Annotated in this window: 51 protein-coding genes (2 of these 51 only partly in view); 35 read left to right on the top strand and 16 right to left on the bottom strand. The window is 67.0% G+C overall.

The annotated features are described in order from the left end of the window. On the top strand, positions 1-17 hold the 3' portion of the coding sequence (locus tag MRBLAR12_RS03935) for an SOS response-associated peptidase (protein ID WP_290369364.1). 730 nt of this gene lie to the left of the window's left edge; only the last 17 of its 747 coding nucleotides appear in the window; its start codon lies beyond the left edge, outside the window; it ends in the stop codon at positions 15-17. A gap of 30 nt (positions 18-47) precedes the next feature. Here the strand turns inward: MRBLAR12_RS03935 and MRBLAR12_RS03930 are convergent, their stop codons facing one another. Next, a complete protein-coding gene (locus MRBLAR12_RS03930; protein WP_229994056.1) occupies positions 48-470 on the bottom strand; it encodes a VOC family protein in 423 nt (140 codons plus the stop codon). A 14-nt stretch (positions 471-484) separates the two neighbouring features. Between MRBLAR12_RS03930 and MRBLAR12_RS03925 the strand changes: the two genes are divergently transcribed. Next, positions 485-811: a chorismate mutase gene (locus MRBLAR12_RS03925; RefSeq protein WP_229994057.1), complete on the top strand. Its 327-nt coding sequence runs from the start codon at positions 485-487 to the stop codon at positions 809-811. A gap of 21 nt (positions 812-832) precedes the next feature. On the opposite strand, the gene MRBLAR12_RS03920 is transcribed toward MRBLAR12_RS03925, so the two are convergent. Beyond that, positions 833-1,219 carry a hypothetical protein gene (locus tag MRBLAR12_RS03920; protein ID WP_229994058.1) on the bottom strand — a complete coding sequence of 129 codons (387 nt, stop codon included), beginning with the start codon at positions 1,217-1,219 and terminating at the stop codon, positions 833-835. Between the two features lie 202 nt (positions 1,220-1,421). Here MRBLAR12_RS03920 and MRBLAR12_RS03915 point away from each other — a divergent pair, with 202 nt between their 5' ends. The 6 genes from MRBLAR12_RS03915 (at position 1,422) to pdxS (ending at position 9,867) form a co-directional block, all read left to right on the top strand. Continuing rightward, positions 1,422-1,757, top strand: coding sequence for a DUF6504 family protein (locus tag MRBLAR12_RS03915; protein ID WP_229994059.1), 336 nt, complete (start codon positions 1,422-1,424; stop codon positions 1,755-1,757). Beyond that, complete coding sequence (locus MRBLAR12_RS03910) at positions 1,754-5,254, top strand: DNA polymerase III subunit alpha (protein ID WP_364743637.1); 3,501 nt, start codon at positions 1,754-1,756, stop codon at positions 5,252-5,254. Before MRBLAR12_RS03915 ends, MRBLAR12_RS03910 begins: the two co-directional genes overlap by 4 nt. Positions 5,255-5,434: 180 nt before the next feature. Further along, the gene (gene thrS, locus MRBLAR12_RS03905; RefSeq protein WP_229994061.1) at positions 5,435-7,444 is read left to right on the top strand and encodes a threonine--tRNA ligase; all 2,010 of its coding nucleotides are present in this window, start codon (positions 5,435-5,437) and stop codon (positions 7,442-7,444) included. A gap of 18 nt (positions 7,445-7,462) precedes the next feature. Then, on the top strand, positions 7,463-8,101 hold the full coding sequence (locus tag MRBLAR12_RS03900) for an HIT family protein (protein ID WP_229994062.1): 639 nt from the start codon (positions 7,463-7,465) through the stop codon (positions 8,099-8,101). Next, positions 8,094-8,732 (top strand): phosphatidylinositol phosphate synthase, encoded by a 639-nt coding sequence (pgsA, locus tag MRBLAR12_RS03895; RefSeq protein ID WP_229994063.1) that lies wholly within the window; start codon positions 8,094-8,096, stop codon positions 8,730-8,732. The genes MRBLAR12_RS03900 and pgsA overlap by 8 nt, the downstream gene beginning before the upstream one ends. A gap of 208 nt (positions 8,733-8,940) precedes the next feature. After that, entirely contained in the window at positions 8,941-9,867 is a 927-nt protein-coding gene (pdxS, locus tag MRBLAR12_RS03890) for a pyridoxal 5'-phosphate synthase lyase subunit PdxS (RefSeq protein WP_290369365.1), read from the top strand. Between the two features lie 268 nt (positions 9,868-10,135). On the opposite strand, the gene MRBLAR12_RS03885 is transcribed toward pdxS, so the two are convergent. After that, positions 10,136-12,148: a M3 family metallopeptidase gene (locus MRBLAR12_RS03885; protein ID WP_229994064.1), complete on the bottom strand. Its 2,013-nt coding sequence runs from the start codon at positions 12,146-12,148 to the stop codon at positions 10,136-10,138. A gap of 82 nt (positions 12,149-12,230) precedes the next feature. Between MRBLAR12_RS03885 and MRBLAR12_RS03880 the strand changes: the two genes are divergently transcribed. Genes MRBLAR12_RS03880 through MRBLAR12_RS03870 form a run of 3 tightly spaced genes read left to right on the top strand, consistent with a single transcriptional unit; the run spans position 12,231 to position 15,207 of the window. Further along, positions 12,231-13,508, top strand: coding sequence for a CapA family protein (locus MRBLAR12_RS03880; protein WP_364743631.1), 1,278 nt, complete (start codon positions 12,231-12,233; stop codon positions 13,506-13,508). An 11-nt stretch (positions 13,509-13,519) separates the two neighbouring features. Next, on the top strand, positions 13,520-14,371 hold the full coding sequence (locus MRBLAR12_RS03875) for an alpha/beta fold hydrolase (RefSeq protein ID WP_229995057.1): 852 nt from the start codon (positions 13,520-13,522) through the stop codon (positions 14,369-14,371). Next, complete coding sequence (locus MRBLAR12_RS03870) at positions 14,368-15,207, top strand: alpha/beta fold hydrolase (protein WP_364743628.1); 840 nt, start codon at positions 14,368-14,370, stop codon at positions 15,205-15,207. The genes MRBLAR12_RS03875 and MRBLAR12_RS03870 overlap by 4 nt, the downstream gene beginning before the upstream one ends. Here MRBLAR12_RS03870 and MRBLAR12_RS03865 read toward each other — a convergent pair. The 3 genes from MRBLAR12_RS03865 to MRBLAR12_RS03855 are packed head-to-tail and all read right to left on the bottom strand — an operon-like array spanning position 15,204 to position 17,775. Further along, positions 15,204-15,686: a GNAT family N-acetyltransferase gene (locus tag MRBLAR12_RS03865; protein WP_364743625.1), complete on the bottom strand. Its 483-nt coding sequence runs from the start codon at positions 15,684-15,686 to the stop codon at positions 15,204-15,206. The two genes, MRBLAR12_RS03870 and MRBLAR12_RS03865, sit on opposite strands and share 4 nt — an antisense overlap. A 5-nt stretch (positions 15,687-15,691) precedes the next feature. After that, positions 15,692-16,489: a type 1 glutamine amidotransferase gene (locus tag MRBLAR12_RS03860; RefSeq protein ID WP_290369388.1), complete on the bottom strand. Its 798-nt coding sequence runs from the start codon at positions 16,487-16,489 to the stop codon at positions 15,692-15,694. After that, entirely contained in the window at positions 16,486-17,775 is a 1,290-nt protein-coding gene (locus MRBLAR12_RS03855; RefSeq protein ID WP_229995060.1) for a Mur ligase family protein, read from the bottom strand. Before MRBLAR12_RS03855 ends, MRBLAR12_RS03860 begins: the two co-directional genes overlap by 4 nt. Positions 17,776-17,855: 80 nt before the next feature. On the opposite strand from MRBLAR12_RS03855, the gene pdxT reads away from it, so the two are divergent. The 9 genes from pdxT (at position 17,856) to MRBLAR12_RS03810 (ending at position 27,947) form a co-directional block, all read left to right on the top strand. Further along, positions 17,856-18,566 (top strand): pyridoxal 5'-phosphate synthase glutaminase subunit PdxT, encoded by a 711-nt coding sequence (gene pdxT / locus MRBLAR12_RS03850; protein WP_229995061.1) that lies wholly within the window; start codon positions 17,856-17,858, stop codon positions 18,564-18,566. A gap of 3 nt (positions 18,567-18,569) precedes the next feature. Next, positions 18,570-19,325 (top strand): YebC/PmpR family DNA-binding transcriptional regulator, encoded by a 756-nt coding sequence (locus tag MRBLAR12_RS03845; RefSeq protein WP_229995062.1) that lies wholly within the window; start codon positions 18,570-18,572, stop codon positions 19,323-19,325. 34 nt (positions 19,326-19,359) lie between these two features. Next, complete coding sequence (ruvC, locus tag MRBLAR12_RS03840; protein ID WP_090578046.1) at positions 19,360-19,938, top strand: crossover junction endodeoxyribonuclease RuvC; 579 nt, start codon at positions 19,360-19,362, stop codon at positions 19,936-19,938. 92 nt (positions 19,939-20,030) lie between these two features. Beyond that, a complete protein-coding gene (ruvA, locus tag MRBLAR12_RS03835; protein WP_229995064.1) occupies positions 20,031-20,675 on the top strand; it encodes a Holliday junction branch migration protein RuvA in 645 nt (214 codons plus the stop codon). Then, positions 20,668-21,816: a Holliday junction branch migration DNA helicase RuvB gene (gene ruvB, locus MRBLAR12_RS03830; protein ID WP_229995065.1), complete on the top strand. Its 1,149-nt coding sequence runs from the start codon at positions 20,668-20,670 to the stop codon at positions 21,814-21,816. Before ruvA ends, ruvB begins: the two co-directional genes overlap by 8 nt. A 261-nt stretch (positions 21,817-22,077) precedes the next feature. After that, positions 22,078-22,500, top strand: coding sequence for a preprotein translocase subunit YajC (gene yajC, locus MRBLAR12_RS03825; RefSeq protein ID WP_229995075.1), 423 nt, complete (start codon positions 22,078-22,080; stop codon positions 22,498-22,500). Between the two features lie 105 nt (positions 22,501-22,605). Further along, on the top strand, positions 22,606-24,381 hold the full coding sequence (gene secD / locus MRBLAR12_RS03820) for a protein translocase subunit SecD (protein WP_229995066.1): 1,776 nt from the start codon (positions 22,606-22,608) through the stop codon (positions 24,379-24,381). After that, on the top strand, positions 24,382-25,401 hold the full coding sequence (secF, locus tag MRBLAR12_RS03815) for a protein translocase subunit SecF (RefSeq protein ID WP_364743618.1): 1,020 nt from the start codon (positions 24,382-24,384) through the stop codon (positions 25,399-25,401). It abuts the gene before it with no gap. Positions 25,402-25,628: 227 nt separating this feature from the next. Further along, positions 25,629-27,947 (top strand): RelA/SpoT family protein, encoded by a 2,319-nt coding sequence (locus MRBLAR12_RS03810; RefSeq protein ID WP_414645451.1) that lies wholly within the window; start codon positions 25,629-25,631, stop codon positions 27,945-27,947. 61 nt (positions 27,948-28,008) lie between these two features. Here MRBLAR12_RS03810 and MRBLAR12_RS03805 read toward each other — a convergent pair whose 3' ends face one another. The 3 genes from MRBLAR12_RS03805 to MRBLAR12_RS03795 all read right to left on the bottom strand — a co-directional run bounded on the left by MRBLAR12_RS03805 (position 28,009) and on the right by MRBLAR12_RS03795 (position 31,347). Then, entirely contained in the window at positions 28,009-28,701 is a 693-nt protein-coding gene (locus MRBLAR12_RS03805; protein ID WP_364743615.1) for a type IV toxin-antitoxin system AbiEi family antitoxin, read from the bottom strand. A 101-nt stretch (positions 28,702-28,802) separates the two neighbouring features. Further along, positions 28,803-30,479 (bottom strand): DUF349 domain-containing protein, encoded by a 1,677-nt coding sequence (locus MRBLAR12_RS03800; RefSeq protein ID WP_364743613.1) that lies wholly within the window; start codon positions 30,477-30,479, stop codon positions 28,803-28,805. Between the two features lie 61 nt (positions 30,480-30,540). After that, a complete protein-coding gene (locus MRBLAR12_RS03795) occupies positions 30,541-31,347 on the bottom strand; it encodes a peptidylprolyl isomerase (RefSeq protein WP_364743611.1) in 807 nt (268 codons plus the stop codon). A 276-nt stretch (positions 31,348-31,623) separates the two neighbouring features. Here MRBLAR12_RS03795 and hisS point away from each other — a divergent pair, with 276 nt between their 5' ends. Beyond that, the gene (gene hisS, locus MRBLAR12_RS03790; RefSeq protein WP_229995070.1) at positions 31,624-32,964 is read left to right on the top strand and encodes a histidine--tRNA ligase; all 1,341 of its coding nucleotides are present in this window, start codon (positions 31,624-31,626) and stop codon (positions 32,962-32,964) included. Between the two features lie 40 nt (positions 32,965-33,004). Here hisS and MRBLAR12_RS03785 read toward each other — a convergent pair whose 3' ends face one another. After that, positions 33,005-34,354 (bottom strand): APC family permease, encoded by a 1,350-nt coding sequence (locus MRBLAR12_RS03785; protein ID WP_364743609.1) that lies wholly within the window; start codon positions 34,352-34,354, stop codon positions 33,005-33,007. Positions 34,355-34,481: 127 nt separating this feature from the next. Between MRBLAR12_RS03785 and aspS the strand changes: the two genes are divergently transcribed. Both aspS and MRBLAR12_RS03775 read left to right on the top strand, forming a co-directional pair. Further along, positions 34,482-36,269 (top strand): aspartate--tRNA ligase, encoded by a 1,788-nt coding sequence (gene aspS, locus MRBLAR12_RS03780; protein ID WP_229995072.1) that lies wholly within the window; start codon positions 34,482-34,484, stop codon positions 36,267-36,269. A gap of 101 nt (positions 36,270-36,370) precedes the next feature. Next, positions 36,371-37,252: a GNAT family N-acetyltransferase gene (locus MRBLAR12_RS03775; protein ID WP_364743606.1), complete on the top strand. Its 882-nt coding sequence runs from the start codon at positions 36,371-36,373 to the stop codon at positions 37,250-37,252. A 330-nt stretch (positions 37,253-37,582) separates the two neighbouring features. Here the strand turns inward: MRBLAR12_RS03775 and MRBLAR12_RS03770 are convergent, their stop codons facing one another. The 5 genes from MRBLAR12_RS03770 to MRBLAR12_RS03750 form a co-directional block, all read right to left on the bottom strand. Then, positions 37,583-38,995, bottom strand: a complete 1,413-nt coding sequence (locus tag MRBLAR12_RS03770) for an MFS transporter (RefSeq protein WP_364743603.1) — start codon at positions 38,993-38,995, stop codon at positions 37,583-37,585. A 10-nt stretch (positions 38,996-39,005) separates the two neighbouring features. Then, complete coding sequence (locus MRBLAR12_RS03765) at positions 39,006-39,335, bottom strand: Dabb family protein (protein ID WP_364743600.1); 330 nt, start codon at positions 39,333-39,335, stop codon at positions 39,006-39,008. A 1-nt stretch (position 39,336) separates the two neighbouring features. Further along, on the bottom strand, positions 39,337-41,019 hold the full coding sequence (locus MRBLAR12_RS03760) for an FAD-dependent oxidoreductase (protein ID WP_229996054.1): 1,683 nt from the start codon (positions 41,017-41,019) through the stop codon (positions 39,337-39,339). A gap of 95 nt (positions 41,020-41,114) precedes the next feature. After that, positions 41,115-41,876, bottom strand: a complete 762-nt coding sequence (locus tag MRBLAR12_RS03755; RefSeq protein ID WP_364743596.1) for an SDR family NAD(P)-dependent oxidoreductase — start codon at positions 41,874-41,876, stop codon at positions 41,115-41,117. 135 nt (positions 41,877-42,011) lie between these two features. Beyond that, positions 42,012-42,797, bottom strand: coding sequence for an IclR family transcriptional regulator (locus tag MRBLAR12_RS03750; RefSeq protein ID WP_229996056.1), 786 nt, complete (start codon positions 42,795-42,797; stop codon positions 42,012-42,014). Between the two features lie 132 nt (positions 42,798-42,929). Here MRBLAR12_RS03750 and MRBLAR12_RS03745 point away from each other — a divergent pair, with 132 nt between their 5' ends. From MRBLAR12_RS03745 to MRBLAR12_RS03725, 5 genes are all read left to right on the top strand, one after another. Then, entirely contained in the window at positions 42,930-44,651 is a 1,722-nt protein-coding gene (locus MRBLAR12_RS03745; RefSeq protein WP_364743593.1) for an FAD-dependent oxidoreductase, read from the top strand. Between the two features lie 21 nt (positions 44,652-44,672). Continuing rightward, positions 44,673-45,446: an IclR family transcriptional regulator gene (locus MRBLAR12_RS03740; protein WP_364743590.1), complete on the top strand. Its 774-nt coding sequence runs from the start codon at positions 44,673-44,675 to the stop codon at positions 45,444-45,446. A gap of 626 nt (positions 45,447-46,072) precedes the next feature. Beyond that, complete coding sequence (locus tag MRBLAR12_RS03735; protein ID WP_364743587.1) at positions 46,073-47,350, top strand: cytochrome P450; 1,278 nt, start codon at positions 46,073-46,075, stop codon at positions 47,348-47,350. Further along, positions 47,343-48,596, top strand: coding sequence for an NAD(P)/FAD-dependent oxidoreductase (locus MRBLAR12_RS03730; RefSeq protein ID WP_364743584.1), 1,254 nt, complete (start codon positions 47,343-47,345; stop codon positions 48,594-48,596). The genes MRBLAR12_RS03735 and MRBLAR12_RS03730 overlap by 8 nt, the downstream gene beginning before the upstream one ends. 16 nt (positions 48,597-48,612) lie before the next feature. After that, the gene (locus MRBLAR12_RS03725; RefSeq protein ID WP_364743581.1) at positions 48,613-48,936 is read left to right on the top strand and encodes a 2Fe-2S iron-sulfur cluster-binding protein; all 324 of its coding nucleotides are present in this window, start codon (positions 48,613-48,615) and stop codon (positions 48,934-48,936) included. A 78-nt stretch (positions 48,937-49,014) separates the two neighbouring features. On the opposite strand, the gene MRBLAR12_RS03720 is transcribed toward MRBLAR12_RS03725, so the two are convergent. Beyond that, positions 49,015-49,662: an acVLRF1 family peptidyl-tRNA hydrolase gene (locus MRBLAR12_RS03720; RefSeq protein ID WP_364743578.1), complete on the bottom strand. Its 648-nt coding sequence runs from the start codon at positions 49,660-49,662 to the stop codon at positions 49,015-49,017. A 65-nt stretch (positions 49,663-49,727) separates the two neighbouring features. Here MRBLAR12_RS03720 and MRBLAR12_RS03715 point away from each other — a divergent pair, with 65 nt between their 5' ends. The 7 genes from MRBLAR12_RS03715 to ruvX all read left to right on the top strand — a co-directional run. Then, positions 49,728-51,263, top strand: a complete 1,536-nt coding sequence (locus tag MRBLAR12_RS03715; RefSeq protein ID WP_229994583.1) for a replication-associated recombination protein A — start codon at positions 49,728-49,730, stop codon at positions 51,261-51,263. Between the two features lie 244 nt (positions 51,264-51,507). Continuing rightward, positions 51,508-51,906: a cupin gene (locus tag MRBLAR12_RS03710; RefSeq protein ID WP_229994582.1), complete on the top strand. Its 399-nt coding sequence runs from the start codon at positions 51,508-51,510 to the stop codon at positions 51,904-51,906. Positions 51,907-52,093: 187 nt separating this feature from the next. Then, positions 52,094-52,720, top strand: coding sequence for a 30S ribosomal protein S4 (gene rpsD, locus MRBLAR12_RS03705; protein ID WP_018773157.1), 627 nt, complete (start codon positions 52,094-52,096; stop codon positions 52,718-52,720). Positions 52,721-52,887: 167 nt separating this feature from the next. Beyond that, positions 52,888-53,262, top strand: a complete 375-nt coding sequence (locus tag MRBLAR12_RS03700) for a DUF948 domain-containing protein (protein ID WP_229994591.1) — start codon at positions 52,888-52,890, stop codon at positions 53,260-53,262. 19 nt (positions 53,263-53,281) lie between these two features. Next, complete coding sequence (locus MRBLAR12_RS03695) at positions 53,282-53,548, top strand: DUF6167 family protein (RefSeq protein ID WP_229994581.1); 267 nt, start codon at positions 53,282-53,284, stop codon at positions 53,546-53,548. Positions 53,549-53,715: 167 nt separating this feature from the next. Next, on the top strand, positions 53,716-56,394 hold the full coding sequence (gene alaS / locus MRBLAR12_RS03690; protein WP_364743572.1) for an alanine--tRNA ligase: 2,679 nt from the start codon (positions 53,716-53,718) through the stop codon (positions 56,392-56,394). Then, on the top strand, positions 56,375-56,534 hold the 5' portion of the coding sequence (gene ruvX, locus MRBLAR12_RS03685) for a Holliday junction resolvase RuvX (protein ID WP_414645457.1). 455 nt of this gene lie beyond the right edge of the window; 160 of the gene's 615 nt are visible here — the first part of the coding sequence; its start codon is at positions 56,375-56,377; its stop codon lies beyond the right edge, outside the window. The genes alaS and ruvX overlap by 20 nt, the downstream gene beginning before the upstream one ends.

The following is a 56,534-nucleotide window of genomic DNA, read 5'->3' as shown; positions in this document are numbered from 1 at the left end:
TGGGGGGCCTGTTCTAGCGGCGGCGCCCTCAGGTCCGGTACCAATAGTCAGAGCGTCACTGTGCCGCCGCCGTCGACCGCCCAGCCGGGGTTGAAGGCGATCTCCCAGCGGTAGCCGTCGGGATCGGCAAAGTAGCCGGTGTAGCCGCCCCAGGGCTGGGTCTTCGGTGCCGCGACGATGAGGGCTCCCGCGGACTCGGCTTCGGCCATCACCCAGTCGACTTCCGCCGTGCTGGCCAGGTTGTGGCTGAGGGTGATGCACGCAACGCCGGCAGGGGGATCCGTGGCCGCTTCGGACTGCATTTGGCCCGCGTCCCAGAGCGAGAGGATCAGTCCGTGGTTGACCTGGATGAAGAGCACCTCGCCGGGGACTTCCCGGTGGACCGGCCATCCCAGGCCATCGACGTAGAAGCGGCGTGAGGCGTCAACACTGCGGACACCCAGCGAAATTAAGTCGACTCGTGGCTGCATCTTTCGATACTGTCATGCACATGCCCACAAATCACGCAGACGACAAGACCGCCCAGGCCGACCGGGAACAGCTCGCCGCCGTGCGCGTGGCTGTTGACGAGGTGGACGAGCAGATCGTGTCCTTGATCGGGCGCCGCGAACGGCTGATCCGGATCGCCGGGACCCTCAAGGCGGACAGCGCGGAGGTCCGTGCGCCCGGGCGCGTGGAGCGGGTCATCGAACACGTCCGCGCCACGGCGGAACAGAAGGACATCGACGTCGAACTCGTCGAGAAGACCTACCGGGCGATGATCGACGCCTTCATCACCCTCGAGCTGGAAGTGTACAAGTCCACTTCATAGCAAGGGCTTGTTGGAACGTGCTTAGAGGGACTCTTCGACAGGCACGTTGGCCTGGTATTCCCGGCCGTCACAATCGCTGAAGGCGGTCATGAGGTGGCCCTTGGGCAGGCCCAGCACCGTCGCGATGGGGAAGTTTCCGGTGATGGTGTTCCCTGAGTGTTCCACGCCTGTGAGGTCGAAGTTCTCTTCCGTGCCGTCATGGTTGAAGAAGTAGAAGGAGACCGCCTCGCCGTTCATGAACTCAATTCCCAGTCTGCGTTGATGGGAATAGTCCGGCTCGGCCGCGAGCAGGCCCACCACGTAGGCGCCTTGCCCCGGGATATTTCCGTCGATATCGAAGGTCGCCACCAAGGTTGAATTCTTGGCGGCGACCTTTACGTGCTTCAGGAGTGCGATATGGGAGCTCATGGCTCAATCCTGCTACCTGTGCCATCGTCCGTCCACCCCCGATCTGGGTTTTGTCGCCTTTCCGACGTAGACTGAATTTATTCGAAGATATGTTCGAATAAATCAGAAACGCTAGAAGGCGGCATCTAGAAGACGGAATCTAGAAGACGGAATCTAAGCGGGGACTGGGCCGGCTCCAGCCCGGACTGGGTCGGGAGGCAACGTGGGCATGTTCAGCGAGTCCGTGGATGTTCTCTGCACGCCCTCGGGCCAGCCCCTGCGCCTCGACTGGGCCGGCCGGCGCTACACGGTCTGCGCGGAACCCGTCCGCTGGTATGAACGCCGCCAATGGTGGGCGGAGGAAAGCCGGGCGCCGCTCGGGAGCGGCCCGGGCCTGGTGGATCACGAGATCTGGCGGGTCCAGGTGCGTGCCGCCGGGGACCACGCCGCGGCCTCCACCCTCACCCTTGACCTGACCCGGCATATCAGCAGCGGCCGGTGGCGGCTCCTGAGGATCCACGACGCCCTGCAGCCCCTCCGGAAGCCCGAAACAGCATGAACTTCACCCATTTGCATGTCTCCACCGCCTTCAGCGCCCACTATGGCGTCTCCTGGCCGGATGAACTGGCCGGCGCGGCCGCAGCCGACGGCGCCACCGCGCTGGCCTGCACGGACCGCGACGGGCTGTACGGCACCATCAAGCACCTGAAGGCGTGCATGGCAGCCGGGCTCGATGCGATCATCGGGGTGGACCTTGCGGTCTTTGACGACGACGGTGACCTCCGCACCCTGGTCGGGGGACGCGTCGTTGTGCTGGCGCACGGCCACAACAACGGCGCCGGCTACCGGGCGTTGTGCCGGCTGATCTCCGACGCCCATGCCCGCACTACGGGGAAGGTGCAGGGAGCGGTGCCGGTGGCCGTCACACGGGCGGAACTGGCCTCCCGCACCCTGCACCCGGAAACCCTCCAGCCGGTCCTGACAGTGCTGATCGGCCCGGACTCCGACGTCGGCCGGGCGATGGGCGGCCGGCGTTACCTGCGGCCCCGCACCCTGTTCAAACGCTGGCTGGACGCCATGCCCCCAGGGACCCTGGCCGCCGAGGTTGTGTCCCAGCTCAGCCCGCCAGGGGAACCGCTGAGCACCGCCCATGCGGTGCGCATGCTCAAGCTCGCCGCAGAGCACGGGGTGCCGGCCGTGCTGAGCAACGCCGTGCGTTATGTGGCCGAGGACGGCGCGGCCACCGCCGATGTGCTGGACTCGGCCCGGACGCTTAAATCCCTCCCCGAGCTCTCCGCCGCCCCGCTGCTGCAGCCCAACGGGCAGGGCTGGCTCAAATCGGCGGCCCAGATGCTGCAGCTGGGCAAGGAGATCATCCACGCCGCCGGCTACGGCACGGCGGACCTCAAACGGCTCCTGGCCCAGACCGAGGCGCTCGCGGACCGCTGCCGCATGGATCCTGTGGCTGACATGGGCTGGAAACAGCCCGTGGTCCCGGAAGCATCCGTGATCGGGATCGACGGCGACGCGCTCGCCGAACTGACCCTGCGCTGCGAGGCCGGCATCGGCCGCCGCTTCCCTGGAATCTCCGGGCAGCGGGAACAGCAAATGCGGACCCGGCTGGGGCACGAGCTCCGGATCATCGACACGCTGGGCTTCGCCTCCTACTTCCTGACCGTCGCAGAGGTCTCCCGGATGATCCTTGCCCTGGGCGTGAGGGCGGCCGCGCGCGGTTCGGGCGCCTCCAGCCTGGTCAACTACCTGATCGACATCAGCCAGGTGAACCCACTCCAGCACGACCTCATCTTTGAGCGCTTCCTCTCCCGCGACCGTGCCACGCTGCCCGACATCGACATCGACGTCGAGAGCGCCGAAAGGCACAACGTCTACCGGAAGATCTTTGAGCGTTTCGGCGCCGAACGCGTCACGCTGATGAGCATGCAGAATGGCTACCGCGCTCGCGGTGCCGTGCGCGATGCCGGCCTGGCCCTGGGCATGGACGACGGCGAGGTCGGGGAAATCGCCAAGCAGCTGTGGCGGTTCTCGGCCCGGCACTTCCGCGAAGCCCTCGTGGAGAAACCCGAGCTGAAGGAATTCGCGGACCGGGTGGAGCAGCGCGGTTTCACCGAAAACCAGCAGCTGGACCTGCTGGTGGACCTCACGGAGCGGCTGGACCGGCTGCCACGCCACATCTCCATGCACCCGTGCGGCGTGATCCTCGGCGATGCCACCCTGCTGGACCGCACCCCCGTCCAGCCCAGCGGCCTGGGCCTGCCCATGAGCCAGTTCGACAAGCACGACATGGACCCCATGGGCATGCTCAAACTCGACGTCCTGGGTGTCCGGATGCAGAGCGCCATGGCCTTTGCGGTCCGGGAGGTGATCCGGCTGCACCCGACCAAGGCCGAGGTGGTGGCCGCCGGCTCGCATCCGGCCGGCCCGGACGGGACGGGCCCGGATTACATCGCCGAGGACGGGCGCATCGACCTCAACGCGGTCCCGCTCGATGACGAGCCAACCTTTGAACTGATCCGAAGCACCCACACCCTGGGCTGCTTCCAGATCGAATCCCCGGGCCAGCGCGAACTGATCGGGAAAATGGCTCCCCGGGATTTCAACGATCTCATCATTGACATCTCGCTGTTCCGCCCCGGCCCGATGAAATCTGACATGGTCCGGCCCTTCCTGGAGCACCGGCATGGATTCGCCCCCGAGGTCTATCCGCATCCCGACCTCAAACCGGTCCTCAAGGAGACCCACGGGGTCACGGTTTTCCACGAACAAATCCTCAAGACCTTCGACGTCATGACCGGGTGCGGGCTGGCGCGCGCCGACGAGTTCCGCCGGGCGCTGGGCAATGAGGTGCTGGAAGCCAGGGTGGAGGAGTTCTTCCGGAAGGAGGCGCGGACCCGGAACTACAGTCCCGAGGTGGTGGACAAGGTCTGGGGCACGCTGAAGGCCTTTGGCAGCTTCGGGTTCTGCAAGGCCCACGGAGCCGCCTTCGCCGTGCCCACCTACCAGTCGGCCTGGCTCAAGGCGCACCACCCGGAGGCCTTCCTTGCAGGGCTCTGGGAACACGACCCCGGCATGTACCCCAAACGCCTGCTCGTGGCCGAGGCCCGCCGGCTGGGGATCCCCATCCTTCCCCTCGACATCAACCGGAGCCAGGCAGAGTACCGGGTGGAGCGGGTGGAATCCGGGCCGGACCGGGGCAGGCTGGGCATCCGGCTGAGCCTGAACGGCATCTTCGGGCTCTCCGGCGCCGAGCTGAAACGGATAGTGGCCGGCCAGCCCTACGACTCGCTGGCGGACCTGCGCGCCCGGTCGCGGCTGAGCAGGCCCAGCATCCAGCGCCTGGCCCAGCTGGGCGCCTTCGATTCGCTGCACCGGGCGTCCGGGGGAGCCGCCAACCGGGCGGACCTGGTCCAGCACCTGCAGAAGCTCCAGGCCCGCCCCCTGCGGAAGGGCGTGGAGGTCATTGAGGGCCAGCTGGCGTTGCCGCTGGGGGACGTGGAACTGAGGAACCTGTTGGCTTTGCTGCCCGCGCCCAGCATGGTGGACAACGTCCGGGCGGAACTGGACCTGATGGCCGTGGACGTCAGCGAGCACCTCATGACCAGCCACCGCCCGCTGCTGGACCGGCTCGGCGTCATCACAGCGGACAAGCTGCTGGGACTGCGCAACGGCACTGATGTGCTGGTTGCCGGGGTCCGTGTGGCCACCCAGACCCCGCCCATGCGGGGCGGCCGGCGGGTGGTGTTCATCAGCATCGACGACGGCACGGGCTGCGTGGATTCGGTCTTCTTCCACGAAGCGCAGGAGCAGTCCGGATCCTTGCTGTTCGGCACCCGCCTGCTGCTGATCCGCGGCACCACCCGCCGGACCGGGCCGCGGGGGATCAGCATCAGCGCCAGCATGGCCTGGGACCTCAGCCGCCCGGAGTCCCTGCCGTTCCCGGAATCCGTTGCCGGCGCCACCGTCCAGCACGAGCCTTACCTGTCCGGCCCCCTGGACGGGATCGGCAGGAACCTCGCCATCACCGGGCTGGGCGGCTGACCGCCCGTCGGTGCGGCCACCGCGGGGCTGAGGCGCGGCTGCGGCTGGGCTGCGGCTGCTCTAGGTTTACTGCCCCGGCGCGTTGGTTGGCCTCTGGAGAAACCGATAGCATGGACGAGGCTGGCTGTGGTCCCCGTACGCCACAAGCTACGAAGCCTTAACTTTGAATAGGAGACACCCGTGTCAGATGCCCAGCAGATCACCCTTCTCGTCGACGGCGAAGAGACCAAGGTGACTACCGGGACCACCGGCGCGGAACTCTTCTTTGAGCGCCGCGACGTCGTTGTGGCCCGCGTTAACGGCGAGTTGAAGGACCTGGACCAGCCCCTTCCCGAGGACGCCGCCGTCGAGGCCGTCACCATTGATTCCCCGGACGGGCTCAACGTCCTGCGCCACTCCACCGCCCACGTCATGGCCCAGGCCGTGCAGCAGCTGCGCCCGGACGCGAAGCTCGGCATCGGCCCCTACATCACGGACGGCTTCTACTTCGACTTCGATGTCGCGGAACCGTTCACCCCGGAAGACCTCCGCCAGCTCGAAAAGATGATGCAGAAGATCATCAACCAGAACCAGAAGTTCGTGCGCCGCGTGGTGTCCGAGGACGAGGCCCGCGAGGCGATGAAGGACGAGCCCTACAAGCTCGAACTGCTGGGCAAGAAGAATGACGCCGCCGAGGCCGGCGAGGGCGTCAACGTGGAGGTCGGCGCCGGCGACATCACCATCTACGACAACGTGGACCGCAAGAGCGGGGACAGCATCTGGTGCGATCTGTGCCGCGGCCCGCACCTGCCGAACACCAAGCTGATCTCCAACGCCTTCGCCCTGACCCGGTCCTCGGCCGCCTACTGGCTGGGCGACCAGAACAACCAGCAGCTGCAGCGCATCTACGGCACCGCCTGGCCCACCAAGGACGCTCTCAAGGCCTACCAGGAGCGCATTGCCGAGGCCGAGCGCCGCGACCATCGCAAACTCGGCGCGGAGCTGGACCTGTTCTCCTTCCCGGACGAGCTCGGCTCAGGCCTGCCGGTCTTCCACCCCAAGGGCGGCATCATCCGTAAGGCCATGGAGGACTACTCCCGCCAGCGCCATGTGGATGCGGGCTACGATTTCGTCTACACCCCGCACATCACCAAGGGCCACCTCTACGAGGTCTCAGGCCACCTGGACTGGTACAAGGAGGGCATGTTCCCGGCGATGCACATCGACGCGGAGCTGAACGAGGACGGCACGGTGCGCAAACCCGGCCAGGACTACTACCTCAAGCCGATGAACTGCCCCATGCACAACCTGATCTTCCGGTCCCGCGGACGCTCCTACCGCGAACTTCCGCTGCGGCTCTTCGAGTTCGGCTCGGTCTACCGCTACGAGAAGTCCGGCGTGGTGCACGGCCTGACCCGGGTCCGGGGCATGACCCAGGACGACGCCCACATCTACTGCACCCGCGAGCAGATGAAGGACGAGCTGACCACCACGCTGAACTTCGTCCTCGGCCTGCTCAAGGACTACGGCCTGGACGACTTCTACCTTGAGCTCTCCACCAAGAACGAAGACAAGTTCGTGGGCGACGACGCCACATGGGAGGAAGCCACCCGCACCCTCGCCGAGGTGGCCGAAGCCTCCGGGCTTGAGCTCATCCCGGATCCGGGCGGAGCCGCGTTCTACGGCCCCAAGATTTCCGTCCAGACCAAGGACGCGCTCGGCCGCACCTGGCAGATGTCCACCATCCAGCTGGACTTCAACCTGCCTGAACGCTTCGAGCTCGAGTTCCAGGCCGCGGACGGCACCCGGCAGCGGCCCGTGATGATCCACCGCGCCTTGTTCGGCTCAGTGGAGCGCTTCATGGGCGTGCTGACCGAACACTACGCCGGTGCCTTCCCCGCCTGGCTGGCGCCCGTGCAGGTGGTGGGCATCCCGGTGGCGGAGGCTTTCAACGACTACATGTTCGACGTCGTGGACCAGCTCAAGGCGGCCGGCATCCGCGCCGAGGTGGACATCTCCTCGGACCGTTTCCCGAAGAAGATCCGCACCGCCAGCAAGGACAAGATCCCGTTCGTGCTGATCGCCGGCGGAGACGACGCCGACGCGGGAGCCGTGTCCTTCCGCTTCCGTGACGGCAGCCAGGACAACGGCGTGCCCGTGGCCGAGGCCGTCCAGCGGATCGTCGACGCTGTCCGAAACCGGACCAGCTAGGCAGACGGAAGGCAGCGCGTGCAGGAAACCACAGGGGCCGGGCCGGAGTATCCGGGCGACCACGCCGTGACGGACGACTTCGGCCTGGCCGGGGTCCCGGACGCTTTCCAGCGCCTGTGGACCCCGCACCGGATGGCGTACATCAAGGGCGGCCAGCAGCAGTTCAAGAACCCGGACGACTGTCCGTTCTGCGTCGCACCCGAGCGGGGCGACGAGGACTCCCTGATCGTGTACCGGGGAAGGACCAGCTATGTGGTGCTGAACCTCTTCCCGTACAACCCGGGCCACCTGCTGGTCTGCCCCTACCGGCACATCCCCGACTACACCGATCTCACGGCCGAGGAAACGGCGGAATTCGCCGAGCTGACCCAGACGGCCATGCGGGTGCTCCGCAAAGTCGCCAACCCCTCCGGTTTCAATCTCGGCATGAACCAGGGCGTCACCGGCGGGGCGGGCATCGCCGGCCACCTGCACCAGCACGTGGTGCCGCGCTGGGGCGGGGACGGAAATTTTTTCCCCATCATTGCCCAGACGAAGGCGATCACACAGACCCTCGGCGAGGTTCGCCAGCAGGTGGCCGACGCGTGGCCGCAGGAAATGCCAATTCAGCAGGAAATGCCAGCGCAGCAGGAAACAGCTGGGGAGAAGGATGCTTAACAGGCACGCCCGGGGTTTCTTCACCGCCCTGTTTTCCCCTGTCGCCCGCTGGCTGCTGCGGATCGGCGTGTCTCCGGACGCCGTGACGGTGGTCGGCACGCTCGGTGTGGTGATCGGCGCCCTCGTGTTCTACCCGCTCGGGCAGCTCTTGTGGGGGACCGTGTTCATCACGGCGTTCATCTTCTCCGACGTCATTGACGGCATCATGGCCCGGATGCAGCATCGCGGCGGCCGGTGGGGCAACTTCCTGGACTCCACCCTGGACCGCGTGGCCGACGGCGCCCTCTTCGCCGGCCTCGCCGTCTGGTTCTTCACCGGCGGTGCCAACCCGCCGATCGCCATTGCCGCCATCGTCTGCCTTGTGCTCGGCATGGTGGTCTCTTACGCGCGGGCCAAGGCGGAAGCCCTGGGCTTTCACGCCAACGTCGGCATCGCCGAACGCGCGGAGCGCCTTGTGTCCGTGCTGGTGGTCACGGGACTCACGGGCCTGGGCCTGCCCGTCGTCGTGCTGTTCGTGACGCTGTGCCTCCTCGCGGCGGCGAGCCTGGTGACGGTGATCCAGCGGATCGTGACAGTCCACCGCCAGTCGCTGGAGGAACCCGAAGGTACCGCCACGGAACGGTCCGCCTGACGGCGCCCCACGGCGCCCCGGCGGACTGGCCGAATCCCCGGCCCGGCGCGTGATTCGAGTGCTGTGACTCGAATTCTGCCGGGCCCCGGCCGGGGGATAGTATTAGCTTTACCGGCCAATGGATCCGGTAATCCGGTGTGTGCGAGACACGGCATTTACGTGCCGTCCGCGCCCCGGCGAGGTCATCTATCTACCCATAGGGGTTTTTGTGTCTACACCTGATGTAAGCAGCGAAGCCGGCGCGTCCGCGAAGAACGTCACGGGCAGCAGCCGCGTCAAGCGCGGCATGGCTGAGATGCTCAAGGGCGGCGTCATCATGGACGTCGTCAACGCCGAGCAGGCCCGCATCGCCGAAGACGCCGGTGCCGTGGCCGTGATGGCGCTGGAACGCGTTCCGGCCGATATCCGCGCCCAGGGCGGCGTGTCCCGCATGTCCGATCCCGACATGATCGACAAGATCATCGCGGCTGTGTCCGTGCCCGTCATGGCCAAGGCCCGGATCGGCCACTTCGTCGAGGCGCAGGTCCTGCAGTCCCTCGGCGTGGACTACATTGACGAGTCCGAGGTCCTGACCCCGGCCGACTACACCAACCACATCGACAAGTGGAACTTCACCGTTCCGTTCGTCTGCGGTGCGACCAACCTCGGTGAGGCGCTGCGCCGCATCAACGAGGGCGCGGCGATGATCCGGTCCAAGGGTGAGGCCGGCACCGGCGACGTCTCCAACGCCACCACGCACATGCGCCAGATCCGCGCCGAGATCAAGAAGCTCGCCGGCATGGCCGAGGACGAGCTCTACGTCGCGGCAAAGGAGCTGCAGGCCCCGTACGAACTGGTCAAGGAAGTTGCCGCGACCGGCAAGCTCCCGGTGGTGCTGTTCACCGCCGGCGGCATCGCCACCCCGGCCGACGCCGCGATGATGATGCAGCTCGGCGCCGACGGCGTGTTCGTCGGCTCCGGCATCTTCAAGTCCGGCAACCCGGCCCAGCGTGCCGCCGCCGTCGTGAAGGCCACCACCTTCTTCGATGACCCGGACGAGATCGCCAAGGCCTCCCGCGGCCTGGGCGAGGCCATGGTCGGCATCAACGTCGACGAGATCCCGCAGCCGCACCGCCTCGCCGAACGCGGCTGGTAGTTCGCGCCTTTGGGGGCGCCGGACGGCGCTGATCCTCTGCGTGCTATTCCCCGCGCCCTGTTGGCAGCTGAGCAGCTGCTCGGGGCGCGGGGCCCCTTTTACGCACGCTGCCGGATCACACCGCCCTTCGCCTTGCGCTCCTGATTGAACGACAGGCGGCGAGTCACCTTTCCTGGTGACTCGCCGTCGTCGTCGTTTCCCCGTCGATTGCTCCGTAACTGCCCTTATCAGGCTCCTAAAGGGCGCCTGCGGAGCAATCGATGAAGGATTAGTCGAGGCCGCGGCGTTTCAGCAGTGGCCCGAGATCCGCGTCCCGGCCGCGGAAAGCGCGGAATGACTCCAGCGGGTCCCGGCTGTTGCCGCGGGAAAGCAGTTCGTCCCGGAAGAAATTGCCGTTAGCGCGGCTGAGTCCGCCGTTTTCCTTGAACCATTCCACGGTGTCGGCGTCCAGGACTTCGCTCCAGATGTAGGAGTAGTAGCCGGCGGCGTACCAGCCGCCGGCGAAGATGTGCTGGAAGTAGCCTGTCCGGTAGCGCGGCGGGATCAGGCTGTGGGCGATGCCCGCCGCGGCCAGTGCCTTCGCTTCGAACTCGACGACGTCCTCCGGGACATCGGAGCCGTCCAGGACGTGCCACGCCAGGTCCAGCAGGGCCGCGCCGAGGTATTCCGTGGTGGCGAAGCCTTCGCCCCAGAGTTGCGCGGCGTTGAGCTTGTCCACGGTTTCCTGCGGCAGGGCCTCGCCGGTCGCGTGGTGCCGGGCGTAGTTGGCCAGGACCTCGGGCCACATGATCCACATTTCGTTGACCTGCGACGGGTATTCCACGAAGTCCCGCGGCACGTTGGTACCGGAGAACCGGGGATACGTGACGGCGGAAAACAAGCCGTGCAGGGCATGGCCGAACTCGTGGAAGGTGGTGCGGAGTTCATCCAGCGTCAGCAGGGTGGGCTCGCCGGCCGGCGGCTTGGAGATGTTGAGGTTGTTGATCACCACAGGACGGGTGTTCAGCAGCCCGGACTGCTCCACGAGGGAATTCATCCACGCACCCCCGCGCTTCGTTTCGCGCGTGTAGTAGTCGCCCAGGAACAGGCCCAGGTCCGTGCCGTCGGAATTCTTCACTTCCCAGACGCGCACGTCCGGGTGGTAGCCGGCGAGGTCGGCGCGTTCATGGAAGGTGACACCGTACAGGGCGTTCGCCGCGAAGAACACACCGTCGTTCAAAACCCGGTCCAGCTCGAAGTAGGGCCGCAGGGCCTGCTCGTCCACGGCATACCGCTCACGCTTGACCTTGGCCGAGTAATACGCCCAGTCCCAGGCCTCGAGGGGGTGACCGGAGGCCTCGGCAAGCGCGTCGGCCTCGGCGTCGGCGTTGCGGATGGCGGCGGGGGCCAGCCGGCTCATCATGTCCTGAACAGCCTGGAAGTCCGGTGCCGTCTGCCGGTCCACACTCAGCTCGGCAAAGTTCGCGAACCCCAGCAGGCCCGCCTTCTCGGCGCGGAGCCGGACCATGTCCTTGACCAGATCGAGCACATCGAAGCTGCCGCCGCCGCTGCCGCGGCCGATCGAGGCCTCGTAGAGCCGCCGGCGGACCTCCCGGTTAGCCAGAGCGGCCATGGCGGGTTGGTTGCTTGGCTGGATCAGGGTCAGCAGGAACTTGCCCTCGTGCCCGGCGGTCCTGGCGGCCTCGGCGGCGCTGGCAATGTCGTCGGCGGGCAGGCCGATGAGGTCGGCGGCGTCGTCCAGCAGCAGGGCGGCGGACTTCATGCCTTCCTTGACGCGCTGCCCGAACTCGGTGCCGAGCCGGGCAAGCTCGGCGTTGACGTCCTTGAGGCGCTCCTGGCCGGCGTCGTCAAGCTGGATGCCGGAGGCCCGGAACTCCTTAAGGTATTCCTCTACCAGCCGGGCGGACTCCCCGTCCAGGACGTCAGTGTCCAGCGCCGCGAAGCGTTCGTAGAGCCCACGGTTGAGGTAGACGGCGTCCTGATGGGCGGAGAAGAGCGGGGAGAGACGGGTCTCGAGGTCGCGGATGGCGTCCGAGGCGTCCGCGGAAACCAGGGTGAAGAACGAGGCGGCCGCCCGTTCCAGAAGCCGGCCGGAGCGTTCCATGGCCAAGGCGGTGTTCTCGAAGGACGGGGCCGCCGGGTCGGACACGATGGCCTGGATTTCGGTAAGGTGCTCGGCCAGGCCTGCCTCAACGGCCTCGGCGAAGTGCGCGTCTTCGATGTCCGAGAACGGCGGCAGGCCGTAGGGCAGTGTGCTGGGGCTCAGGAGGGGATTGGTCATGAAGTGACTCTTTCATGCAGCACGCGGGTTCTCAACGATCGCCTCCGTGTGTTGTGATTCCGCCCAACGTAGGATGACCGGCATGAAGACCAGGACAGCAACGCCGCACGGTGCGATGTTGTCCGCGGTCGCGGCCGTTGTCCTCGCGGCGTCGCTGGCATCCTGCGGACTCCTCGCCCGGCCGGGCGTCCCAAGCCCCTCGGCGGCAACCGGCAGTACCGGGGGAGCGGCAGGCAGCGCTCAGCCGCCGTCGGGCACCCCGACGCCGACGCCGACCCCGACCCCGACCCCGACCCCGACGCCGGGTACGGGTCCCGGCTGTGCGGCCCTCCGATGCACCTCCGTCCTGGTCACCGGGGACATGCTGGTCCACCCCCAGCTCTGGCAGCAGGCCCGCGAGGATGCCCGTGCTGCCGGCGCGGCGGGGCTGGACTTCGGGCCGTTGCTGGAGGGCCAGCGGCGTTACATCGAGACGAGCGATGTGGCGATCTGCCATCTGGAAACCCCGGTGGCGGGCCCGGACGGACCGTTCTCCGGGTATCCGTCCTTCAACGTCCCGCCGCAGATCCTAACCGCCGTCCGGGGTGTGGGGTATCAGGCCTGCACGACGGCCAGCAACCACACGGTTGACCGCGGCACCGCTGGCCTCGTCCGCACCCTGGACGCCCTCGACGCCGCCGGGCTCAGGCACACGGGCTCATACCGGACCGAGGCGGAGTCGCAGGAAGTGCTGATCCTGCAGACCCCAGCGGCAAAGATCGCGGTCGTCGATGCCGCGTACGGCCTCAATGGGCTGCGTGCCGAGCAGGCCTGGCAGGTCGACCTGCTCGATCCGGCCGCAATGATTTCCAGGGCGCGCAAGGCCAGGGCTTTGGGAGCCGACATCGTGCTGGGGGTCATGCACGCCGGCGCTGAGTATTCCAGCGTGCCGAACACTCAGCAGCGCGACGTCGCCCATGCGCTCGTGGACAGCGGGCTGTTCAGCATGATCTACGGGCACCACAGCCATTCGGTGCTGCCGATCGAGAAGTACAAGGGAACCTGGATTGTGTTCGGGCTCGGCAACGGCATTACCGAGCTCTCGCCGTCGTTCGTGGTCAACAACGAGGGCCTGTTGGTCCGGGTGCAGTTCAGCCAGGACGCCACAGGGGCCTGGGCTGCCTCGGACCTCGCCTGGGCGCCGTCGGTGATGGTCCGCGGACCCTACCGCTGGTGTTCGGTGGCGGCCGACGCCCCGCAGGGCCGGTGTGCCGGCACGGCGGCGGACGCCGCCACGCGCCGGCGCACCACTGCTGTGCTGGAGTCGATGGGCGCCGCGGCGGCGGGCGCCCACGAGCTGATTCTCGCCAAGGAGCCCTAAGCTTGGGCAGCATGGAGATGTTCACTGAACGACGCCGCACGGTCGCGTCGCACGGCGCCGAGCTGGCCGTATTTGAGTACGGCCCGGAGCCCGGACCGGATGTGCCGACGCTGCTGCTGGTGCACGGCTATCCCGACGACCATCAGGTCTACCTGCCGGCCATCCGGGACCTGGCCAGAAGCCACCACGTGGTCGCCTACGACACCCGGAACGCGGGCGCGTCCGCCGTCGTCGGACTCCCCGGAGACTTCACCCTGAAGACCCTCGTGGATGACATGTTCGCCGTGCTGACAGCTATCGGGGCCACGGACGTCCATCTCGTGGGCCATGACTGGGGATCCATCCAGGGCTGGGCGGCCGTCCAGGACCGCAGGGCCGCGGACCTGATCGGCCGGTACACGTCCATTTCGGGCCCGGACCTGCGGCACTTTGCCCGCTGGGTGCGAAGCCGGTATTCGCGTCCCCGGGCGTGGCCGCAGCTGGCCGGCCAACTGGCCCGCAGTTGGTACATTGCCGCGTTCCTCGTCCCGCAGCTGCCAGAGGCCGCCTGGCGCCTGTTCCTCACCAAACGCTACGAGCGGACGGCGAAGCGCGACGTCGGCGATGATCCCATCCGGGGGCTGGCGCTCTACCGCGCCAACTTTTTCCGGGCACGGACCTGGCCCGCAGGCGGCCGCGTGACGATGCCCGTCCTGGTGGTGACGCCGCGGAAGGATTCCTTCCTGTCGCCGGACCTCGTGGACGGACTGGATTCGTGGGTGGACAACCTCACGGTCATCCGGGTGGACAGCGGCCACTGGTGGCCGGCATCCCGGCCGGCGGAGTTTGCCGAACTGCTGCGGGGAAGCTACGTCAGCCGATGATGGCGAGAGCACTGGCGGCTCAGCAAAGTGCCAGGCGCGGGACGTTCCGGAACGGAATGGATTACCTGTGCTGGGGAAGCGGCCCGAAGACGCTCTTGTTTATCCAGGGCGGCCCAGGCAGTGCGGTGCCTCAGGGGATGATGCGCCGGATGTTCCGCCGGCAGTTCCAGCCGTATCTGAACGCGGGATATTCCGTTTGGATCGTGACGCGCCGCAGGAACATGCCGCCCGGGCACACAATTACCGACATGGCCGGCGACTACGCCCACGTGATCTCGGAGGAGTTCGGCGGACACGTTGACGTCGTCGTGGCCGAATCCTTCGGCGGAATGATTGCCCAGTACCTCGCGGCCCTGTACCCCGACGCTTTCGGCCGGATCGTTGTGGTCATCGCGGCGGCCGAGCTCAGCGACTGGGGCAAGGACGTCGACGCGCGGATGGCCGGCGCCCTGGTTAGCGGCGACGCCGGGCGGGCCGGGACAGTGTTCGCCGAGTACCTGTTTCCAGGGACGCGGCTGAGGTGGCTCCGCCGGCTACTGGGGCCCCTCATCGGTGGCCGCCTGCTCGCCGGCTCAGACTACCCGCCGGATGACGTACAGACTGAAGTCCGGGCGGAGCTGAGCTTCAATTCACGGGACGTTCTGCCAAGGATCCGGCCGCCGGTACTGCTCATCTGCGGGGACCACGACAAGTTCTTCCCGAAGGATGTTGCAGCCGAGACCGCCGGACTGATCCCGGACTGCACACTGATTTGGTATGAAGGCCAAGGTCATCTTCGGGTGGCCGCCAGCAGCCGGGTCGCCCGGGACGTGTTGGCGTTCGTCAACGGCAGTTAGCGCAGGTCACGGGTCATGAAGACACTGTTCGGGTCGAGTGCGTAGCCGGCAAACGGCGGACAGTCGACGAACCCGTGCCGGTGGTACAGCCGGCGGGCGGGGGCGAAGAAATCCTGGCTGCCGGTCTCAAGGAACAACCGTTCGTAGCCGCTTTGCCGGGCCTGCTCAAGGAGGTGGGCGAGCAGAAGCGTCGCAATGCCCCGGCCGCGGGCGTGGGCTGCGGTGCGCATTGACTTGATCTCGCCCTGACCGGGTTGCAGCTGCTTGAGAGCGCAGCAGCCGACCAACTCGGAGCCCTGCCGAGCGGTCCAGAACGTGATCGCCGGATCGGAAAGAGCCCCGTGATCCAGCGCGTGCACGCTGTCCGCGGGAGAGGTGGCATACATGTCCGCGAGGTGCCCGCTCAAGAATTCCTGGACATCCGTACGCCCCGGCGTGTCGCGCCCAATCAGGATCCCGCTGCCCTGGGTGCCGGCCATCTGGGTTAGCGGGGACGGCGGGCGGCGTGTTCGCGCGCCAGCACCGCGTAGGAGTCGTCCGGGGTGCCCGGCGTGAAGCTCCCGTATTTGCGTTCGACGGCGGTCCGGATCAGGAAGTCCGCGAGGGCCGGGTTCTTGGGCAGCAGTGAGCCGTGCAGGTAGCTCGCCACGATGTTGCGGTAGCGGGCGCCTTCCTGGCCGTCAGTGCTGTTGTTGCCCGTGCCCTTGGCGGTGGTTCCGAGCGGTTCGACGCCGGGTCCCAGCGTGGTCTGGCCGCTGTGGTTCTCATAGCCAAGGATGCTGCCGAACTCGGGGGAGGAGACGGTGACGTTGCCGATCAGGCGTTCGTCGGTGCCGTGGGTCTCCACGTCCAGGATGCCGATGCCCGGAAGGACCGAGCCGAGCCGGGTCTTGAAGAACTTCCCGAAGAGCTGGTACAGCCCGCAGATCACGAGCATCGGGGTGCCGGCGTCGGCCAGTTGCTTCAGGATGGACTCCCGGGAGAGGAGGTCGTCCTGGATGACGAGCTGTCCGCTGTCCTGTCCGCCGCCACCGACAATCAGGTCCACGTCTGCCGGGAACGGGTCACCGACGTTGTATTCGAGCAGTTCCGGCGTGTAGCCGTGCCAGCGCAGGCGCTGCGCGAGGACCAGGGCGTTGCCCCAGTCGCCGTAGATGTTCATGTCCCGCGGGTAGAGCTGCAGGACCCGGATGGTTCCCTTGCTGGGGGCCGCGGAATCTTCGGGCGGAAGTTCGTGCCCAAAGGAGAGCTCGTGCGGGGTTTCGGGGGACCGGGGGGTCATGAGACCACCTCCACTGTGGTGATTTTGGACAGCTCGCGGCGGATGGCCAGCATGGCCGTGTAGGTGCAGAAGATCCTCTTCGGCTTGCCCTGGCCGCCGCGGATGAACGCTGCCAGTGCCGGCGCGATTTCCGTGTCGACGGCGCCGATGGCGACGTCGTCGTACTGCAGCCGCAGCGCCATGTCGTACGCGCGGGAGCCCGTGAGCTGGTCCACGCCGCCGTCGCGGAGGGTGTCGAATTCGACGTCCCACAGCCAGGACATGTCCCGTCCGTCAGCGTAATTGTCATTGATCGCGATCATCGTGGCGTACCCGGCGGCCGGGAACGATTTCAGGCCGAGCCGGAAACCGCTGGGGTTCTTGACCAGGACCAGTTCCAGCGGCAGGCCATCGACCACAAGGCTCTCGCCGCGGCCGAACGCCGGCGCCACCTTGGACAGCGCCGTGAGCAGGCCGGCCTGGTCGGTACCGGTGCCGCGGGCGCCCGAGACACCGCGGGCCAGGGTCAGTGCGGCGGCGGCATTGAAGATGTTGTAGACGCCGCGCAGCTTCATCGCCGTGGTGACCGTCGCGCCGTCGTACTCGAAATCGGCGTCGTCGGCGCCCACGCGGCGCAGCACGACGTCGGCGGCCGGCCGGGCCGGTGCGGGAGGCACCGGGCTCCCCGGGGCGGCGCGCATGTCGTCGTCGTTGGGGAAGGTGCTCAGCAGGGAATCGTCCAGCCCGAAGTAGAGCACCTCCGGCCCGTCCAGGGTCTGGGCGATCCGGGCCACGCGGGGGTCTTCCCGGTTCAGGACAACGGTCCCGGTGGTCTTGGACGCGATGTGCTGGAGCAGTTCAGCGGTCTTATCGATCTCGCCGAAACGGTCCAGCTGGTCGCGGAGGACATTGAGCAGGAGGCTGTACCGCGGCGGGACCTTGTTGACGAAGTGCACGGCGTGCGCCTCGTCCAGTTCCAGGACCGCGACGTCGGCATCGAGCCGGCCCCGCCAGTCCACCTCGCCCAGGAGCGCCGCGGCCACGCCGCGGGTGAAGTTGCTGCCGGTGCGGTTGGTGAAGACCTTCAGCCCCTGGCTCTCCAGAAGTTCCACCACCATCTTGGTGGTGGTGGTCTTCCCGTTCGTGCCACTGACGACGGCGACCCCCAGTGGCAGCGTGGACAGTGTCCGCCGCATGAAACCGGGGTCGATTTTTTCGACCACAAGCCCGGGAAGGGCCGAGCCTCCGCCCCTGAGCCGGGAGACCCGGCGGACGAGCTTGCCGAGCGGAACGCTGAAGTAAAGCATGCTCTGTAATATATCCCAGCAGCGGCATGGAACCCTGCCGGGCGGCGCCCGGACGGAGGCAGTAGCACTATGCTGAATGGATGACCAACCCCCCTTCTTCGGACCTTTCCCGCGCGGGTACAGGCCTACGGATCGGTGTCCTCGCCCTTCAAGGCGACTTCCGGGAGCACTTGCGTGCAGCGGAAGATATGGGCGCCACCGGCATCGGAGTCCGCCGCCCGGCCGAGCTCGACGGCCTCGACGGCCTGATCATTCCCGGCGGTGAATCCACCACCATCGACAAGCTCGCACGCGCCTTCGATCTCGCGGATCCGTTGCGCAAACTCATCGCCGACGGCCTGCCAGTTTATGGCTCCTGCGCGGGCATGATCCTGCTCGCGGACGAGATCGCAGATCCGGCGACGGACCTTGCCGGGAACCCGCAGCAGACCTTCGGCGGCCTGGATATTACGGTGCGCCGCAATGCTTTCGGCCGGCAGCGCGAGTCCTTCGAGACCGATCTCGAATTCAAGGGACTGGGCTTCAGCGACACCGGCTCCGGTGTGGCTCCCGTCCATGCGGTATTCATCCGCGGCCCATGGGTGGAGCGTATGGGTCCGGGCGTCGAGGTCCTGGCGCAGGTGGAACCCGCGGACCCGGAGCATGCCTCGCATGCCGCTGTCCTGGACGGGACGGCTAGAATTGTTGCAGTGCGTTCCGGCAAGCTGCTGGCCACCTCCTTCCACCCGGAAGTGACGGGGGAGAAGCGCGTGCATGAACTGTTTATTCGAATGATCAGAGGAGAAGCGTAAAGCATGTCAGGCCACTCCAAATGGGCGACGACCAAGCATAAGAAGGCCATCCTTGATAGCCGCCGGGCCAAGTCGTTCGCCAAGCTGATCAAGAACATCGAAGTCGCCGCGCGCATGGGCGGCCCTGACCTGTCCGGCAACCCGAGCCTGGAACTCGCCGTCACCAAGGCGAAGAAGACCTCGGTGCCCGCCGACAATATCGACCGCGCCATCAAGCGCGGCGCCGGGCTCACCGGCGAAGTCGTGGACTACACCGAAATCATGTACGAGTGCCGCGGCCCGCAGGGCTCCGCGCTGCTGATCGAGTGCCTCACGGACAACAAGAACCGCGCCGCCTCCGAGGTCCGGCTCGCCATCTCCCGCAACGGCGGCACGATCGCCGATCCCGGTTCGGTCAGCTACCTCTTCAGCCGCAAGGGCGTCGTCTCGCTGCCGAAGAACGGCCTCAGCGAAGACGACGTCCTGATGGCAGTCCTCGACGCCGGAGCCGAGGAAGTCAAGGACAACGGCGACGGCTTCGAGATCCACTCAGAGCCGACCGACCTCCAGGCCATCCGCGATGCCCTCAAGGAAGCCGGAATCGAGTACGACACCGATGAGGCCGAGTTTGTGCCGTCGATGCAGGTGCCGCTGGACCTCGACGCCGCCAAGAAGTTCATGAAGCTCGTGGACGCCCTGGAAGAACTCGACGACGTCCAGAACGTCTACAGCAACGCCGACCTCAGCGACGAAGTGCAGGCCGCACTGGAAGCCGAGTGACACCCTCACCCAGCCGTGATTTTGAGGCCCGGTCTTGACCCTGCGCGTCCTGGGGGTTGACCCGGGCCTCACCCGTTGCGGGATCGGCGTCGTCGACGTCGAGAGGAACCGGCGGGCCACCATGGTGGCCTTCGGCGTGGTGGGCACGTCCCCCGAGGAGAGCCTGGACCAGCGGCTGCTTGTCATCGCCACGTCCATCGACGAGTGGCTGGACAAGTACGAGCCGCACGTCCTCGCCGTGGAGCGGGTCTTTTCCCAGCTCAACGTCAGCACGGTCATGGGGGTGGCCCAGGCCTCCGGCGTGGTCATTGCGGCCGCCGCGCGCCGCGGCATCCCGGTGGCGCTTCACACCCCGTCCGAGGTCAAGGCCGCCGTCACGGGAAGCGGGACCTCGAACAAGGATGCCGTCACGAAGCTGGTGACCAAGATCCTCCGGCTGGACGCGCCCCCGCGCCCGGCCGACGCCGCCGACGCCCTCGCGCTGGCCATTACGCACGCCTGGCGGGCCGGCAGCGGCGCCGCCGTGGCGACGACGGGGCCTGGCAGCCAGTCCCTCACTCCGGCCCAGCGGGCGTGGGCGGACGCAGAGGCAAAAGCGCGCCGTGCGCGCTGAATGTCCGGCTGTCCCCCCTTGGAACTTGGTAGGGTATTCGTAGATATGTTCGGATAGTCGGGTTACCCGGCTGCAGACCCAGGAGCCCGGCCTTGATCAGTTTTCTTCGCGGAACCGTTGCGCACGTTGGCCTGTCCTCCGCCGTGATCGACCTCAACGGCGCCGGCATGAGCGTCAGCGCCACGCCCCAGACCCTCAGCGGCCTCCGGGTGGGGGAGGAGGGGAAGCTGTTCACGTCCCTGATCGTGCGGGAGGACTCGCTGACCCTGTTCGGCTTCGCCAGCGATGACGAGCGGGAAGTGTTCGATATCCTGCTCAGCGTCAGCGGCGTCGGACCCCGCCTGGCCCTGGCCGTGCTGGCAGTCCACGAGCCGGAAGCCATCCGCGTGGCCGCCCACTCCGGCGACGGCAAGGCCTTCACGAAGGTCCCCGGAATTGGACCGAAGGTGGCCGGCCGGATCGTGCTGGAACTCGCCGGCAAGCTCGTGCCGCACGGCACCGCTGGTGCGCCCGTCGCGGCGGTTTCCGCGGAATCCGTCTGGAAGCCGCAGGTCGTCGCCGCGATGACCAGCCTTGGCTGGTCCGAAAAGGACGCCACCGCCAGCATCGACAAATCCCTGGCCGATTCCCCGGACCTGGCCGCGAACGGCAATGTGGCGGAAATCCTCCGCGCGACGCTGCGCTGGCTGGGGCAGGACGGCGCCCGCGCCGGAAACCGGGTAGGCGCGCGTGGCTGAGCCATCGATTGTCGCCGGGGGAGAAGAGCCGGAGGAGCGCGTCATCGAAGCCGCCCTCCGGCCCAAGAATCTGCACGACTTCGTGGGCCAGCACCGGGTCCGCAAGCAACTGTCCCTCGTCCTGGAAGCCTCGCGCATGCGTGGCCGCAGCGCGGACCACGTGCTGCTCTCCGGCCCTCCAGGGCTGGGCAAGACCACGCTGTCCATGATCATCGCCGCCGAAATGAACGTCCCGCTGCGGATCAGCAGCGGCCCGGCCATCCAGCACGCGGGCGATCTCGCAGCCATCCTGTCCTCGCTCTCTGAAGGCGAGGTCCTGTTCCTGGACGAAATCCACCGCATGTCCCGCCCGGCCGAGGAAATGCTGTACATGGCGATGGAGGATTTCCGCGTCGACATCGTCGTCGGCAAAGGCGCCGGCGCCACGGCCATCCCGCTGGAACTGCCGCCCTTTACGCTGGTCGGCGCCACCACGCGGGCTGGCCTGCTTCCAGGGCCGTTGCGGGACCGGTTCGGTTTCACCGGCCACCTTGAGTTTTACTCAGTGGAAGAGTTGGAACTGGTTCTGCGCCGTTCCGCCGGCTTGCTGGACCTCAAGGTCAACTCGGCCGGATTCAGCGAGATCGCCGGCCGGTCCCGGGGCACGCCGCGCATCGCCAACCGGCTCCTGCGCCGGGTCCGGGACTGGGCACTCGTGCACGGCATCGAGCAAATTGATGCCAGGGCGGCGTCCGCCGCCCTGGATATGTACGAGGTAGACAAACGCGGCCTGGACCGGCTGGACCGCGCCGTTCTCGAAGCCCTCATTACCAAGTTCGGCGGCGGGCCGGTGGGCCTGTCCACCCTCGCGATCGCCGTCGGCGAGGAAACGGAGACCGTGGAAACGGTCGCCGAGCCCTACCTGGTGCGGGAGGGGCTGCTGGGCCGGACGCCACGCGGCCGCATAGCCCTGGCGCCGGCGTGGACGCACTTGGGCTTCGCCGTTCCTGCCGGCGTCTTCGGCCAGGACCCGCTGGAGCTGTTCCGGGCCGATGAGCTGTCCGATGAGCGGGCCGATGAGCTGGGCGGGGGCCCGCAGGGCGAGTCCGGCGGGGTTCTCGGTGACGAAACAGGTCCGCAGCGAATCAGAAACAGCCGCTAGCACCGTACTTTCAGCTTTTCCCTTTAGACTGGTATGACGCTCGGCACGTTCGGGTTTTGTGTCCGTGGGCGGAGAGCAGGTAGCCGCCGGCGGTTTGGGGATGGTCTCTTTGCCAGCTTGCTGTGCAGACCCCTGCCCGCGCCGCCCGGAGCAAACGGACGTTGCTGAAAAACAGCTATGCAAGTAGAGAACGGAACAATCCCTGTGTTCGGACTTATTTCTGCCCAGACCCAGCCGCAGGCCGGCGGCGGCATCGACATCATGACGGTTCTCCTGTTCGTCATGCTCGGACTTTTCGTCTTCATGATGTTCCGCCGCAACAAGAAGACCCAGCAGCAGCAGGCCAAGCTTCAGTCCAAGTTCGAGCCCGGTGTGGAGGTCATGACGAGCTTCGGACTGTTCGGGCGGATCATCAACATCGATGAGGCCGAGAACAAGGTCACGCTCGAGCTCTCCCCGGGCAACACCGCCACCGTGCACCGGCAGGCCGTCACCAAAATTGTGGAGCCGGTTGTTGCGGCCGAGGAGCCGACGGTTGTTCCCGACGACGCGTCCTCGCTGACCACTGAGAAGGTGAACGCTGAGAACACGGACAGCGCCGCCGCTGTCAACGAAGCGCCCATCAATGAAACTCCCGAGGAAACCCTGCGCCGCCTCAATGACGAAGGTAAAAAAGACAGCTAGTCTGCCTACCTGAGCTGTCCCGCGAAGCAACGGTTGCGGGCATCCGTCGGCGGGGGCCCAGAGCCCGCGCCGGCGGATCCGCCGCAAATAATAGAAAGATCGACAATGGCACGAACTGGCCCCAAAAACTCAGCCATCAGGATGCTGGTCTGGCTTGGCGTACTCATCGCCGCCATGACGGCTGTCCTGGCGGGCGGCACGATTGCCGGCCAGGCGGGCTGGGCTCCAAAGCTCGCCCTGGACCTTGAAGGCGGCACCCAGATGATCCTGGCGCCCAAGGTTGAGGGTGGTTCGGGTATTACCGAAGACCAGCTCAACCAGGCCGTGGCGATCATTCGTCAGCGCGTGGACGGCTCGGGCGTAGCGGAAGCGGAAATCAGCACGCAGTCCGGCCGCAACGTGGTCGTCAGCCTCCCGGGAACGCCTGCCAAGGAGACCCGTGCGCTGATCCAGGCCTCCGCCGACATGAACTTCCGCCCGGTTATCCAGACTGGCCCCGGCGCTGCGGTCCCAGAGGCGTCCCGGACCCCGGCCGACCAGCTGCCGAAGCCGACGGCGGAACCCGCCAACAGCAGCGACGAGAACTGGATTACCCCCGAGGTCTACAAGCAGTTTGAGGCACTCGACTGCGACAACCCGTCCCAGGACAAGCAGCAGCGCTCCGACCCGACCAAGCCGCTGGTGACCTGTGAGCCGGCGTCGGCCAATTCGCCGGCGATCAAGTACATCCTCGGTCCGGTTGAGGTGAAGGGCTCGAACATCAAGTCGTCCTCGTTCCAGCTGCAGCGCGGCGCCCAGGGTGCCGTGACCAATGAATGGGCCGTCAACATCCAGTTCGATGACGCGGGCACCACCAAGTTCAAGGAAATCACAGAGCGTCTGTACAAGTTCTATGCCGCCGGCGGCGGCCAGACCGGCTCGGATCCGAAGTCCCAGTTCGCAATCGTCCTGGACGACCAGGTCATCTCCGCCCCGCGCTCTCTCGCCGTCATCACCGACGGCCGGCCGCAGATCACCGGCGGGTTTACCGAGGAGTCGGCCAAGGCCCTCTCGGACCAGCTTCGTTTCGGTGCCCTGCCGATCAGCTTCGAAATCCAGAGCGAACAGCAGATCTCGGCAACCCTCGGCGGGGAGCAGCTCCGCATGGGTATGCTCGCCGGCGTGATCGGCCTCCTGCTGGTGTTTGTCTACTCGCTGTTCCAGTACCGGGCCCTTGGCCTCGTGACCGTGGCTTCCCTCGTGATCGCCGGGGTGCTGACGTTCCTGGCCATCGCCATCCTCGGCTGGACCGAAAACTACCGGCTTTCGCTCGCCGGCGTCGCCGGCCTGATCGTGGCGATCGGCCAGACGGCCGACTCGTTCATCGTCTACTTCGAACGCATCCGCGATGAGCTCCGCGAAGGCCGCGGCCTCGTCTCGGCCGTGGAAAACGGCTGGAAGCGGGCCAAGCGCACCATCCTCGCCTCCAAGGCCGTGAACCTCCTCGCGGCCGTGGTGCTGTTCTTCGTGGCGGTGGGCAACGTCCGCGGCTTCGCGTTCACCCTCGGCCTCACCGCGATCGCCGACCTCATCGTCGTGTTCATGTTCACCCACCCGACCCTGCAGTTGCTGGCCCGGACCAAGTTCTTCGGCGAAGGCCACAGGTTCTCGGGTCTGGACCCGAAGCGCCTGGGAGCCGTCCCGCTGTACCGCGGTGCCGGCAGGATGCGTACCCCGGAGGACAAGCCCGTGGCAGTGGTGCGCGCGAAGAACACCGGCGCCGCCGCCGAGGCAGAACGCCGGATGACCATTGCAGAACGCCGTCTCGCCGAAAAGCAGGATCAGGCACAACAGGCACAGCTCGCCGGTACCTCCAAGAGCGCGTCCAAGGAGGGCAAGTAAATGGTCAACTTCTCAACATTCGGCAATGAGCTGTACACGGGCAAGCGCTCGTACGACTTCGTCGGTTACAGGAAGATCTGGTTCCTGATCGCCGGGATCGCCGTCGCCCTCTCGATCCTGATCCCGATCGCCAAGGGTGGTTTCAACCTCGGCATCGAGTTCCGCGGCGGCTCTGAATTCACGGTCTCCAACGTCAAGACCACCGATGCCTCCCTCGGCGAGAAAGCCGTCCAGGGAGTCGTGACGGGATCCGTGCCTCGCGTGGCTAACGTCGCCGGCACCACTATGCGCATCCAGACGGACAAGCTCACCGACGACGAGACGCTGCAGATCAAGGAAGGCCTCACCAAGGCCTATGGCGTGACGGATAACGAGGTCACGTCAACCTTCGTCGGCCCCACCTGGGGTGCGGACGTCACGAAGCAGGCGCTGATGGGCCTGGCAATCTTTGTGGGTCTGGCCGCCGTCCTGATGGCGCTCTACTTCCGGACCTGGAAGATGTCGCTCTCGGCACTTGTCGGCATGGCCGTCACGATGTTCATGACCGCCGGTGTATACGGCCTCAGTGACTTCGAAGTGACGCCGTCGGCCATCATCGGCTTCCTCACAGTCCTCAGCTATTCGCTGTACGACACCGTGGTGGTGTTCGACAAGATCCGCGAAAACACCTCGGACATGCAGGCGTCCACCCGGCGGACCTTCGCCGAAGAGGTCAACCTCGCCATCAACCAGACCCTGGTCCGGTCCATCAACACCATGGTGGTGGCCATCCTGCCGGTCGGCGCGATCCTCTTCATCGGTGCCGGGCTGCTCGGTGCCGGAACGCTGCGGGACCTGTCCCTGGCACTGTTCGTGGGCATCCTGGTGGGCACCGCCGCGACGATTTTCATCGCGGCTCCGCTGTACGCCGCGCTGCGGCAGGGCGAACCTGAGCTCGTCAAGCAGGCCAAGCGGGTGGAACAGCGGCGCGCCGAAGCGGACGCCAAGACCACGTCTTCGGCGTCGCCAGCTACGGCCTGAGCCTCCCGCCAGACCCTAAGCACAAGCCCAGCAGACGGGCCGGAGGCGTCAATTTCGACGGCCCCGGCCCGTCGCCGTATCCCGGCCGGTTATCGAAGTATCCTGCCGCGGGAATACACTTGAATAATTAACCGGTCGCGAGAGGTGCTCCATTGGAAGAACGTTCGACGCCGGTGCCGAAGGCACCTGCGGACGAGGGCCTGGGTCAGGGTTCTCAGACTGACCTAGTGGGTCCCGGACGTCCCGATGTTTCCGTGCCGGTTCACAATTCAGGTGCCCGGCCGACGTTTCCTGGCCGGCGCGAGCGCACGAGATCACGCCTTGCCCGGCTGACTGGCCGCGGTGCTCCCGCGTACTCGCCGATCCTGGAGCCGTTGCTGCGCACGGTCCGTGCCAACAACCCCAAAGAGGATTTCGACCTCATCCAGCGCGCCTTTGTGGTTGCCGAGCGCTGCCACCGGGGCCAAAAGCGCAAGAGCGGGGACCCGTACATCACGCACCCGGTCGCGGTGGCCACCATCCTCGCCGAACTTGGCCTCAGCGGCACCACGCTGGCCGCGGCCTTGCTGCACGACACTGTCGAAGACACCTCCTACACGCTGGCAGACCTGAAGGCCGAGTTCGGCCCGGAAGTGGCCATGCTCGTGGACGGCGTCACCAAGCTGGACAAGGTCAGCTTTGGTGAGGCGGCCCAGTCCGAGACCGTGCGCAAGATGGTCGTCGCCATGGCCAAGGACATCCGTGTCCTGATGATCAAACTCGCCGACCGGCTCCACAACGCCCGCACGTGGCGCTTTGTCTCGGCTGAGTCCTCGGCCCGCAAGGCGCGCGAAACCCTGGAAATCTTTGCGCCGCTGGCCCACCGGCTGGGCATGAACACCATCAAGTGGGAGCTGGAGGATCTGTCCTTCGCTGCCCTGTATCCCAAGGTGTACGAGGAAATCGTGCGCATGGTGGGGGACCGGACGCCGGAGCGCGAAAAGAACCTTTCGGTCATCCGTAACCAGATCACCGAAGACCTCCGGGCAGCGAAGATCAAGGCCACGATCACCGGACGGCCAAAGCACTACTACTCGATCTACCAGAAGATGATCGTCCGCGATAAAGACTTTGACGACATCAACGACCTCATGGGCGTCCGTGTCCTGGTCGATTCAGTCCGCGACTGTTATGCGGCCCTGGGCGCGATGCACTCGCGCTGGAACCCCCTGCCCGGGCGGTTCAAGGACTATATCGCGATGCCCAAGTTCAACATGTACCAGTCGTTGCACACCACGGTGATCGGTCCCGGCGGCAAGCCGGTGGAAATCCAGATCCGCACCCATGAAATGCACCGGCGGGCCGAGTACGGCGTCGCCGCGCACTGGAAGTACAAGGACCAGCCGAACAGGACGGCCGCCGGGCCAGGCAGCCCGCGCGACGGCGACATGGGCTGGCTGCGCTCCCTCGTGGACTGGCAGCAGGAAACGTCGGACCCCGGCGAGTTCCTCGACTCCCTGCGCTTTGAAATCAACGCCCGCGAAGTGTTCGTGTTCACCCCCAAGGGCGAGGTCATGGCCCTGCCTGCCGGATCCACGCCCGTGGACTTCGCCTATGCCGTGCACACCGAGGTGGGCCACCGGACCATAGGCGCGCGCGTCAACGGCAAGCTCGTTCCACTCAACAGCGAACTGAACCACGGCGACTGGGTGGAAATCTTCACCTCCAAGGCTGAAGGCGCCGGCCCCAGCCAGGACTGGCAGCACTTCGTCAAGAGCGCCCGGGCCCGTAACAAGATCAGGCAATGGTTCAGCAAGGAACGCCGCGAGGAAGCGATTGACCGCGGCAAGGACCTGCTGACCAAGGCGATGCGGAAGCAAAACCTCCCGCTGCAGCGGCTCATGACCCACGACGCCCTCGCCGCGATCGCGGAGGACTTCAAGTATGTCGACATCTCCGGGCTCTACGCCGGCGTGGGCGACGGCCACACCTCCGCACAGTCCGTCATGGAACGCCTGGTGGAGAGCCTCGGTGGAAACGAGCACCCGGACGACGCCCTCACCGAAGTCTCCATCCCCACCCAGGTCAGCAAGACCCGGTTCTCCGATTCCGGTGTTGTCGTCCGCGGAGTGGACGACGTCTGGGTGAAGCTGGCCCGGTGCTGCACGCCGGTCCCGCCGGACCCGATCCTTGGCTTCGTCACGCGCGGCTCCGGCGTCTCTGTGCACCGGACCGACTGCACGAACGTGAGCGGCCTGATGGGTCAGCCGGACAGGATCGTGGAAGTGGACTGGGCGCCCACGCAGGCCAGCGTGTTCCTCGTGGAGATCCAGGTCGAAGCACTGGACCGCAAATCGCTGCTCTCCGACGTCACCCGCGTGCTCTCGGAAAACCACGTCAACATCCTGGCGGCGAGCGTCCACACGTCCACGGATCGCGTGGCAATCTCTAAGTTTGCGTTCGAAATGGGCGATCCCAAGTACCTCAGCCATGTGCTGAGCGCAGTCCGCCGGATCGACGGCGTCTTCGACGTGTACCGCACCACCGGAAACCGCCGCCGCAGCTGATCCGGCCCCGGCGGTCGGACCAGGGAAGCCGGGCCCGCTTCCTGGCCGGCACCCAGCCACGCTAGCCCGCTGCATCGGGCGCCTCCGGCTGTGCCGGGAGGGCGGCGAGCTTCGCCAGCGCCGCCCGTTTGTGCGGGACGCGCGGGCTGGCCTCGACGGCAAGCCTGAGCAGCCGGAGACGCACGCCCAGCTCGGGACGGGCCAGTAACGCCCTCAGGGCCGGCACGGCCCGTTCCGCCTCCACATGCAAGGCCATGTCCACGGCCGTGCGCAGCGGGCTGGACACCATCAGACCTCCCATGCTCACGACGTCGAACGGCCCCAGCCGAACTTCGTGGAAGGTGCAGCCTCGCACGGACCTCAGGCTGGAAATCCGTCGGTTGGCGTCAACCAGCAGCGCCAGGCGGTCCGGCTCCGCGGCGCAACCATAGATCCAGGCCGCGGTCATCCGCCCCGCCACGACCCGCTGCCGGATCGCCGGCGCCACAGCCAGGGACGCGGCACGGGCGCGGAGCTGCGGACTGGCAGGGGCGCCCGGGGGCAGATAGCCGCGCTGGTACAGCTGCGTCAGCACACCGTCGGCGGCCATGGCCTGCAGCTCCGGCCAGGAGAACAGTGCGCCGGGGGAATAGAGCTCGCAGTGCTCCGGCCCCGGCCCGGGAGCGCGCCTGCCCGGAACAGGCATTCCGGGGGCGCACCGGTCCGGAGCAGGCTGCCCGGAACGTGCGGCGGGAGCGCGGGGCATGAGTACCATTCCGCCATCGTTCCCGGTTCCCCGGACATGGAACAGGCCCCGTTCCGGTCATGTGGATAACCGAAACGGGGCCTGGACTGGCTTGCTGGTGTGCCGCGTGCCTAGGAGAGCTCGCTCGCCGAGCGCTCGAGCTGCTCCAGCCAGGCCTGGCGCGCCTCTAGGGCTTCCCGGGCTGCCATGATCTTGCGCTCGTCACCTGCCTTCTCCGCCTTGGCCAGGTCTTCCTTGAGACCGGCAATGGCGGCTTCGAGCTGGGTCAGGGCACTGTTGGTGCGCGCCTTCGTCTCCGGGTTGGAGCGCTTCCAGTTTTCGTCCTCGGCGTGGCGGACGGCGTCCTCCACCTTCCGCAGGCCGGCTTCGATACGGCCCATGTCGGCGCGCGGAACCTTGCCGGCTTCTTCCCAGCGGTCACGGATGGACTGCAGCGCCTTCTTGGCCGCCGGTAGGTCCTTGATCGGCAGGAGCTCGTTGGCCTCCACCAGGAGCGCTTCCTTCACCACCAGGTTCGCACCGTATTCCTGGTCGATCTCGTCGTTGGCTGCCTGCCTGTTCGTGAAGAAGACGTCCTGGGCGGCGCGGAAGCGGGCCCACAGAGCGTCGTCGTCCTTGCGGCTGGCGCGCGGGGAGGCTTTCCACTCATCCATGAGGCGGCGGTATTCGCCGGCGGCGAAGCCCCAGTCGGTCGAGGAGGAAAGGGCCTCAGCCTCGGCGATCAGCTTCTCTTTGGCTGCCTTGGCTGCCGAGTTGGTGCTGTCCAGCTGGGAGAAGTACGCGCGGCGGTGCCGGTCAAACACAGTGCGGGCGGCACGGAACCGCTTCCACAGCGCGTCCTCGTTGCTGCGGCCGAGCCGGACCCCGCTCTTCTGGGCGGTCTTCCAGCTCTCGAACAGTTCGTTCATCCGCGCACTGGAGGTCTTCCACTGGATCTGCGCGGGATCGTGGCCGGCGATTTCCTCGGCCTCGGCCACGATGGCCTCGCGGGCGGCAAGCTCAGCGGCGCGGACGGCGTCGTGCTCGGCTTTCTCGGCCTTTTCGAGCTCGCCGATCTGCGTCACCAGTGCGTCCAGCCGTGCCTCGGCGGAGCGGAAGTCGCCCACCATGTTCCGCTCGGCAAGCTGCTCGCGCAGGTGCGTGACGGTCTTCTGCATGTCCGCGGTGGGCGCCTTGGAGCTCACACGCTGTTCCAGCAGGACGATCTGGGCCACGACGTCGTCGAACTTCCGGGCAAAGTAGCCCAGGGCCTCGTCGGCGCTGACTCCCGGGTACTGGCCGACGGGATATTCCGTGCCGTCAACGGTCAGGAAGACATGGCCGTCGCCTTCAACACGGCCCCAGCGGGCTGCCTCGGCCAGTGAGGCTGCGGAGGACACGGCCACCGGCGCGGGGGCCGGTGCGGCCGGGGACGGCTTGGCCTTCGGCCGGGCAGCAAACGCTGCCGGGCTCGGCGCGGGACGCGCGGCCGGCGACGGAGCAGCAGTGGCCCCGGTTTCAGCAACAGTGTCGGCTGCCGGCTCAGTAGCAGGCTCGGCTGCCGTTTCCGCCGACGGTGCCTCGGCGGGCTGTGCGGACTCGGTGGGCGCTGCTGGCACCGCGGACTCGGTGGACGCTGCGTCCTCGCCGGCCTCGGCGTCCTCGCCCGCGGCTGGGGCTGCGGTTGCCGCAGCCTCGCCGGCGGCGTCTACGGCAGCGCCTGCACTCTCGGCTGGGGTTGCCTCGGCTTCGGTTTCGTTGGCAGCTGCTGTTGCCAATGTTTCGTCGGATTTCTGACTGTCTGTCACCGCTAGAAGTCTTTCGCTTGGAGGGAAATACCGGGACCACGGCCTTCAGGGCCGTGGCTGGTCACTTCAGTGAGAACGAGTCTATCGTGACTGGTTCCGCAGGTGCGCCGTCGGTGGCGTTGTCGCCTGGCTTCAGTCCGGCGGCGGCAATCCCGCTCACCACGTCGAGACCCGAGGTCACCTTGCCCACCACCGTATAGCCACCGGCGGCATCCGCCGGGATAACGGTGTCCTTGTACACAATGAAGAACTGGGTGCCGTTGCTGTTGGCGTTCCCGCCGGTCCGGGCCACGGCGATCGTCCCGGCAGGGTACTTGTTGTCCTGCGGGGTGTTTTCCAGCGGGCCCCACATGTAGCTCGGGTCGCTGCTGCCGTCTCCGGCCTTGGAACCGCACTGCAGTACGCCAAAGTTCTCGGCCGTGGTCAGCCGGTGGCAGCTGAGGCCGTTGTAGAAGTTTTGGTCGGCGAGGGATTTGAACACCGCCGCCGCCTGCGGGGCCTTCGTGCCGTCGAGCTCGACGCCTAGCCCGCCACGGTTCAGCTTGAGCTCGCCCGTGAAGGTCTTGCCCGCGGCCGTTTCCGGCTTCGGGATGTTCTCGGCATTCGTGGAGGCAGCTGAGGGTGTGGCGGACGCTGACGGGCTCTGGAGCCCCTCCTGCACGGCAGCGAACTCCTCTTCGGTCGGGTTGGACGCGAAGACTGTGAGCTGCAGGACCAGGGCCAGGCCGATCGCCGCTGTGCCGACGCTGATGGCCAGGACGTTGTCGCGCTTGCGGCGCTTGTCCTGATCCTTGCGCAGGCCGCGCCTGGCCTCCATCTGCTGGACGCGCCGCTTCGCCTCGCGTGCGCTGCGTGAACTGGCCGCCAATGGTCCTCCTGGTTGTATGGCCGCTTCCGTCACGGGCCGTAGGCGCCGTCGCGGCAGCGGCAGCAAGCTGCCGGCAGTCCCGCCGGGGCCGGCTCCGTTGGAAGAAGCGGGCGCCGAACGCATAAACTGACTGCCGCACACAGTTTATGCACGACTGGCCGGTCTGCCGCTTATCTTCGTTACGTTTCGACAGATGAATGCCGCGTGGACCCGCGCCCGAAGATGCTGCAGTAGCAACGAGATACCGCAGTGGTAACCAGAGGAGAAAATTTCACCATGGCACGCACAGCCTCCCTGTCAGGATTCCCCGAGTGGCTTCCCGAGGAGCGGCTGGTGGAACTCCATGTGCTGGACACGCTGCGCCGGACGTTCGAGCTCCATGGTTTCTCCTCGATCGAGACCCGCGCCGTGGAAACGGTGGGCCAGTTGCTGCGCAAGGGCGAAATCGACAAAGAGGTCTACGGGCTGAGCCGGCTCCAGGACGATGAGGACTCCGCGGCCAAGTTCGACCCCCATGCCCTTGCCCTGCACTTCGACCTCACCGTGCCTTTCGCCCGGTACGTCGTGGAAAACGCCGGCTACCTGGCCTTCCCGTTCCGCCGCTACCAGATCCAGAAGGTCTGGCGCGGGGAACGTCCCCAGGAGGGACGGGCCCGCGAGTTCACCCAGGCGGACATCGATGTTGTCGGCGACGGCGAACTGCCGTTCCGCTATGACGTTGAAATCGCGCTCGTGATCGCCGAGGCGCTCAACGCGCTGCCCATCCCCGATTTCCTGCTGCGGATCAACAACCGCAAGCTGGCCGAAGGCTTCTACACCGGGATCGGGCTCACGGACACCGCGGGCGTTCTGCGCAGCATCGACAAACTCGAAAAGGTCGGGCCCGCGAAGGTGGCCGAGCTGCTCAAGGAGGAACTCGGCGCCACTGACGATCAGGCGCAGGCCGCCCTGAAACTCGCCGGTATCCGTACCCAGGACACGTCCTTCGTGGCGCAGGTCCGGGCGCTGGGTGTCACCAATGAGCTGCTGGAAGAAGGCCTGAACGAGCTCGAGCAGGTCATCGCGGCCGCCGTCCTGCACGCCCCGGGACGAGTCGTTGCCGATCTCAGCATCGCCCGCGGCCTGGACTACTACACGGGCACCGTGGTGGAAACCGTCCTGGTGGGACACGAGCAGCTGGGCTCGATCTGCTCCGGCGGCCGCTACGACGCACTGGCCAGCAAGGGCAACCGCAAATTCCCCGGCGTCGGCCTCTCGATCGGCGTGACCCGCCTGGTGTCACGGATCCTGAGCCAGGACCTCGCCAAGGCCTCGCGCTCCGTGCCGACCGCCGTGCTGGTGACGCTCAACAACGACGAGAGCTGGGGCGCGGCGCAGGATGTCGCGGCAAAGCTGCGCAGCCGGGGCATCGCCACTGAGGTCGCCGCGAAGGCCGAGAAGTTCGGCAAGCAGATAAAGTTCGCCGACCGCCGCGGCATCCCGTTTGTCTGGTTCACCGACGACGACGGCAAGCACCAGGTCAAGGACATCCGCACCGGCGAGCAGTACGACGCCGACCCGGACGCGTGGACGCCCTCCGAGGAAGACCTGCACGTGCGCGTAACCGCCGCGCGCTAGTTCCTCCGGGCCTGGTTCTAAGGCCCAGTCCTGGCGGGGCCTACTTTTTGCTGGGAGCCCGGCGCACCCGCATGACGAGGAACCGCCCGGCCACCCCGGCGGCCAGCACCGCGGCCATGAACAGCATGGAGGCCGGCGGCAGGGTGACGGCCAGGACCACGCAGCCGAGGAACCCCAACACATTGAGCCAGCGCGGCGCATGCCAGGGGCGGCCGGCCAGCGTGAATGCGGCGGCGTTGGTCACGGCGTAATAGATCAGTACGCCGAAGCTGGAAAATCCGACCACGGTCATGACGTTGGTGCTCAGCAGCAGGATGACGACGGCGGCGGCGACGGCCAGTTCCGCAACGAACGGGACGGTGTGGGCGCGGCCCACCCTGGCCAGCGGGGCGGGCAGATCCCGTTCCCGCGCCATCGCCAGGGTGGTCCTGCCGACCCCGGTGATCAGGGCCAGCAACGCGCCAAGGCAGGCGGCCGCCGCTCCGGCCTGGACGAAGGGGACGCCGCCGCTGAAGCGGGAGGCCGCCACCGCGTCCAGCAGCGGCGCCGTCGAACCCGCCAGCTGCTGCGGCGGCAGGTGCCACTGCAGCAGCGCGGCCAGGCCAAGGTAAATCACGAAGGCCGCGGCCAGCGCGGCCAGGATGGCCCGCGGGATGGTGCGGGCGGGGTCCTTGACCTCCTCGCCCAGGGTGGCGATCCGCGCATAGCCCGCGAAGGCGAAGAACATCAGGCCCGCCGCGGGAAGGACGCCCCAGCCGCCGGAGGGCGCCGCAAGATAGGCCGGCGCCGCCGCCACCGCGGGGGCGCCATCCGGGTGCGGGCCCAGCAGCGACGCCACGGCGACAAAGACAAGTGTGGCCAGCACCACGGCCAGCAGGACCCGGGTCAGCATTGCGGTCCGCGTGATGCCGAGCAAATTTACGCCCGTGAGGACCACGACGCCGGCGACAGCCAGCGGCGTGGCGTAGGCCGGCGCCACGTAGTGCCCGAACGTCAGCGCCATCGCCGCGCAGGACGCAGTCTTGCCCGTCACGAAGCCCCAGCCCGCAATGAAGCCGGGCCACTCGCCGAGCTGCCGGCGTCCGTACACATACGTGCCCCCGCTGGCGGGGTATCTGGCTGCCAGCTGCGCCGACGCGACCGCGTTGCAGTAGGCGATGGCGCCGGCCACGGCCACGGCGAGAGTCAGCAGCGGCCCGGCCAGGGCGGCGGCGGGGGAGAACACGACGAACACGCCGGCGCCGAGCATGGAACCCAGGCCGATTGCCGTGGAATCGAACACGCCGAGCCGGCGCTGCAGCTGCCGGTGGGGCCGCTGCGGTCCGGACCTGTAACCGGGGCGGTCACCGGGCACATCACCGGGCTGGGTTCCGTTGTGCCGGGTTGCCATGGCGGGAGGGACCTTTCCAACGGGTAAACTCGAACGGGATCGTTCCTGAAGCGATCCTATTGAACTTCATTTACTGAATATCGATTTCTTGAACGTCACTTTTTGATTTTCCGCTGAAAGGAATGCTGTGCTGCGCACACATGACCTCGGATCGCTTCGCTCCGAGCACATTGGACAAACCGTAACCCTCGCCGGCTGGGTCGGCCGGCGTCGTGACCACGGTGGTGTCGCATTCGTTGACCTGCGCGACGCGTCCGGCGTCGCCCAAGTGGTGGTCCGCGAAGAAGAGGTCTTCCACGGCCTGCGCAACGAGTACGTGCTGCAGATTGTCGGCACGGTTTCCCAGCGCCCCGAGGGCAACGAGAACCCGGCGCTTCCCACCGGTGAGATCGAGGTCATGGCCGAGAAGGTCACCATCCTCAACACCTCCGATCCGCTGCCGTTCCAGATCGACGAGCACGTTGAGGTAGGCGAGGAAGCGCGCCTGAAGCACCGTTACCTGGACCTGCGCCGCCCCGGCCCCGCCCGCAACCTGCGCCTGCGCTCGGAAGCCAACCGCGTGGCCCGCGAGCTGCTCCACCAGGACGGCTACGTGGAGATCGAAACCCCCACGCTGACCCGTTCGACGCCGGAAGGCGCCCGCGACTTTGTGGTTCCCGCACGCCTCGCGCCGGGTTCCTGGTACGCGCTGCCGCAGTCCCCGCAGCTGTTCAAGCAGCTCCTGCAGGTGGGCGGCTTCGAAAAGTACTACCAGATCGCCCGCTGCTACCGCGATGAAGACTTCCGCGCGGACCGCCAGCCGGAATTCACGCAGCTGGACATCGAGGCCAGCTTCGTGGATCAGGACGACATCATCCGCCTGGGCGAGAACATCGTCAAAGCCCTGTGGAAGCTGATCGACGTCGAGATCCCGACGCCGATCCAGCGCATCACCTACCACGACGCCATGGCCCGCTACGGCTCGGACAAGCCGGACCTGCGCTTCGGCCAGGAGCTCACCGAGCTGACCGAATTCTTCAAGGACACTAATTTCGGTGTCTTCAAGGCGCCCTATGTCGGTGCCGTCGTCATGCCCGGCGGCGCCTCCCAGGCCCGCCGGGCCCTCGACGCCTGGCAGGAATGGGCCAAGCAGCGCGGCGCCAAGGGCCTGGCGTACGTCCTGTACAAGGAAGACGGCGAGCTCGCCGGTCCCGTCGCCAAGAACCTCACGGACACCGAGCGTGCGGGCCTCGCCGACGCCGTCGGCGCCAAGCCCGGTGACTGCATCTTCTTCGCAGCCGGCGAGAAGAGCCCCTCCCGGGCACTCCTCGGCGCTGCCCGCGTGGAGATCGGCCACCGTACCGGCCTCATCAACCCCGCTGACTGGGCCTTCTGCTGGGTCGTAGACGCGCCGATGTTCGAACCCGCAGCGGCTGCGGTGGCGTCCGGCGACGTCGCCGTTGGCGCCGGCCAGTGGACGGCCGTGCACCACGCGTTCACCTCGCCCAAGCCCGAGTTCATGGGCTCCTTCGACACGGATCCCGAGTCGGCGCTGTCCTACGCCTACGACATCGTCTGCAACGGCAACGAAATCGGCGGCGGCTCGATCCGTATCCACGAGCGCGACGTCCAGGAACGCGTCTTCGAGCTCATGGGCCTGGACAAGGCAGACGCGCAGACCAAGTTCGGCTTCCTGCTGGAGGGCTTCAAGTTCGGCGCCCCTCCGCACGGCGGCATCGCGTTCGGCTGGGACCGGGTGGTTGCCCTGCTGGCCGGCGTGGAGTCCATCCGCGACGTCATCGCGTTCCCGAAGTCCGGCGGCGGCTTCGACCCCCTGACCCAGGCTCCCGCTCCCATCACGGCGCAGCAGCGCAAGGAAGCCGGCGTCGACTTCAAACCAGAGGCCAAGAAGAAGCCCGAGGACGGCAAGAACTAAGCCGGAAGCATCAGCATGAACAGCAGGGGCTCCCCGGGCAACCGGAGAGCCCCTGCTGTTGTCATACTCGGCCGCATTTGTTCCGGATGGAGAGGACCCCGATGGACCTGAGTCCGCACCGTGAAGCGAGCCCCGAGTCGGGCGCGGAAACCAATTCCGAAGCCATCGCGGCAGCCAACACTGAATCCACCCCGGGGCTGGAAGCGCTGATGGATGCGGCGTGGCCGGCCGCCGAACGGGAGGAGTCCGGCGGCTGGGTACTGCGGGCGGCCTCCGGGGTGACGCAACGGGCGAACTCGGTCTGGGTGCGGGACGCCGGCGATGACGACCCGCACCGGCAACTGGCCGCACTCCGGGCGGCGCGGCTTTGGTACCGGAACCGCCGGCTTCCGCTGATCTTCCAGATCTTTGACGGCCCGCGCCAATCGGCTTTGCAGTCGGTGCTCGATGCCGAAGGATTCACCCGGCAGTCCGAAACCCTGGTCCTGGTCCGCGGACCCGGCCCGCAGCCCGGTGCGGGTTCCGGCGACCCCGACCCCGCCGTAGAAATCTCGGCGGAGCCGTCGGCGGATTGGCTGGACCTGTGGTGGAGCGTTGACGGCCGCGGGGGAGCGGCCGAGCTCGACGTGGCCCGCCGCATCCTGGCAGGGTGCCCCGCCCTGTACGCCCTCGTGCGGGATGACTCCGGCGCGCCCGCCGCCGTCGCGCGGCTCGCTTTGCCCGGCACAGGGCGCACTGGCCCCGCGTGGGGTGGACTGTACTGCATGGCTACGCGTCCGGATGTGCGGCGGCTGGGCTATGGCGGCCGGATTGTCCGGGCGCTTTTGCGTGAGGGCGGGGCCCGCGGCGTGGCCGGGTACTGGCTTTTGGTGATGGCATCGAACGCAGGTGCCCGGAGTCTGTACACCCACGCCGGCTTCCGCGAAGCCGGCCGGTACCTCTACCGGCAGGAACGGCCGAAGCGGCACCTGACCGGCTGCTGAAACGGCGTCTGCGGCACCCGAGCGAATCGGGCGCCGCAGACGCCGTCGGGCCTCTCGGAGCAGTAGGCGCAGTACGGGGGCTCTACATGTCTTCGGTTTCGTAGTGCAGGCCGAGCCACGGCGAGGCAGTCAGTTGACCATTGGAGGGCCGAGGTGCGGCCGGCGGTACCTCGCCGCGTGCAGCCGGGGCCACCCATGGCATGGGCCTTTGTGTGTTGGATCCCTGCAGTCCCAGGGTCCGGGGCCCGGTCAAGTGAATTGGCCAGTGGTGCGGGAATGCGCTGTGGGGACTGGTTCTGGACATGTGGGTCTCCTCGGGGTCGGGGCGGTTCAGGGAAGCCGCATGGCCGGCAGAGCCTGCTGCCCGGCGAGATTTTCCTCGGCAAGCAGTTCCCGGCGCCGCGCGGTTCCGGCCAGGTAGGGGCCGCCCAGATCCTGGATGGGGGTCTTGTACGTCTCGCGGGAGAAGTACACCGAGACGGCGGCGATCAGCATGCAGACCGTGCCGAAGACGGCCACGGGAACCCAGCCGGCGATGCCCGGGGCCAGGAGCATGCCGGCGATCATCGGGGCGAAGCCGGCCAGGACCAGGCCCAGCTGATTGCCCATCGCCATGCCCGTGTAGCGCACCGGGGCGGCGAACTGCTCGGCGAAGAACGAGGGCCATATGCCGTTGAAGCCGGAGTAGAGCACCGTCATGTTCAGGAGTGCGGCCAGGAAGACCAGCACAATGTTGCCCGAGGACAGGGCCAGGAAGTACAGGAAGATCGTGAGGGAGCAGCCGATCGCGGCGGTCAGCAGCACCGGGCGCCGGCCGATCCGGTCCGAGAGCTTCGCGGCCAGCGGCATGGCGAACATCGACAAGCCGATGGCCACGGCGTTGACGGTCAGGATGGAGGCCCGGTCAAAACCGGCCGTGGAGGTGGCGTACGCCAGTCCGAAGACCGTGAAGATGGTCTGCATGACGGACATGATCGACATTCCCATCACACGCAGGACATCGGCGCCCTGGAACTTGAGGACGTCCTTGACCGGCATCGGGGCGACCTGCCGGTGCTCCTGGGCCTCCTCGAAGACCGGAGTTTCGTCCAGGTGGGTCCGCACCCAGTAGGCGATGGCCAGGACCACGATCGAGAGCCAGAACGGGACCCGCCAGCCCCAGCTCATCATCGCGTCCTGCGGCATGGACGTGACGGGAATGAAGACGAGCGTGGCCAGGACCATGCCGGAGGCGTAGCCGGTCATTACGAAGCTGGTGAAGAAGCCGCGTTTGCCGTCCGGGGAGTGCTCAAGCGTGAGCGTGGATGCGCCCGCCGACTCGGCGCCCGCGGAGAAGCCCTGGGCCAGCCGGCCGGCCACGAGCAGGATCGGGGCCCAGACGCCGACCTGTTCATAGGTCGGCAGGAAACCGATACCGAGCGAGGCCAGACCCATGATGCCCAGGGTGAGCAGCAGGATCTTCTTGCGCCCCAGCTTGTCGCCGAAGTGGCCCATGACCAGACCGCCCACCGGCCGCGCCACGTAGGCGACGCCGAAGGTGGCGAAGGCGCCGATCAGGCCGATGGCAGGGTCGGCGGAGGGGAAGAACAGGTGCGGGAAAACCAGGGCGGCGGCTGTCCCGTAGATGAAGAAGTCGTAGTACTCCAGGGTGCTGCCCAGGAACGATGCCAGGGCTGCCTTCCGCGGAGTCTTGCGCGCGGCCGGGGGTGGGGTGGCAGGGCGTGGGGCGGGTGCGGTGTGCATGGGGGTCTCCTTAAGACGACGATGTCTCAGTGGCCGCCGGCTGGGTATCCCCGAGGTGGAAGTCCACCGAGAGGATCTGCTGGCTGTTGGGGAATGAGTATGCCTTGAGCGGTTCGTGCAGCGGATGGGTGTTGTACACCGCGATGTCCTCGACCTTTTCGAAGTCCGCCACGATGGCGTAGTCGAAGGAGCGCTCGGTGCTGAGCACATCCGGGCCGTGGGTGAGGCTGAGCATGCCGGGGATATTCCCGGTCATCCTGTTGAGGCCTGCGATCCATGCCTGCTTGTCGGCCGGCGGGAAGTCCGGTTTGAACTTGAAGAGGACGGTGTGGCGGATCATCTCAGGCTCCTACCAGTTCGGCGGCGGCCTCGACAGCGGTTGGGCCACCCGAGACGAAGTCGGGGTCCTGGCCGGCGATGGTGCGGCCGGCGAGGTAGCCCATGGTCATAATCGGGCCGAGCGTCGCGCCGGCGCCCGGGTACCCTGCCGCGTAGGCGTTTTCGGTCGTGTTGCCCGCGGCATAGAGGCCCTCGATGGGGCGGTTGTCCACGTCCAGGACCCGGGCCCGGCCGTCAGTGGCGACGCCGCCGTTGGTGCCGAACGCGCCGTTGACCACTTCCATCGCGTAGAACGGCCCGGTCCGCAGCGGACCCAGGGACGGGTTCGGGTAGGGGTTCTCGTCGTCGCCCCAGTATTTGTCGTAAGCGCTTTCTCCGCGGCCGAAGTCGGGGTCCTCACCCTTGACGGCGAACTCGTTGAAGCGGGCCACCGTCGCGGCCAGGTTTTCGGCAGGAACGCCGATTTTCGCCGCGAGCTCCTCCAGCGTCGGCGCCTCGATCAGGTAGGCGGGGGTGGGCTGGCCGGCGCGGTGGGCCAGGATGCCGTAGCGCTCCATGTAGGCGTGGTCCACGATCACATGCGCGGGGGTGTTGAGGGTCTGGTTCCTGGCGGAATCCCAGGACTGCAGGCTGCGGGCGAGGTCGTTGTAGTTCTGGGATTCGTTGGCGAAGCGGCGGCCGTGGCGGTTGACCATCAGCGAGCCCGGGCCCTGGCGTTCGAAGCGGAGCAGGGTGCCGATCGGCTGCCCGTCGCGGGTGTCGCCGGTAATGGACATCGGGGCCCACCAGGCTTCGCGGGTTCCGCGGGTCTGGCCGCCGATCCGCTGGGACATCCGCAGGCCGTCGCCGGTGTTCGAGGGCGGCGAGCACATCGTGTACAGCCGCGAGGCGAGCATCGAATCGGCCAGTGCCTTGTCCCATTCGAAGCCGCCGGTGGCCAGCACCACGCCGTCGTTCGCCCGGAAGACGTCGCCGGATTCGAGTTCGACGCCGGTCACCCGCCCGCCGCCCGTGAGCAGCCGGTGGCCGCGGGCGCCGGTGACGAGGGCGGCGCCGTCGCGGACCAGGCTCGCAAGGAGCATGGACACCAGGGCTTGGCCCTTCGCCACGAGCCCGTCGGCCTGGCGCTGGTTGAGATCATCCCAAGGGAACTTGGTGAACGCTCCCCAGTTTTCGTATTCCTGCATCGTGAACGGGGCGCGGCCGTCGGTGCGGACATGGGAGGTGAGCGCGCCGAGGGCTTCCTTGCTGTTGAACAGCTCGGGCTCCACCGTGCGGCCACCCTCCATGGCGCCGGGCAGGTCCTGGCGGTAGTCCGGGAAATTGTTGAGGAAAATGAAGCGGACGCCGCATTCCTCTTCCACGAAGCGGAGCATCTGGTCGCCGTAGTTCAGGGCGGCGTCCAGGAGCTCCTCCCGCCCACGGCCCCGCGCCACGGCGCGGACATACTCGGCGGCCGCTTCCTTCGAATCGGTGATCCCGGCTTCCCGGGCGTGGTGGTTGTCGGCGACCCAGAGCATGCCGCCGGAGACGGCAGAGGTGCCGCCCAGCAGGACGCTCTTTTCCAGGACGACGACGGACTTGCCGGCACGTGCGGCGGTGGCAGCCGCGGTGAGGGCGCCGGCGCCGGAGCCGACGACGACGACGTCGTAACTGGCCGATGCGGTTCCACTGACGAATTTCATAGGTATTGCCTTTCAAAGAATGAAGAAGTTCCTGCGTGGCCGGGAAGCCTCCCCGCGGAAACGGGGGCAACAGCGGCAGGTCAGGGGCGGAGAGGTCAGACGGCGGTGTAGCCGCCGTCGATCACGAGTTCCGAGCCCGTAGTGAACCGGGATTCGTCCGAGGCCAGATACAGGACGCCGTAGGCGATATCGTCCGGTTCGCCCTGCCGGGGCAGCGGATTGGAGCCGACGAGCTGCTTGTAATACTGTTCCGCGCCGATCTCCGACTGTTCGGCGGAGCGGCGGCTCATCCGGGTGTTCATAGACCCGGGATGGATGGAGTTCACTCGGATGCCGTGGCTTCCGTAGGCCGCCGCATCGGACTTGCTCAGCAGCCGGACGGCGCCCTTCGTGGCGTGGTAAAGCGGCACGTTCCTGCCGCCGGTGATGCCGTGGATGGAGGAGAAGTTCACGATGCTGCCGGCGCCCTTCTTGATCATTCCCGGGACCACGTACTTGGTCATCAGCCAGACGCCCTTGACGTTGACGTCGAAGATCGTGTCGAAGTCAGAGACGGTGGCGGTGTGGGACGCGCCGGCCGGGCCGATGATGCCGGCGGCGTTGACCAGGACGTCGGGGGCGCCGAGGTCGTCTGTCACCCGGCGGATCGCCTCGGCGACGCTGTCCTCGCTGGTGACGTCGACGTCGTACTGGCTGATGTTTTCGTGAATGGCGGCGGACGGAATGCCCGCAACGTCCAGGCTGGCGACCTTGGCGCCATGTTGGGCCAGCAGGGCGGCGGTGGCGCTGCCCAGATCGCCGCGGCCGCCGGTGACGATTGCGGTCTTTCCGGCCACGCGGTTCGCTGTGGGGTTCATGTGGTCTGCTCCTCGTAACTCCAGCAGCCTCTTTGCTGCGTCCCAGCCAGAGTGACAGCGGAGCTGTGACGCCAACCACACGATTGCCGATGAACGGAAAAGCGACCTTTTGGTGGCTTTGCTTAGTGGCTCCGTTTAGTGGCTCTGGCGGAGGGCGCCCTTGAGCTCCCCGCGCCAGCCCAAGGCGCGGGAGATGCCGCGTGCGGAAGCCAGCAGAACCGGAACCCGGGCGGGGACATTCTCCTCGTTCCGGGGCACCACGACGCTCAGCGCCGCGACGACCGTATTGTCCGGGCCGAAGACGGGGACGGCGATGCCGCTGGATTCCTTCACGATCACCCCGGGCATCACGGCGTAGCCCCGCTGCCGGATCTCGGCCAGGTGGCGGCGGAGCTGGGAAGGGTCGGTGAGTGTGGTTTCGGTGAACTTCGTCAGGGCCCGGGCCAGGACGGTTTCCTGATACTCGGACGGCGAATTGGCCAGCAGCACCAGTCCCGACGATGTGGCGTGCAGTGGGAGGCGGCCGGCGATTTTCGTGATGTCCACAATGGTGGAATGCGAGCCGATCCGCTCGATGTAGAGGACCTCATCGGAGTCCAGGATGCCCAGCGTGGTCGAATGCTGGACCACGGCCTGGACGTCCTCCATGAACGGCAGGGCGGCCTCCCTCAAGCCCACCATCTTGGACCCGCGCGACACCAGTTCCCACATCCGGGTCCCGATGTGCACATTGCCGCCCGGCTCACGATCGAGCAGACGCTCGAGCAGCAAGTCATTGACCAGGCGGTAGGTGGTGGTCACGGGAAGGCCGGTACGCCGGCCCAGTTCTGCGACGCTCATGGACGGGTGGCGGTCGTCAAAGGCGCTGACGATCTTTACAAAGCGGCCGATGATCGACTCGCCCGATGCGGAGTTGGCCAATGAACCTCCTCAGGATTCCCGCTCAATGGTAATCGTCCTCGCGGTGATCCGCGTCACCGGCTCTACTGGGGGTCTGGCATTCCACCCCGGCTGCCGCAGCGAAGCGCGCGGCCGACTGAACGGAGCAAAACCATGAGTAAACCCGTCCTCTGTGATGTCCTCGTCATCGGCTCCGGTGTGGCCGGAATGGCCGCAGCGTTGAAAGCCGCCTCGCAAGGACTGAACGTGATCGTGGCCGAGAAGGAACGGTACTTCGGCGGCACGACGGCGATCTCCGCCGGTTGGGCGTGGGTTCCCGGCAACAAGCAGGGCGTGGAGCAAGGGGACACCCGGGAGGAAGCGGAGACCTACTTGCGAAACCTGGCGCCGGATACGTTCAACGAGGCCGGGGTGAGCGAGTTCCTGAACACCGCGCCGGAAGCCATCTGCTTTTTCGAGAACGAGACCGAGGTGAAGTTCACCTACCCGGAGAAGTCACCGGACTACAAGATGGACCTGCAGGGCGCCAAACTCTCGGGCCGGGCAATCCTTCCGCAGGATGTCGACGCGCGCGTGCTGGGGGACAAGCGGCTCCTGATGCAGCCCTATATGAGTTCCTACACCGTCTTTGGCTACATGCCGCAGGTGGGTCCCGACATCAACGAGTTCTTCCATGTGAACCAGTCGGTCAAGTCGTTCGTCTACGTGGCGAAGAAGCTGCTGCGCACCTGGGCCGACGCCGCCCGGTACAAGCGGCCGGTCCTGCGTTCCAACGGCAACGCGCTGATGACCCGCATGGTGAAGAGTGCCGATGACCTGGGTGTGCGCCTCTGGAATTCATCTCCTGTCCTCTCCCTGACCAAGGACGACGCCGGAACCATCACCGGCGCTGTCATCGGCGGTGAGCATTCCACCACCGTGGAGGCACGCCTGGGCGTCATCCTCGCCGCCGGCGGTTTCTCCGGCAGCAAGGAACTGCGGAAGCAGTATTTCCCGCACGACGCCGACGACCACTTCACCCCGACCGTGGGCCACGGCGGTGACGCCGCCAGCCTGGCGATCAGTGCCGGCGGCCACATCGACGATTCGGTGTTCAGCGTGGGGTCCTGGGCGCCGGTGACCGTTTTCAAGTACCTCAATGGCAAAGAGCGTCTCTTCCCGCACCTGCGCGCCATCGGACTGCCGGGGCTGATCGCCGTCGACCGTCACGGCAAGCGCTTCGGGAACGAAGCCCTGAGCTATCACGACTTCGGCGGGACCATGATTGAGCACAACAAGGACGAGGACAAGACGTTCGGGTATGTAATCGGCGATGCCAAGACCATGCACAAGTACGGCATAGGCTATGCCAAGCCCTGGCCGATGCCGCGCGGCTACTTCTACAAAACGGGCTACCTGGTCAAGGGCGCCACCCTTGCGGAGCTGGCCGGCAAGCTCGGCATCGATGCAGCGGGTCTGAAGGAGACCGTGGCCGGGTTCAATCCGGCAGCGGAACGCGGCGAGGATCCGGCGTTCGGCCGCGGCTCCACCCTGTACAACCACTTCCGCGGGGATATGGAGCACAAGCCGAACCCCAACCTGGCCCCAGTCGGCAAGGGACCGTACTACGCGGCCACGATCCAGATGGGCGACCTGGGCACTTTCGCCGGCATCGGCGTCAATGAACACTCCGAGGTCACCACCGAAGAGGGAACGGCGATTCCCGGCCTGATGGCGGTCGGTGCGGCAGCCGTCAGCGTTTTTGGGGGCGGCTACCCGGGCTACGGCTCACACATCGGCCCGGCCCTGGTGTTCGGTTACCGCGCGGGCCGAGACATCGCGAAGCTCGCCGCCAACCGGGGTGTGGAGCGTGCGGCCACCGTGGAAGCCGGCTAAGGCGAAGGGCCGGAGACGTCCGTGGCAAACTCACCCACCGGTGAATCGGTCATCAGCCGCGTCGTGCGGCTCATGAGCGCGTTCGACCGCGACCTTCCGACCATGACGCTCACCGGCCTCGCCCGCCGGGCAGACCTGCCCCTGACCACCGCCCACCGGCTCGTGGACGATCTGGTGCTGCACGGCCTGATCGAGCGGCTGGCGGACGGGAACCTGCGGTCGGGGATGCGGATGTGGGAGCTGGCCGCACGGGGATCGCGTGCGCTGAATCTTCGTGAGTTGGCGTTGCCCTTCATGGAGGATGTCCAAGCGGCCGTCCACCAGCACACCACCCTCGCCGTGCTGGACCACGGGACCGTGCTCTACGTCGAGCGGCTGTCCTCGCCCCAATCCAGCCTGGACGCCGCCCATATTGCCCAGAGGATGCCGATTCACGCCGCCTCCTCCGGCCTGGTGCTGGTCGCCTACGCGCCGCCCTCCTTTCAGGACGAGGTGCTTTCACGCCCGCTGGCGGCTGTGACCGCGGAGACCATTACTGACCCGGCACTCATCCGGAAGCATCTGGCGGACATCAGGCAGCGCGGCTACGTTGCCCTGCCGGGTATCGGCGTCACAGAGTGGACGGGCATCGCAGTGCCGGTCTTCGGCCCGGACAACACCGTCGCCGCCGCGCTGAATGCCATCGTTCCGCGGCAGGAAGCCGCCGTGCCCCTCACCGTCCCGGCGCTCCTGACCGCAGCGCACGGGATCTCCCGTGCGCTGAAGGCCTCCGGCCCGGCGCCCCGGCGCTCTTGACCGCAGCATCTGACCGGAACCGGAATCGTCCCTCCGGGACCCCGCGGTCCAGCGGTTGAGGGTCTTTCAGCACTTGGAGCCCTCAGTGCGGCCGGGGAATAGTCGGAATGAAGGAGGGACACATGCCCTCCAGCGCCCGGCATACTGGGAGGGCGTCCACTGCCACACTTCATCGAGGCGTCTTATGAAAGTTGTCATTGCGGAATCTGTAGCCATGGTGGCCATTGGTGACGGGGCCCTCGGAGCGCTGTTTCCGGTCCAGCACTGCACCCGGTGGGATATCGGGCCCGAACCGTGGCGCAAGTGCATGCGCATGTTCGCCAAGCATCCACAAGTAACGCGGACCATAAGTATTTTGCAGATCGCCGCCAGCATTGCATGGGCTGCGAGCCTGCCTGCATCCCCGGTGAAGGGCAAAGCCCGGACCTAGGAGGAGCTGGCGTCTGATGCGAGCCCGCCGGGGGACATGGCGGAGTGGTCTAAGAAATCTGTTCTTCCGGTAGCCGCGGCGCGGCAAACGGCTTTCACAACCGATGAACGGAAGGCCTATGGGGTAGCCCGTTCCACAGGTGGCACCGTTGGTTGAGACGTAGATCACGTCGGCGTACTCCGAAAGAAGGACAACGATGTCTGCCGCCACCACAGAACTATCGCCCGTAGCAGAGTCTCCCTCCGGGCCGGCCGAACTGCCCCCATACTCCCATGACCTCGCGTGGCCGGATGGCATGGCACCGTTCAAGGTCGTCGACGACGGAACGCAGGGGGACCCATACGCGCACTACGCATGGATGCGCGACAACGCCCCGGTCCTCCGGGCCGCCTCACCAGTATCGGATGTCTGGTTCATCTCCCGCTACGACGACGTGCGCAAAGCCATGCGCGCCCCCAAGGTCTTCTCCTCCCAGGTCGTGGACCCGGTGCCGCTGACCTTTCTGACCTTGTTCGATGCCCCGAACCACACCCGGCTGCGTCAGGTCGTTGCGCAGGCCTTCACCCCCAAGGCGATCGCCCGCTTCGAGGAACGGGTCCGCGAGAACGCCCACAAGTATCTGGACCCGATGATCGCGGCCGGCGGCGGCGACGCCGTCGAGGATTACGCGATCCCGCTGAGCATGTCCACCATCAGCGCACTGCTGGACGTCCCGGCGTCGGACTTCGAGAAGATGAAGTTCTGGTCCGACGAGACCTTCAGCTACTTCGGCCGGTTGGCCCGCAACGCGCAAGGCACGGGCACCGACGAACAGAGCACTTTCGAGTTCTTCGAGTATTTGAAGGACACCATGGAGCGCCTCTACGTGGAGGGAAACGAGTCCGTGGGCGGCCATATCGCACGGATGTGGAAGGACGGCCTGCTCAGCGAGAAGGAAGCCAAGGAACTCTGCGCCTTCGTCTTCGTTGCCGGCCACGACACCACCACCATCCTGCTGGCCAACGCATTCCGGGTCTTCAGCGAACAGCCCGAACTGCTGGACCGGATCCGGCAGAACCCCGCCAATGCGAACCTGTTCGTCGAGGAACTGGCACGCTTCCGCGGAACGGTGCAGCGCGCCAGCCGGATCACAACCGAAGACGTCGAGGTCGCCGGCGTGTGCATCCCTGCCGGCGCCATCGTCCGGCTGCTGCCGGCCGCCGCGAACCGCGACAGCGCCAAGTACCCCGACGGCGAGACCTTCAACATCGACCGCAACACCGACGGCCACCTCGGCTTCGGCCACGGTGTGCACAGCTGCCTCGGCGCCCCGCTGGCCAGACTGGAAACCGTGGTGACTGTGGAACTCCTTGCCTCAAAGCTTGGCTCCCTGACCCTCAACAAGGACAAACCGATCGAATACGTCCGGGGCAACAACCTGACCAACTCAGGCCCGGAACACCTCTACGTGGAGCTGGAGATCTTCAATGCCTAGTCAGCAGCCCACCGAGAACCACCTGAATCCAATCATCATCGTTGGCGCCGGCCACTCCGGTGTCGCGGTGGCCGCAGGACTGCGCACCCGCGGCTGGGACGGGGACATCCTGCTGCTCGAAGCCGAAAAGGAGACGCCCTACGAACGCCCTCCACTATCCAAAGAGCTCCTGAAGGCAGGCGCCCCGGATGAGTCCACCGTGCTGCGCAAAGAGAAGTTCTACCATGACAAACGCATTGGCCGGCGGGCAGGGCTCGCCGTCGACGCCGTCGACCCCGCCGGCCGGACCGTCCAGCTGTCCGACGGCAGCCGCCTGGGCTACCATCGCCTCGTCATAGCCACTGGTTCGCGCGCCAGGTCCCTGACTGTCCCCGGGGCCCGCCTTCCCGGAGTGCAGGCCCTGCGGACCCGGGATGACGCCCTTGAACTCAAGCTGGCGCTCGTCCCAGGCGCCCGGGTTGCCATCATCGGCGCCGGTTACATCGGGCTGGAAGTCGCGGCCGCCGCTTCCGCCAAGGGCTGCGAGGTCACCGTACTCGAATTCCAGGACCGCGTGATGAGCCGTGTGACCTCCGAACCGGTATCCCGCTTCTTCGAGCAACTTCACGAGCAAAACGGCGTCCGGTTCGTCTTCGGTGCAGCGGTCACCGCCATCGAGGGGGTCGATCGGGCCGAGCGGGTCGTCACCGCCGACGGCACCTCCTACCCGGCCGACGTCGTCCTCGCCGGCATCGGCGTGGTACCCAACCAGGAACTCGCCGCTGACGCCGGACTCCTCTGCCAGGACGGCATCCTCGTGGACGGGCATGGGCGGACCTCCGTTCCGGACATCTATGCCACGGGTGACGTCACTCGCTTCACCAGCACTATCGACGGCGTCAGCCAGCGCCTCGAATGCATCCAGAACGCGATGGCGCAGGCTGACCAGGTGGCCGCGGACATCACCGGGCAGGACGCCGCGGAGACGGAAATCCCGTGGTTCTGGACAGTACAGCACGGTGTCCGGCTACAGACGGCCGGGGTCCGCCGCGCCGATGACGAGGTGATCGTGCGAGGCGCCCCGGCTGACGGCAAGTTCTCGGTTGTCTATCTCCGGGACGGCTGCCTCGCCGCCGTCGACACCATCGCAGGCCTGGCTGACTTCCGGCCGGCCAAGAAACTGATAGCCCAGAAAGCGCGGATTGACCCGTTGCTCGCCGCCGATCCCGGCACTCCACTGACCGCCGCTGTGTTCGCAGCTGCCTGAAAACTAAGGAACCACCATGAGCAACAACAAACTCACCGTCATCGACCGCGAGGGGTCCACGCACGACCTCGAATGGGAGCCGGACCAGACATTGATGGAGGCCCTCCGCGACAACGACCTCCCGGTCCTGGCATCCTGCGGCGGCACGGCTTCCTGTGCCACATGCCACGTCTTCCTGGAAAAGGAGGTCTTTGACACCCTGGCCGAACGCAGCGAGGACGAACTCGAGTTGCTGGCCGAGGCCGAGGGCTACCAGGAATGCGGCTCCAGGCTCTCCTGCCAGCTCGACTTCAGCCAGGACCTCGACGGCGTCACCGTCATTCTGGCGCCGGAAGAGTAGCCGCGGCGTCCGGCAGCCGGATAGCGAGGAGGCCGTCGTTCCATCTGCATACATTGGGGGATGGAACGGCGGCCGTTCCTACGCCGCCGGGTCGGTCACCAGGATCCGCACCGAGCACAGCTCCGCGGCAGCTTTCTTCAGGACCGCTGCGCGCGGATCCGGGACGTCCAGGAACGCGAGCCGTGCCAGGCCGGCGTAGCGTTTTAGGGCGGGTTCGGCGAGCACCTGGTCCGCCAGCGTCCGGTCGCCGCCCGCCGCGAGGTATTCGACCCGGTGCTCCGCGAAGATCCTTCCAGCGTGCTCGGCGACGGCTTCCACGAGGGCATCTGCCTGGTTGGCGCGCCGCCGGGCAAACCGCTGCTGGGACCAGCCGCCGGCGGCCGTCCGGGACTGGACGTGGCGGGTGCCGGTCTTGGACGCCAGCACGGCGCCGGCGCTGACCACAGCCACCGAATATCCGCCGCGCCGGACCAGTACGGCGCCGATGCTCCGGGGTTGCCCGGCCAGCGAGGCCAGCCGCGAAAGGGCGTCCTGGCCGCTCCCGGGCCGGCCGTCCACGGGCCAAGGCGCCCGCAGCACTGCCACGGCGCCGTCCGCGGCGCGCAGCTGCAAGCCGGCGTCGAGCTCCTCCTCCACCAGTGCGCCATGGCTCGCGGCGAAGCGGTCCACCCAGCCAGGCAGCCGGCCGCCGGAGACGAAGGCCACACGGGTCTCGGGGCTGGGCATGGCAGGTTCTCCGTTGCGGGGGCGATGGTGACAAGGCGGGCAGGAACTAGAAGTAGCCTATCTATGTGGATGATCTCTTTGGCGCAGGGCGGGACAACGCCGACGGAAGCGACGACCTCGGCGTAGCCGACGGTGCTGCCGACGGCGGCGCGGACGATTCCGGCCAAGCCCGGAGCCGAGCCCGGTCTGGCGCCGGGTCAGCCTCGCCGCGGAGCCCGCTCGCCGTCCGGATGCGGCCGCGCACCCTCGATGACGTCGTTGGCCAGCAGCACCTGCTCGGCCAGGGCTCCCCGCTGCGCCAGCTGGCCGCCGGCTCCGATGCGACCGGCCCTGCGGGCCCGAGTTCGGTGATTCTCTGGGGTCCTCCCGGCACCGGCAAGACCACCCTTGCCCACGTCATTGCCAAGGGTCCCGGCCGGAAATTCGTCGAGCTCTCCGCCATCACCGCCGGCGTCAAGGACGTCCGCCGCGTGATGGATGAGGCCCTGACCGCGCGCGACCTCTTCAAGACCACCACCGTCCTCTTTCTCGATGAGATCCACCGCTTCAACAAGGCCCAGCAGGACGCGCTGCTTCCCGGCGTCGAGAACCGCTGGGTGGTGCTGGTGGCGGCCACCACCGAAAACCCGTCGTTCTCCGTTGTGTCCCCGCTGCTGTCCCGCTCGCTGCTGCTGACCCTGAAACCTCTCACCGACGCCGACGTCGAGGCGCTGCTGCAGCGGGCCGTTTCGGATGTCCGCGGACTGAACGGGAAGGCCGAACTCAGCGCCGACGCACTGGCGCACCTTGTCCGGCTCTCCGGCGGCGACGCCCGCCGCGCCCTGACTGCCCTGGAAGCGGCCGCCGGCGTCGCGTTCGGAGACGCGGATGACATCGACGCAGTTGATACCGGCACGGTCGCAGTTGATACCGGCACAGTCGCAGCCGATACCGGCACAGACTCCCGCGCAGGAACGGCGGAGCCCGTCACGATCCAGCTGCGGCACACGGAGCGGGCCCTGGATGTCGCCTCCGTCCGCTACGACCGGGCCGGGGACCAGCATTACGACGTCGCCAGCGCGTTCATCAAGTCGATCAGGGGCTCCGACGTCGACGCCGCCCTGCACTATCTCGCCCGGATGCTGGAGGCCGGTGAGGACCCCCGGTTCGTGGCGCGCCGGATCGTGATCTCCGCAGCCGAGGACGTCGGCATGGCGGACCCGACGGCGCTGCAGACCGCCGTCGCGGCGGCCCAGGCCGTGCAGCTGATCGGCATGCCGGAAGGCCGCATCATCCTCGCCGAGGCCGTGGTGCATCTGGCCACCGCGCCGAAGTCCAACGCCGCGTACATGGGGATCAACCAGGCGATCGCTGACGTCCGGGCCGGGCTCGGGAACGGCATCCCGGCCCACCTGCGCGATGCCCACTACCCCGGCTCAAAGCAATTGGGTCATGGCAAGGGCTACAAGTACGCCCACGATGCCCCGCATGCCGTGGCCACCCAGCAGTACCCGCCGGACGACCTCGTCGGCCGCAACTATTACGAGCCCACCGCCAACGGAGCCGAACGCGACATCGCCACCCGGCTCGAGCGGCTTCGGAGGATCATCCGCGGCACGTGACCGGCCTGTGACCAGCGGCTGGTCCGCCGCGGCCCGCAGCGCCGGAATCCGCCGTTGACATGGGGCCCAAGAGGTCTAACGTGGAATTACGTCAGCATTGATCTGCTGGCCGTCCGTGCGGCGCAGGGGACAGCGCGTTCACATTGCCGGCTCTCGCTATCCGGACCCCGGAACGGCAGCCGGCTTCGCTCCATTCCAGGTCATCCAGCGCGAGCGTCCCCGCCCCGTCCCCAGGTAGTGTCCCATGAGTATCAACTTCGTTACAGCCATGGCAGTGAAATCCTTCGATGTGCCGGACAAGAAACGGTGCCCGGACAAGGCCGAATTCGACCTCTGCACAGTGAACGACTACTCGGTGGCCCGACTGATCCTGGGCCCGGGCTGGCGGTGGTCGGAAAACACCCGGCCCTATGAGCACACCGACGTCTGCCTGCACCACCATCTCGGTTTCTGCATTTCCGGAGAAATGGAAGTCGAAACGGCCGAAGGGCTGCACTCCACGATCCACGCCAACGACACCTACGCGATTCCGCCAGGTCACGACGAATGGGTGGTGGGCCCGAAACCGTTCGTGGCCGTGGAATTCCTCGGTGCGGCGTCCTTCGGGCGCAGCGGTGCCCGGGGCGTGCACGCCCGGATCTGACTTCGGTCCACCGGCCGGATCTGGTAGGCTGGTTCGTTGTCTGGCAAGGCACGGACGCACAATCCATTGAAACTTCGCATTTGATGAGGGTTGCCCTGTGCCCAGTAGCAAAAGGCAGCGGTTGGCCGATGCTCTCCATCGTGGAGGCCAGTAACACTGACACACCGCAGATATTGGAAGGACACAAGTGGCTAACAACACTCGTGCTCGCCGTACCGCACGCCTTTCGCGTGCACTCGGCATCGCTCTGACCCCCAAGGCCGCCAAGTACATGGAGCGCCGCCCGTATGGCCCCGGTGAGCATGGCCGTGCCCGCAAGAAGCAGGACTCCGACTACGCCGTACGTCTGCGCGAAAAGCAGCGTCTGCGCGCCCAGTACGGCATCCGCGAAGCCCAGATGACCCGTGCCTTCGAAGAAGCACGCCGCACCAAGGGCCTGACCGGTGAAAACCTGATCGAACTGCTCGAAATGCGTCTCGACGCCCTCGTGCTGCGTGCCGGCTTCGCCCGCACCATCGCCCAGGCCCGCCAGCTGGTTGTGCACCGCCACATCCTCGTTGACGGCATCCGCGTTGACCGCCCGTCTTTCCGCGTCGGCGAGGGCCAGCTGGTCCACGTCCACAGCCGCAGCGAGACCATGCCTCCGTTCCAGGTTGCAGCAGCCGGCGCTCACCGCGACGTCCTGCCGATCGTTCCGGCCTACCTGGACGTCAAGCTTGACGCCCTGCAGGCCCGCTTGGTGCGCCGCCCGAAGCGTTCCGAGATCCCCGTGACCTGCGAAGAGCAGCTCGTCGTGGAATTCTACGCACGCTAATTCCAAAGGCACCACCTACAAAGAAGCCCGTGGCAAGCGCCGCGGGCTTCTTTGTATGTAAGGTACTTGGGGGAGTTCCCCGGGAGCCGGTTCTGACCGCCGGCTGAAACCGTCGGAACCCGACGCAACAAGCAGGTATCCACTGCAGTTCAAGGAGATGAGTGTCTATGTCTGGTGGCGATATTGCCGGCCTGATCGCGGCTGGAGTGTTTGCACTGCTTGTCCTGCTGCTCGCCGTGCCGATCCTGAAGCTCGGGGGAGTGTTCGATGAAGTGCGGACCTCCATCCGCTCTATCAGCGACGGCGCCACCCCGCTCATGGACGAAGTCACCGCCACGGTGACCACCACCAACGAGCAGCTGAAGAAGGTTGACGGCATCGCCTCCAACGTCTCGGACGCCTCCGCCAACATCTCGGCGCTGTCCTCGCTCATGGCCGCCACTGTCGGCTCGCCGCTGATCAAGGTGGCCGCCTTCAGCTACGGCGTGCGCTCCGCCTTCTCCACCCGTAAAAAGACCGCCACCGGCCGGCGCAGCCGCTAAGCCTCCAGGAGAACCTGACATGAACAGAATCATCTGGATGGGAATCGGCGTCGCGATCGGCGTCATCGCCTTCCGCAAGGTCACCGAAGCCCAGTCCGCCCTCGGCCCCGAGGGCCTGAACCGGGCAGTGGGACGGCTGGCTGACGGCCTGTTCGACTTTGCCGACGCCGTCCGCGAAGGCATGGGCGAGCGGGAGGCCGAACTCCGCTCTGCCCTCGGCATCGAGACGGCAACGGATATTGCTGCCGGCGGCGCCGTCGCCCGCCGGGATGCGGTCCGGCGCTAGCCGGGAGAGAATTAGTAAGTAGGGTGCCCGTCACGGGCGCGCCGGCACCACCTAAAACGAGTCCCATATTGACGGGGCCCGGATCCGTGCCGGTCCTCAGCTTGTCCCGCTCAGCACAGACGCGGGCCACATAACGCAGTGAATATTGAAGGGTAAGAAATCAGCTCATGAAGTCGCAGGAGATCACCAAGCGCTGGATCGACTTTTTTGTCAGCAAGGGGCATACCGCCGTGCCTTCCGCCTCCCTGGTCTCCAGCGACCCCTCCCTGCTGTTCACCGTGGCCGGCATGGTCCCGTTCATCCCGTACCTGACGGCCCGTGAGGAGGCCCCCTACTTCCGGGCCACCAGCGTGCAGAAGTGCATCCGGACCGGTGACATCGAGGAAGTGGGCAAGACTGCCCGCCACGGCACCTTCTTCCAGATGTGCGGCAACTTCTCCTTTGGCGACTACTTCAAGGAAGACGCCATCAAGTTCGCATGGGAGCTCCTCACCACCGGCGTGGACGACGGCGGGTACGGACTGCCGCCGGAGAAGCTCTGGGTCACCGTCTACGAGGAGGACGACGAGGCCGAGCAGCTGTGGCTGAAGAACACCGGCATGCCGGCCGAGCGGATCCAGCGGATGGGCAAGGCCGATAACTACTGGTCCACCGGCCAGCCCGGCCCGGCCGGTCCCTGCTCAGAGATCTACTACGACCGCGGCCCCTCCTACGGCGTCGAGGGCGGCCCCATCGCCGATGAAAACCGCTACGTCGAGATCTGGAACCTCGTGTTCATGCAGTACCAGATCGACAACGTCCGCTCCAAGGTGGATTTCGACATCACAGGTGAGCTGCCCAAGAAGAACATCGACACGGGCCTCGGCATGGAGCGGCTCGCGATGATCCTCCAGGACGTCGAGAACATGTACGAGACCGACCAGGTCCGTCCCGTGATCGACCGCGCCGCGGCCCTCTCCGGCCGGGAGTACACCTCGGCGGAGTCCGCCGAGGACCCGCACCACACCGACGACGTCCGCATGCGCGTCGTTGCCGACCACATCCGCTCGGCCCTCATGCTGATCGCCGACGGCGTCACCCCCTCCAATGAAGGCCGCGGCTATGTGCTGCGGCGCCTGATCCGGCGCGCCGTGCGCTCCATGCGCCTGCTCGGCGTCGAGAAGGCCTGCCTGCCCGAGCTGCTGCCGGCCTCGCGGGACGCCATGAAGGGCGTTTACCCGATCGTGGAGACCGACTTCGAGCGCATCAGTCGGATCGCCTATGCCGAAGAGAAGGCCTTCCTGCGCACCATCGCCTCCGGCACCGCCCGGCTCGAGGACGCGGTCAAGGAGTCCAAGGCCGCCAACCAGCCGCTCTCCGGCGCCGACGCCTTTGCCCTGCATGACACCTACGGCTTCCCGATCGACCTCACTCTGGAAATGGCTGAGGAAGCCGGGCTGAAAGTCGACGAGCCCGAGTTCCGCAAGCTCATGCTCGAACAGCGCCAGCGTGCCCAGGCCGATGCCAAGGGCAAGAAGGGTTCGCACGCTGACCTCAGCGCGTTCCAGGAGCTGCTGTCCGCCGGCGAGACCGTCTTCACCGGCTACACCGAACTCCAGGGCGAGTCCAAGGTCCGCGGCATCCTGTCCGGCGGCAGGAAAGTCGCCCAGGCCTCCACGGGCGACGAAATCGAACTGGTCCTGGCCGAGACGCCGTTCTACGCCGAGGCCGGCGGCCAGGCCGCCGACACCGGGCTGATCACCGGCGACGGCTTCGTCGTCGAGGTCCTGGACGTCCAGCGCCCCGTCAAGGGCCTGAGCGTGCACAAGGCGATTGTCCGCGAAGGCGAAATCGGGTCCGATTCGCTGGTTCAGGCCGCCGTGGACCGGGAGCGCCGCCACGCCGCCGAGCAGGCCCACACGGGCACGCACATTGTGCACGCGGCCCTGCACCAGATCCTTGGCCCGGAGGCCCTGCAGCGCGGCTCCTTCAATAAGGCCGGCTACCTGCGTTTCGACTTCGCCTGGGGCGAGGGCCTGAGCGCCGCGACCCGGTCCGAGATCGAGGAAGTCTCCAACATCGCCATCCGCAACAACTTCCGGGTGGAAACCAAGATCATGGGGCTCGCCGAGGCCAAGGCGCTCGGCGCCATGGCGCTGTTCGGCGAGAACTACGGCAACGAGGTGCGGGTCGTGGAGATCGACGGCGCCTGGTCCCGCGAACTCTGCGGCGGCACCCACGTCGAGAACACCTCGCTGATCGGCAGCCTGTCCCTGCTCGGCGAACAGTCCGTCGGCTCGGGAAACCGCCGTGTCGAGGCCTTCGTGGGCATGGACGCCTTCCGGCACCTGGCCGCCGAGCGTGCCCTTGTCACCGAGCTCACGGAAATGCTGAAGGTTCCCTCCGGGCTGCTCGCGGACCGGATTTCCAGCACTCTGACCAAGCTCAAGACGGCCGAAAAGGAACTCGAGCGGCTGCGCAAGGAGCAGCTCACGGCCGCCGCTGCCCGGCTGGTTGGCACCGCAAAGGACGCCGCCGGCGTCAAGGTCATTGCACACGACGCCGGCCAGGTCAGCGGCGCGGACGATCTGCGCGGCCTGGCCCTGGACCTGCGGACGCGTCTCGGTTCCGAGCCCGCCGCCGTCGCGGTGGCCGGTGTCAGCAACGACCGTCCCGTCATCCTGATCGCCACTAACGAAGCCGCCCGGGCAGCCGGAGTCAAGGCGGGCGCCCTGGTGCGTCTCGCCGCGGGCATCCTCGGCGGCGGCGGTGGCGGCAAGGACGACGTCGCCCAGGGCGGCGGCACGGACGCCGCCAAGGTTGGCGCTGCCCTCGGCGCCGTCGTGGATGCCATTACGCGGCGATAGCGGATCCCACGTGTCTGAAGCTGCTGTGGCCGGCGTCTATCCCCGGGGCGTGAAGCTCGGGGTGGACGTCGGCACGGTCCGCGTGGGCGTGGCCGTCTGCGACCGCGACGGAATCCTGGCGACCCCGTTGCGCACGCTGC

Source organism: Arthrobacter sp. LAR12-1-1.1 (assembly GCF_040676555.1).
Taxonomy (GTDB): domain Bacteria; phylum Actinomycetota; class Actinomycetes; order Actinomycetales; family Micrococcaceae; genus Arthrobacter.
This window is presented reverse-complemented; position numbering and strand designations above follow the sequence as displayed.

What these genes read in the sequence shown, in the direction of transcription:
- MRBLAR12_RS03710 (WP_229994582.1), top strand. Translation starts at nt 51,508, where the DNA reads ATGAGTATCAACTTCGTTACAGCCATGGCAGTGAAATCCTTCGATGTG.
- MRBLAR12_RS03910 (WP_364743637.1), top strand. Translation starts at nt 1,754, where the DNA reads ATGAACTTCACCCATTTGCATGTCTCCACCGCCTTCAGCGCCCACTAT.
- MRBLAR12_RS03845 (WP_229995062.1), top strand. Translation starts at nt 18,570, where the DNA reads ATGTCAGGCCACTCCAAATGGGCGACGACCAAGCATAAGAAGGCCATC.
- MRBLAR12_RS03860 (WP_290369388.1), bottom strand. Translation starts at nt 16,489, where the DNA reads ATGACCCCCCGGTCCCCCGAAACCCCGCACGAGCTCTCCTTTGGGCAC.
- MRBLAR12_RS03725 (WP_364743581.1), top strand. Translation starts at nt 48,613, where the DNA reads ATGAGCAACAACAAACTCACCGTCATCGACCGCGAGGGGTCCACGCAC.
- MRBLAR12_RS03695 (WP_229994581.1), top strand. Translation starts at nt 53,282, where the DNA reads ATGAACAGAATCATCTGGATGGGAATCGGCGTCGCGATCGGCGTCATC.
- MRBLAR12_RS03925 (WP_229994057.1), top strand. Translation starts at nt 485, where the DNA reads ATGCACATGCCCACAAATCACGCAGACGACAAGACCGCCCAGGCCGAC.
- MRBLAR12_RS03760 (WP_229996054.1), bottom strand. Translation starts at nt 41,019, where the DNA reads ATGAAATTCGTCAGTGGAACCGCATCGGCCAGTTACGACGTCGTCGTC.
- MRBLAR12_RS03735 (WP_364743587.1), top strand. Translation starts at nt 46,073, where the DNA reads ATGTCTGCCGCCACCACAGAACTATCGCCCGTAGCAGAGTCTCCCTCC.
- pgsA (WP_229994063.1), top strand. Translation starts at nt 8,094, where the DNA reads ATGCTTAACAGGCACGCCCGGGGTTTCTTCACCGCCCTGTTTTCCCCT.
- secF (WP_364743618.1), top strand. Translation starts at nt 24,382, where the DNA reads ATGGTCAACTTCTCAACATTCGGCAATGAGCTGTACACGGGCAAGCGC.
- MRBLAR12_RS03805 (WP_364743615.1), bottom strand. Translation starts at nt 28,701, where the DNA reads ATGGTACTCATGCCCCGCGCTCCCGCCGCACGTTCCGGGCAGCCTGCT.
- MRBLAR12_RS03770 (WP_364743603.1), bottom strand. Translation starts at nt 38,995, where the DNA reads ATGCACACCGCACCCGCCCCACGCCCTGCCACCCCACCCCCGGCCGCG.
- MRBLAR12_RS03880 (WP_364743631.1), top strand. Translation starts at nt 12,231, where the DNA reads ATGAAGACCAGGACAGCAACGCCGCACGGTGCGATGTTGTCCGCGGTC.
- MRBLAR12_RS03730 (WP_364743584.1), top strand. Translation starts at nt 47,343, where the DNA reads ATGCCTAGTCAGCAGCCCACCGAGAACCACCTGAATCCAATCATCATC.
- yajC (WP_229995075.1), top strand. Translation starts at nt 22,078, where the DNA reads ATGACGGTTCTCCTGTTCGTCATGCTCGGACTTTTCGTCTTCATGATG.
- MRBLAR12_RS03700 (WP_229994591.1), top strand. Translation starts at nt 52,888, where the DNA reads ATGTCTGGTGGCGATATTGCCGGCCTGATCGCGGCTGGAGTGTTTGCA.
- MRBLAR12_RS03865 (WP_364743625.1), bottom strand. Translation starts at nt 15,686, where the DNA reads ATGGCCGGCACCCAGGGCAGCGGGATCCTGATTGGGCGCGACACGCCG.
- MRBLAR12_RS03885 (WP_229994064.1), bottom strand. Translation starts at nt 12,148, where the DNA reads ATGACCAATCCCCTCCTGAGCCCCAGCACACTGCCCTACGGCCTGCCG.
- MRBLAR12_RS03745 (WP_364743593.1), top strand. Translation starts at nt 42,930, where the DNA reads ATGAGTAAACCCGTCCTCTGTGATGTCCTCGTCATCGGCTCCGGTGTG.
- MRBLAR12_RS03765 (WP_364743600.1), bottom strand. Translation starts at nt 39,335, where the DNA reads ATGATCCGCCACACCGTCCTCTTCAAGTTCAAACCGGACTTCCCGCCG.
- MRBLAR12_RS03875 (WP_229995057.1), top strand. Translation starts at nt 13,520, where the DNA reads ATGGAGATGTTCACTGAACGACGCCGCACGGTCGCGTCGCACGGCGCC.
- secD (WP_229995066.1), top strand. Translation starts at nt 22,606, where the DNA reads ATGGCACGAACTGGCCCCAAAAACTCAGCCATCAGGATGCTGGTCTGG.
- MRBLAR12_RS03755 (WP_364743596.1), bottom strand. Translation starts at nt 41,876, where the DNA reads ATGAACCCCACAGCGAACCGCGTGGCCGGAAAGACCGCAATCGTCACC.
- MRBLAR12_RS03775 (WP_364743606.1), top strand. Translation starts at nt 36,371, where the DNA reads ATGGACCTGAGTCCGCACCGTGAAGCGAGCCCCGAGTCGGGCGCGGAA.
- MRBLAR12_RS03870 (WP_364743628.1), top strand. Translation starts at nt 14,368, where the DNA reads ATGATGGCGAGAGCACTGGCGGCTCAGCAAAGTGCCAGGCGCGGGACG.
- MRBLAR12_RS03785 (WP_364743609.1), bottom strand. Translation starts at nt 34,354, where the DNA reads ATGGCAACCCGGCACAACGGAACCCAGCCCGGTGATGTGCCCGGTGAC.
- MRBLAR12_RS03720 (WP_364743578.1), bottom strand. Translation starts at nt 49,662, where the DNA reads ATGCCCAGCCCCGAGACCCGTGTGGCCTTCGTCTCCGGCGGCCGGCTG.
- MRBLAR12_RS03920 (WP_229994058.1), bottom strand. Translation starts at nt 1,219, where the DNA reads ATGAGCTCCCATATCGCACTCCTGAAGCACGTAAAGGTCGCCGCCAAG.
- alaS (WP_364743572.1), top strand. Translation starts at nt 53,716, where the DNA reads ATGAAGTCGCAGGAGATCACCAAGCGCTGGATCGACTTTTTTGTCAGC.
- MRBLAR12_RS03930 (WP_229994056.1), bottom strand. Translation starts at nt 470, where the DNA reads ATGCAGCCACGAGTCGACTTAATTTCGCTGGGTGTCCGCAGTGTTGAC.
- hisS (WP_229995070.1), top strand. Translation starts at nt 31,624, where the DNA reads ATGGCACGCACAGCCTCCCTGTCAGGATTCCCCGAGTGGCTTCCCGAG.
- MRBLAR12_RS03855 (WP_229995060.1), bottom strand. Translation starts at nt 17,775, where the DNA reads ATGCTTTACTTCAGCGTTCCGCTCGGCAAGCTCGTCCGCCGGGTCTCC.
- pdxT (WP_229995061.1), top strand. Translation starts at nt 17,856, where the DNA reads ATGACCAACCCCCCTTCTTCGGACCTTTCCCGCGCGGGTACAGGCCTA.